The organism is Actinoplanes sp. M2I2 (assembly GCF_023544445.1).
Lineage (GTDB): Bacteria > Actinomycetota > Actinomycetes > Mycobacteriales > Micromonosporaceae > Actinoplanes.
The window spans coordinates 229828-285503 of the sequence record NZ_JALPVJ010000008.1 but is presented as its reverse complement, the minus strand read 5'-3'; the positions used below and the strand labels follow the sequence as shown (position 1 = coordinate 285503).

General features: G+C 70.9%; 58 protein-coding genes and 2 pseudogenes (2 of these 60 only partly in view). 22 read left to right on the top strand and 38 right to left on the bottom strand.

Features of this window, described 5'->3' with window-relative positions; genetic code table 11:
• Nucleotides 1-604, top strand: the 3' portion of a protein-coding gene (locus tag HJC40_RS18360; protein ID WP_250002325.1) for a hypothetical protein. The gene continues 428 nt to the left of window position 1, outside the view; only the last 604 of its 1032 coding nucleotides appear in the window; its start codon lies off the left edge, out of view; the stop codon is at nt 602-604.
• A gap of 61 nt (nt 605-665) precedes the next feature.
• On the opposite strand, the gene HJC40_RS18355 is transcribed toward HJC40_RS18360, so the two are convergent.
• From HJC40_RS18355 to HJC40_RS18325, 7 genes are all read right to left on the bottom strand, one after another.
• The gene (locus HJC40_RS18355; RefSeq protein WP_250002324.1) at nt 666-3029 is read right to left on the bottom strand and encodes a glycoside hydrolase family 65 protein; all 2364 of its coding nucleotides are present in this window, start codon (nt 3027-3029) and stop codon (nt 666-668) included.
• 61 nt (nt 3030-3090) lie between these two features.
• On the bottom strand, nt 3091-3831 hold the full coding sequence (locus HJC40_RS18350) for a beta-phosphoglucomutase family hydrolase (protein ID WP_250002323.1): 741 nt from the start codon (nt 3829-3831) through the stop codon (nt 3091-3093).
• Between the two features lie 87 nt (nt 3832-3918).
• Complete coding sequence (locus HJC40_RS18345; RefSeq protein WP_250002322.1) at nt 3919-4407, bottom strand: ATP-binding protein; 489 nt, start codon at nt 4405-4407, stop codon at nt 3919-3921.
• 70 nt (nt 4408-4477) lie between these two features.
• Nucleotides 4478-5380: a proline-rich domain-containing protein gene (locus HJC40_RS18340; protein ID WP_250002321.1), complete on the bottom strand. Its 903-nt coding sequence runs from the start codon at nt 5378-5380 to the stop codon at nt 4478-4480.
• 122 nt (nt 5381-5502) lie between these two features.
• On the bottom strand, nt 5503-6801 hold the full coding sequence (locus HJC40_RS18335) for an ABC transporter ATP-binding protein (RefSeq protein WP_250002320.1): 1299 nt from the start codon (nt 6799-6801) through the stop codon (nt 5503-5505).
• A 133-nt stretch (nt 6802-6934) separates the two neighbouring features.
• A complete protein-coding gene (locus tag HJC40_RS18330; protein ID WP_250002319.1) occupies nt 6935-9100 on the bottom strand; it encodes a bifunctional glycosyltransferase family 2 protein/CDP-glycerol:glycerophosphate glycerophosphotransferase in 2166 nt (721 codons plus the stop codon).
• The gene (locus HJC40_RS18325; protein ID WP_250002318.1) at nt 9097-10947 is read right to left on the bottom strand and encodes a DUF5941 domain-containing protein; all 1851 of its coding nucleotides are present in this window, start codon (nt 10945-10947) and stop codon (nt 9097-9099) included. The genes HJC40_RS18330 and HJC40_RS18325 overlap by 4 nt, the downstream gene beginning before the upstream one ends.
• Before the next feature lie 242 nt (nt 10948-11189).
• Between HJC40_RS18325 and HJC40_RS18320 the strand changes: the two genes are divergently transcribed.
• Complete coding sequence (locus HJC40_RS18320; RefSeq protein ID WP_250002317.1) at nt 11190-11378, top strand: PspC domain-containing protein; 189 nt, start codon at nt 11190-11192, stop codon at nt 11376-11378.
• A gap of 70 nt (nt 11379-11448) precedes the next feature.
• Here the strand turns inward: HJC40_RS18320 and HJC40_RS18315 are convergent, their stop codons facing one another.
• The 7 genes from HJC40_RS18315 to pdxH are packed head-to-tail and all read right to left on the bottom strand — an operon-like array spanning nt 11449 to nt 17367.
• Nucleotides 11449-12258, bottom strand: a complete 810-nt coding sequence (locus HJC40_RS18315) for a DUF4230 domain-containing protein (RefSeq protein ID WP_250002316.1) — start codon at nt 12256-12258, stop codon at nt 11449-11451.
• A 42-nt stretch (nt 12259-12300) separates the two neighbouring features.
• A complete protein-coding gene (locus HJC40_RS18310) occupies nt 12301-13464 on the bottom strand; it encodes an acyl-CoA dehydrogenase family protein (RefSeq protein WP_250002506.1) in 1164 nt (387 codons plus the stop codon).
• Between the two features lie 21 nt (nt 13465-13485).
• Complete coding sequence (locus HJC40_RS18305) at nt 13486-13779, bottom strand: type II toxin-antitoxin system VapB family antitoxin (RefSeq protein WP_250002315.1); 294 nt, start codon at nt 13777-13779, stop codon at nt 13486-13488.
• 58 nt (nt 13780-13837) lie between these two features.
• The gene (locus HJC40_RS18300; protein ID WP_250002314.1) at nt 13838-14485 is read right to left on the bottom strand and encodes a nitroreductase family protein; all 648 of its coding nucleotides are present in this window, start codon (nt 14483-14485) and stop codon (nt 13838-13840) included.
• A complete protein-coding gene (locus tag HJC40_RS18295; protein ID WP_250002313.1) occupies nt 14485-15405 on the bottom strand; it encodes an aldose 1-epimerase family protein in 921 nt (306 codons plus the stop codon). Before HJC40_RS18295 ends, HJC40_RS18300 begins: the two co-directional genes overlap by 1 nt.
• Before the next feature lie 10 nt (nt 15406-15415).
• Entirely contained in the window at nt 15416-16744 is a 1329-nt protein-coding gene (locus HJC40_RS18290) for an MFS transporter (RefSeq protein ID WP_250002312.1), read from the bottom strand.
• Nucleotides 16741-17367, bottom strand: a complete 627-nt coding sequence (gene pdxH, locus HJC40_RS18285; RefSeq protein ID WP_250002505.1) for a pyridoxamine 5'-phosphate oxidase — start codon at nt 17365-17367, stop codon at nt 16741-16743. Before pdxH ends, HJC40_RS18290 begins: the two co-directional genes overlap by 4 nt.
• A gap of 212 nt (nt 17368-17579) precedes the next feature.
• Here pdxH and HJC40_RS18280 point away from each other — a divergent pair, with 212 nt between their 5' ends.
• The 4 genes from HJC40_RS18280 to thpR all read left to right on the top strand — a co-directional run bounded on the left by HJC40_RS18280 (nt 17580) and on the right by thpR (nt 21567).
• Nucleotides 17580-18680 (top strand): citrate synthase 2, encoded by a 1101-nt coding sequence (locus tag HJC40_RS18280; RefSeq protein ID WP_250002311.1) that lies wholly within the window; start codon nt 17580-17582, stop codon nt 18678-18680.
• Complete coding sequence (gene serC, locus HJC40_RS18275; RefSeq protein ID WP_250002310.1) at nt 18680-19804, top strand: phosphoserine transaminase; 1125 nt, start codon at nt 18680-18682, stop codon at nt 19802-19804. The genes HJC40_RS18280 and serC overlap by 1 nt, the downstream gene beginning before the upstream one ends.
• A gap of 204 nt (nt 19805-20008) precedes the next feature.
• On the top strand, nt 20009-21091 hold the full coding sequence (sepH, locus tag HJC40_RS18270; RefSeq protein WP_250002309.1) for a septation protein SepH: 1083 nt from the start codon (nt 20009-20011) through the stop codon (nt 21089-21091).
• Nucleotides 21040-21567: an RNA 2',3'-cyclic phosphodiesterase gene (gene thpR / locus HJC40_RS18265; protein WP_308200918.1), complete on the top strand. Its 528-nt coding sequence runs from the start codon at nt 21040-21042 to the stop codon at nt 21565-21567. Before sepH ends, thpR begins: the two co-directional genes overlap by 52 nt.
• Nucleotides 21568-21666: 99 nt before the next feature.
• Here the strand turns inward: thpR and HJC40_RS18260 are convergent, their stop codons facing one another.
• A complete protein-coding gene (locus HJC40_RS18260) occupies nt 21667-22266 on the bottom strand; it encodes a TetR/AcrR family transcriptional regulator (protein ID WP_250002308.1) in 600 nt (199 codons plus the stop codon).
• Nucleotides 22267-22320: 54 nt separating this feature from the next.
• Here HJC40_RS18260 and HJC40_RS18255 point away from each other — a divergent pair, with 54 nt between their 5' ends.
• Complete coding sequence (locus HJC40_RS18255; RefSeq protein ID WP_250002307.1) at nt 22321-22671, top strand: hypothetical protein; 351 nt, start codon at nt 22321-22323, stop codon at nt 22669-22671.
• A 663-nt stretch (nt 22672-23334) separates the two neighbouring features.
• Here HJC40_RS18255 and HJC40_RS18250 read toward each other — a convergent pair.
• The 4 genes and pseudogenes from HJC40_RS18250 to HJC40_RS18235 all read right to left on the bottom strand — a co-directional run bounded on the left by HJC40_RS18250 (nt 23335) and on the right by HJC40_RS18235 (nt 27483).
• On the bottom strand, nt 23335-23784 hold the full coding sequence (locus HJC40_RS18250; RefSeq protein WP_250002306.1) for a hypothetical protein: 450 nt from the start codon (nt 23782-23784) through the stop codon (nt 23335-23337).
• Nucleotides 23785-24215: 431 nt separating this feature from the next.
• Nucleotides 24216-25472, bottom strand: a pseudogene (locus HJC40_RS18245) (MFS transporter); the annotation flags it as partial.
• A gap of 69 nt (nt 25473-25541) precedes the next feature.
• Complete coding sequence (locus tag HJC40_RS18240; RefSeq protein ID WP_374272102.1) at nt 25542-25991, bottom strand: MarR family winged helix-turn-helix transcriptional regulator; 450 nt, start codon at nt 25989-25991, stop codon at nt 25542-25544.
• A 67-nt stretch (nt 25992-26058) separates the two neighbouring features.
• Entirely contained in the window at nt 26059-27483 is a 1425-nt protein-coding gene (locus HJC40_RS18235; protein ID WP_250002305.1) for an NCS2 family permease, read from the bottom strand.
• Nucleotides 27484-27655: 172 nt separating this feature from the next.
• Here HJC40_RS18235 and HJC40_RS18230 point away from each other — a divergent pair, with 172 nt between their 5' ends.
• Nucleotides 27656-27874, top strand: coding sequence for a DUF2530 domain-containing protein (locus tag HJC40_RS18230; RefSeq protein ID WP_250002502.1), 219 nt, complete (start codon nt 27656-27658; stop codon nt 27872-27874).
• Between the two features lie 12 nt (nt 27875-27886).
• On the opposite strand, the gene HJC40_RS18225 is transcribed toward HJC40_RS18230, so the two are convergent.
• Nucleotides 27887-28759 (bottom strand): DUF3027 domain-containing protein, encoded by an 873-nt coding sequence (locus HJC40_RS18225; RefSeq protein WP_284043330.1) that lies wholly within the window; start codon nt 28757-28759, stop codon nt 27887-27889.
• A gap of 58 nt (nt 28760-28817) precedes the next feature.
• On the opposite strand from HJC40_RS18225, the pseudogene HJC40_RS18220 reads away from it, so the two are divergent.
• The 3 genes and pseudogenes from HJC40_RS18220 to HJC40_RS18210 all read left to right on the top strand — a co-directional run.
• Nucleotides 28818-30312 (top strand): annotated as a pseudogene (locus tag HJC40_RS18220) (MFS transporter); the annotation flags it as partial.
• 479 nt (nt 30313-30791) lie between these two features.
• On the top strand, nt 30792-31418 hold the full coding sequence (locus HJC40_RS18215) for a futalosine hydrolase (RefSeq protein ID WP_250002303.1): 627 nt from the start codon (nt 30792-30794) through the stop codon (nt 31416-31418).
• A 71-nt stretch (nt 31419-31489) separates the two neighbouring features.
• The gene (locus tag HJC40_RS18210) at nt 31490-32302 is read left to right on the top strand and encodes a 1,4-dihydroxy-6-naphthoate synthase (protein WP_250002302.1); all 813 of its coding nucleotides are present in this window, start codon (nt 31490-31492) and stop codon (nt 32300-32302) included.
• 27 nt (nt 32303-32329) lie between these two features.
• Here HJC40_RS18210 and HJC40_RS18205 read toward each other — a convergent pair whose 3' ends face one another.
• The 3 genes from HJC40_RS18205 to HJC40_RS18195 all read right to left on the bottom strand — a co-directional run bounded on the left by HJC40_RS18205 (nt 32330) and on the right by HJC40_RS18195 (nt 33657).
• The gene (locus HJC40_RS18205) at nt 32330-32716 is read right to left on the bottom strand and encodes a cold shock domain-containing protein (RefSeq protein WP_250002301.1); all 387 of its coding nucleotides are present in this window, start codon (nt 32714-32716) and stop codon (nt 32330-32332) included.
• A 50-nt stretch (nt 32717-32766) separates the two neighbouring features.
• The gene (locus HJC40_RS18200) at nt 32767-33390 is read right to left on the bottom strand and encodes an HAD family hydrolase (RefSeq protein ID WP_374272098.1); all 624 of its coding nucleotides are present in this window, start codon (nt 33388-33390) and stop codon (nt 32767-32769) included.
• Between the two features lie 63 nt (nt 33391-33453).
• Nucleotides 33454-33657 carry a hypothetical protein gene (locus HJC40_RS18195; RefSeq protein ID WP_250002300.1) on the bottom strand — a complete coding sequence of 68 codons (204 nt, stop codon included), beginning with the start codon at nt 33655-33657 and terminating at the stop codon, nt 33454-33456.
• 128 nt (nt 33658-33785) lie between these two features.
• Here HJC40_RS18195 and HJC40_RS18190 point away from each other — a divergent pair, with 128 nt between their 5' ends.
• Both HJC40_RS18190 and HJC40_RS18185 read left to right on the top strand, forming a co-directional pair.
• Nucleotides 33786-36218 (top strand): helicase-associated domain-containing protein, encoded by a 2433-nt coding sequence (locus tag HJC40_RS18190; protein ID WP_250002299.1) that lies wholly within the window; start codon nt 33786-33788, stop codon nt 36216-36218.
• 210 nt (nt 36219-36428) lie between these two features.
• The gene (locus HJC40_RS18185; protein WP_250002298.1) at nt 36429-38090 is read left to right on the top strand and encodes a DNA repair helicase XPB; all 1662 of its coding nucleotides are present in this window, start codon (nt 36429-36431) and stop codon (nt 38088-38090) included.
• A gap of 2 nt (nt 38091-38092) precedes the next feature.
• Here the strand turns inward: HJC40_RS18185 and HJC40_RS18180 are convergent, their stop codons facing one another.
• From HJC40_RS18180 to ligD (HJC40_RS18165), 4 genes are read right to left on the bottom strand one after another with little or no spacing between them, the layout of a single operon-like run.
• Nucleotides 38093-38512, bottom strand: a complete 420-nt coding sequence (locus tag HJC40_RS18180; protein WP_250002297.1) for a hypothetical protein — start codon at nt 38510-38512, stop codon at nt 38093-38095.
• Entirely contained in the window at nt 38509-38853 is a 345-nt protein-coding gene (locus tag HJC40_RS18175) for a PadR family transcriptional regulator (protein ID WP_250002296.1), read from the bottom strand. Before HJC40_RS18175 ends, HJC40_RS18180 begins: the two co-directional genes overlap by 4 nt.
• A gap of 33 nt (nt 38854-38886) precedes the next feature.
• Nucleotides 38887-39795, bottom strand: coding sequence for a non-homologous end-joining DNA ligase (ligD, locus tag HJC40_RS18170; RefSeq protein ID WP_250002295.1), 909 nt, complete (start codon nt 39793-39795; stop codon nt 38887-38889).
• Nucleotides 39785-40735 carry a non-homologous end-joining DNA ligase gene (gene ligD / locus HJC40_RS18165; protein WP_250002294.1) on the bottom strand — a complete coding sequence of 317 codons (951 nt, stop codon included), beginning with the start codon at nt 40733-40735 and terminating at the stop codon, nt 39785-39787. Before ligD (HJC40_RS18165) ends, ligD (HJC40_RS18170) begins: the two co-directional genes overlap by 11 nt.
• A gap of 92 nt (nt 40736-40827) precedes the next feature.
• Here ligD (HJC40_RS18165) and HJC40_RS18160 point away from each other — a divergent pair, with 92 nt between their 5' ends.
• Entirely contained in the window at nt 40828-41760 is a 933-nt protein-coding gene (locus tag HJC40_RS18160) for a Ku protein (protein ID WP_250002293.1), read from the top strand.
• Nucleotides 41761-41773: 13 nt separating this feature from the next.
• On the top strand, nt 41774-42262 hold the full coding sequence (locus HJC40_RS18155) for an NUDIX domain-containing protein (RefSeq protein WP_250002292.1): 489 nt from the start codon (nt 41774-41776) through the stop codon (nt 42260-42262).
• Nucleotides 42263-42273: 11 nt separating this feature from the next.
• On the opposite strand, the gene HJC40_RS18150 is transcribed toward HJC40_RS18155, so the two are convergent.
• The 5 genes from HJC40_RS18150 to HJC40_RS18130 are packed head-to-tail and all read right to left on the bottom strand — an operon-like array spanning nt 42274 to nt 45534.
• Entirely contained in the window at nt 42274-42555 is a 282-nt protein-coding gene (locus tag HJC40_RS18150) for a hypothetical protein (protein ID WP_250002291.1), read from the bottom strand.
• 2 nt (nt 42556-42557) lie between these two features.
• Entirely contained in the window at nt 42558-43142 is a 585-nt protein-coding gene (locus HJC40_RS18145; RefSeq protein ID WP_250002290.1) for a hypothetical protein, read from the bottom strand.
• 24 nt (nt 43143-43166) lie between these two features.
• Complete coding sequence (locus HJC40_RS18140; protein WP_250002289.1) at nt 43167-44411, bottom strand: MFS transporter; 1245 nt, start codon at nt 44409-44411, stop codon at nt 43167-43169.
• Nucleotides 44408-44977, bottom strand: a complete 570-nt coding sequence (locus HJC40_RS46150; protein WP_250002288.1) for a TetR family transcriptional regulator — start codon at nt 44975-44977, stop codon at nt 44408-44410. Before HJC40_RS46150 ends, HJC40_RS18140 begins: the two co-directional genes overlap by 4 nt.
• The gene (locus HJC40_RS18130) at nt 44974-45534 is read right to left on the bottom strand and encodes a sugar O-acetyltransferase (RefSeq protein ID WP_250002287.1); all 561 of its coding nucleotides are present in this window, start codon (nt 45532-45534) and stop codon (nt 44974-44976) included. The genes HJC40_RS46150 and HJC40_RS18130 overlap by 4 nt, the downstream gene beginning before the upstream one ends.
• A gap of 43 nt (nt 45535-45577) precedes the next feature.
• Between HJC40_RS18130 and HJC40_RS18125 the strand changes: the two genes are divergently transcribed.
• On the top strand, nt 45578-46690 hold the full coding sequence (locus HJC40_RS18125; RefSeq protein WP_374272090.1) for a geranylgeranyl reductase family protein: 1113 nt from the start codon (nt 45578-45580) through the stop codon (nt 46688-46690).
• Here the strand turns inward: HJC40_RS18125 and HJC40_RS18120 are convergent.
• From HJC40_RS18120 to HJC40_RS18100, 5 genes are all read right to left on the bottom strand, one after another.
• Complete coding sequence (locus HJC40_RS18120; RefSeq protein WP_250002286.1) at nt 46687-47220, bottom strand: DUF6226 family protein; 534 nt, start codon at nt 47218-47220, stop codon at nt 46687-46689. The genes HJC40_RS18125 and HJC40_RS18120 overlap by 4 nt on opposite strands.
• A gap of 60 nt (nt 47221-47280) precedes the next feature.
• A complete protein-coding gene (locus HJC40_RS18115) occupies nt 47281-47475 on the bottom strand; it encodes a DUF397 domain-containing protein (RefSeq protein WP_374272087.1) in 195 nt (64 codons plus the stop codon).
• A 315-nt stretch (nt 47476-47790) separates the two neighbouring features.
• Entirely contained in the window at nt 47791-47985 is a 195-nt protein-coding gene (locus HJC40_RS18110) for a DUF397 domain-containing protein (RefSeq protein WP_250002285.1), read from the bottom strand.
• Between the two features lie 61 nt (nt 47986-48046).
• Nucleotides 48047-48919, bottom strand: coding sequence for a helix-turn-helix transcriptional regulator (locus HJC40_RS18105; protein WP_250002284.1), 873 nt, complete (start codon nt 48917-48919; stop codon nt 48047-48049).
• Between the two features lie 195 nt (nt 48920-49114).
• Nucleotides 49115-49564, bottom strand: coding sequence for a DUF6232 family protein (locus tag HJC40_RS18100; RefSeq protein ID WP_250002283.1), 450 nt, complete (start codon nt 49562-49564; stop codon nt 49115-49117).
• 388 nt (nt 49565-49952) lie between these two features.
• On the opposite strand from HJC40_RS18100, the gene HJC40_RS18095 reads away from it, so the two are divergent.
• Entirely contained in the window at nt 49953-50411 is a 459-nt protein-coding gene (locus HJC40_RS18095) for a DUF2231 domain-containing protein (protein ID WP_250002282.1), read from the top strand.
• A 209-nt stretch (nt 50412-50620) separates the two neighbouring features.
• Nucleotides 50621-50965, top strand: a complete 345-nt coding sequence (locus tag HJC40_RS18090; protein WP_250002281.1) for an SAM-dependent methyltransferase — start codon at nt 50621-50623, stop codon at nt 50963-50965.
• A 12-nt stretch (nt 50966-50977) separates the two neighbouring features.
• Here the strand turns inward: HJC40_RS18090 and HJC40_RS18085 are convergent, their stop codons facing one another.
• On the bottom strand, nt 50978-51745 hold the full coding sequence (locus HJC40_RS18085) for a BTAD domain-containing putative transcriptional regulator (protein ID WP_250002280.1): 768 nt from the start codon (nt 51743-51745) through the stop codon (nt 50978-50980).
• A gap of 145 nt (nt 51746-51890) precedes the next feature.
• Between HJC40_RS18085 and HJC40_RS18080 the strand changes: the two genes are divergently transcribed.
• The 4 genes in view from HJC40_RS18080 to HJC40_RS18065 are tightly spaced (at most 35 nt apart) and all read left to right on the top strand, a layout consistent with a single transcriptional unit that may run on beyond the window.
• Nucleotides 51891-52511 carry a DUF4255 domain-containing protein gene (locus HJC40_RS18080; protein WP_250002279.1) on the top strand — a complete coding sequence of 207 codons (621 nt, stop codon included), beginning with the start codon at nt 51891-51893 and terminating at the stop codon, nt 52509-52511.
• Nucleotides 52508-53392: a hypothetical protein gene (locus tag HJC40_RS18075; RefSeq protein WP_250002278.1), complete on the top strand. Its 885-nt coding sequence runs from the start codon at nt 52508-52510 to the stop codon at nt 53390-53392. Before HJC40_RS18080 ends, HJC40_RS18075 begins: the two co-directional genes overlap by 4 nt.
• An 18-nt stretch (nt 53393-53410) precedes the next feature.
• A complete protein-coding gene (locus HJC40_RS18070; RefSeq protein WP_250002277.1) occupies nt 53411-55279 on the top strand; it encodes a phage tail sheath subtilisin-like domain-containing protein in 1869 nt (622 codons plus the stop codon).
• A 35-nt stretch (nt 55280-55314) separates the two neighbouring features.
• On the top strand, nt 55315-55676 hold the 5' portion of the coding sequence (locus tag HJC40_RS18065; protein ID WP_250002276.1) for a phage tail protein. The gene runs 100 nt beyond the window's last position; the window shows 362 of its 462 coding nt (coding positions 1-362); it begins with the start codon at nt 55315-55317; its stop codon lies beyond the right edge, outside the window.

The following is a 55676-nucleotide window of genomic DNA, read 5'->3' as shown; positions in this document are numbered from 1 at the left end:
CCGCAAACTGGCCGAGCTCAACAAGGCGATCACGGCGGTCAACTCCAAGAAGGCCGCACTCGACGCCGAGGTCAAGAAGCAGCAGAACAACCTGCTCGTGATGAAGAAGCAGAAGGAAGCCGCGAACAAGGCGCTGGCCCTGGTGGGCGGCGAAAGCCTGACGCACGGCGTCGTGCTGGCCAAGTCCCCGGTCGCGGCCCCCGCGCCGCGCGACTCGAACGGCGGCTTCCCGGGCCTGCCCTGCAACGTCGACGACCCGACCACCGGCGGCTGCATCACCGCGCGAACCCTGCACATGCTGAAAGAGACGAAGAAAGCCGGCTTCGACAGATTCGTCGGCTGTCACCGCAACGGCGGGCCATTCGAACATCCGAAGGGCCGGGCCTGCGACTGGTCCCTGCAGGACAGGGGCTTCGCGGTCGCGCACAACGCCGACATGCGCACGTACGGCAACAACCTGATGGCATTCCTGGTCCGCAATGCCGATCGGCTGGGGATCTATTACGTGATCTGGTACGAGCAGATCTGGTTCCCCACCAGAGGCTGGAGCTCCTATAGCGGACCCAGCGCGCACACCGACCACGTGCACGTGTCGATGCTCTGATCACCCGTACCGAAAAAAGGGCCCCGGATGATTGCTCCGGGGCCCTTTTCCGTTGCCGTGATCAGCTGGTGGCGCGGCGCACCGGGGCACGACCGGCCGGCTGGGTCGGCGCCGGGCCGGCCGGGTGGGCCGGCGGGATCGGCACGGTCACCGGCTTCACCTGGGTGACTTCGACGTCCTTGCCGTGGTGGACGAGCACCAGGCGAGCCGAGCCACCGCCGTTGCGCAGCGAGTAGGTGACATCCTCGGCGGTCACGTTCACCCGCAGCCGGAGCCCCCGCCAGAGCAGCGAGAACTCCAGGTTGTTGATGCGGCTGGGCAGACGCGGCGCGAAGGACAGCTGGCCGTTGAAGTCACGCATGCCCCCGAGCCCGGCGACCAGCGAGATCCAGGTGCCGGCCAGGGACGCGATGTGCAGGCCGTCACGCGAGTTCTGGTGCAGGTCGTGCAGGTCCATCAGGGCGGCTTCGCCGAGATAGTCGTGAGCCAGCTCGAGGTGGCCCACCTCGGCCGCCAGCACCGCCTGGACACAGGCGGACAGCGACGAGTCGCGGACGGTACGCGCGTCGTAGTAGGCGAAGTTGCGCGCCTTCTCCTCCGGCGTGAACGCGTCGCCGCGGATGTACATGGCCATGACCAGGTCGGCCTGCTTGACCACCTGCTTGCGGTACAGGTCGAAGTACGGGTAGTTGAGCAGCAGCGGGTAGGCCTCGGGCGGGGTGTTCTCGAAGTCCCACTCCGCCAGCCGCGTGAAGCCCTCGGACTGCTGATGCACGCCCAGTTCCTTGTCGAACGGGATGTGCACCGAGGCCGCCGCGTCCCGCCAGCTGGCCGTCTCCTCGTCGTCCACGCCCAGCTTGCGGGCGAGGTCGGGGTGCCGCTTGCACGCGTCGGCCGCGGTCAGCAGGTTCTGCTGGGCCATGAGGTTGGTGTAGATGTTGTCGTCGACCACGGCCGTGTACTCGTCCGGACCGGTCACGCCGTCGATGTGGAAACGCCCGTGCCGGTCGTGGTGCCCGAGCGAGCGCCACAGCCGCGCGGTCTCGATCAGCAGCTCGAGGCCGACCTCCCGCTCGAAGTCGTAGTCGCCGGTGGCCTGCACGTAGCGGCGGACCGCGTCGGCGATGTCGGCGCCGATGTGGAAGCCCGCCGTGCCGGCCGGCCAGTACGCCGAGCACTCCTGGCCGCGGATCGTGCGCCACGGGAACGCGGCGCCTTGCAGGCCGAGCGTCTGAGCCCGCTCCCGGGCCAGATCCAGGGTCGAGTGCCGCCAGCGCAGCACGTCGGCCGCCGCGGACGGCTGGGTGTACGTCAGGGCGGGCAGCACGAACGTCTCGGAGTCCCAGAACGTGTGGCCGTCGTAGCCGGGGCCGGACAGACCCTTGGAGCCGATCGGGCGCTGCTCGGCCCGGGCGCCGGCCTGCAGCGTGTGGAACAGCCCGAAGCGGACCGCCTGCTGCACCTCGGGGTCGCCCTCGACCTTGACGTCGGAGTGGTCCCAGAAGGCGTCCAGGTATTCGCGCTGAGCCTCGACCAGGCCGTCCCAGCCGTCCAGACGGGCGCTGGCCAGTGCCGCGCCGACCTGGTCACGCACGGCGGGCAGCGAGCGGTGGCTCGACCACCCGTACGCGGCCAGCTTGACCACGCGCAGCTTCTGCCCCGGCTCGAGCTTGCAGGCCACGGTGGTCCGCAGCCAGTCGGGGTGCCCCTCGGTGGTCACCGCGTGCTTGCCCGGCGTCTCGACGAGGTGTTCCATCGCCGCCGCCATGCGCAGGTCGCTGGCCTTGGTGCGGTGCACGAGCAGGCCGCCCGTACGCTGCTCGAGCATCTCCTCGGCCTGCAGCGGGTGGTCGAGCACGGCCGCGACCCGCGGGTCCTTGCTCGAGACCGGCAGCTGCTCGTTGGCGACCAGCTCGGACTGCAGGATCAGCCGGGCCGAGTCGTCGAGCGGCTCGACCTCGTACAGGAAGGCCACGACGGAACGCTGGGTGAACGACACCAGCCGGACGCTGCGCACCCGGATCGCCTGGCCCGAGGGGGAGACCCACTCGACGGTGCGCTCGAGCGTGCCGGCCCGCAGGTCGAGCACGCGCTCGTGCGACCGCAGCTCGCCGTAGCGCACGTCGAACGGCTCGTCGTCGACCAGCAGCCGCATCAGCTTGGCGTTGGTCACGTTGACCATGGTCTGACCCGACTCGGGGAAGCCGTAGCCGGCCTCCGCGTACGGCAGCGGGCGGAGCTCGTAGAACGAGTTCAGATAGGTGCCCGGCAGGCCGTGCGGCTCGCCCTCGTCCAGGTTTCCGCGTATCCCGATGTGACCGTTGGCCAGTGCGAACACGGACTCCGACTGAGCCAGCAGGTCCAGGTCGAGCCGGGTCTCCCGGATGTGCCAAGGGTCAACGGGATATGCCCGTTCACGGATCACGGTGGTGCCTCTCGCAAATGGATGAGGAGAAAGTCTTGAAGATATAAACGCTGATACGCGCTCAGCGCGTCAGCAGTTCGGACAGGTCCGTGACGACGATGTCGGCACCGTTGTCCAGAAGGGCCTGAGTCTGGCCCACCCGGTCAACCCCGATCACGATTCCGAACTGACCCGCGCGGCCGGCGGCGACGCCGGCCAGCGCGTCCTCGTAGACAGCACAGCTTTCCGGCGGGAGGCCGAGCTGCTCGGCTGCGTAGAGGAAGGTGTCGGGTGCGGGCTTACCCGGCAAGTTTTGCGCACGGGCGGTGACACCGTCCACGCGTACCTCTATGAGGTCCGTGATACCCGCCGCCTCCAAAACATCCTTGCAGTTGGCGCTCGCGGACACGACCGCGCGGCGCAGGCCGGCGTCCTTGGCGGCCTTGAGGTAGGCGACGGAGCCGTCGTAGACCTGGACGGCGCCCTCTTTGATCTTCTGCAGGACGAGGAGGTTCTTGCGGTTGCCGATGCCGTTCACGGTCTGCTGGTCGGGACCGTCGTCCGGGGTGCCCTCGGGAAGGGTGATGTGCCGAGAGGCCAGGAAGGTACGAACGCCATCGGCGCGTTGCCGGCCGTCGACATAGAGGTGGTAGTCGGCGCCGGAGTCGAAGGGTACGAACTGTTGCCCGTGCTGCGCCGACCACGTCTCGAGGAACGCGTCGAACGTCTGCTTCCAGGCGGCGTTGTGCACAAGGGCGGTCTGGGTGAGCACACCGTCAAGATCGAAGAGGCAGGCGGTCACATGAGGAGGTAGTCCGAGCACGCGCCCAATGTAGTCGCCCCCGGGCACCCATGAGTCCGGAAGGGCGGCTTCACCTTCGACCGGCGCGTTAACGCCCTGTTCAAAGTGCTATGGCCGGCTTGTTTCACCCGGTGTGCCAAGCAAGATCCGCAACTCGATCGTGGTACCGATCGGGCCGGTCGCCACGGTGACCTCGTCGCACAGCTGGTAGGCCAGCCAGATGCCGCGGCCGCCCACCTCGAACGCCTCGGGCACGTCGGGCGAGGCCAGATAACGCGCCGGGATGCCGGGGCCGGAGTCGGTCACCGCGCACCACGCCGAGCCGTCGGCGACCCGGAGCAGCACCCGGCCGTGGCCACCGGCGTGCAGCACGACGTTGGTGACCACCTCGTTGACCGCGAGGATGAACCCGTGCAGGCGGTCACCGCCGAGCCCGGCCTCGCGGAGCCGGGCCGACGTCTCGTGCCGGACCAGGGTGATGTCGTCGCGGCCGAAACGGCGATCGACCAGTCGTCCGGGATTTCTCGACGGCGGCTCGGCGAAGGCCGCCTCCGCTGCCGGAGCCGGCCGCACACCCTGTTTCACCCTGTCCTCCACCGTGGTGCAGCCTACGCGGTGTGCCACCTCGGTGGCACCACGCGTCCACGATAAAGGCCCGGTGGGAGGACTAGAAGAGGTCCGCGATGGTCCGGAAGATCTCGGCGTAGAAGTTGCCGTCGATGTCGCGGTACAGGCTGAATTCCTTGTCGGGGCTGCCGAAGAACGGCCGCAGCGTCCAGGCCAGCTGGGTGCCGACGAAGCCGAACAGCAGGATCCAGATGTAGAGCAGGGTCATGCTGGGCGGCGACTGCGGGGCGGCCGGCTGGAGCGGGCGCTGCTGGGCCGGACCGGGCGGCGGGATGCGCACGACCGGCGGCTGGACAGGCATCGGAACAGGGGCCGGGCCCGCTGCCGGCGCACCGCCGTTCGTCCCACTTTCGACCGTCGCTCCGGCGGCGACGAGAGCCTTCGCCGGCTCGGCGGCCGCCGGAGCCGGAACGGCCACCGGAGCGGCGGGGGCCAGGGCCGGCGCGAGCAGCCCGTGCTCGTTGAGCACCCTCATGCCACCGGTCAGGAAACGCAGTCCGACCAGCGCCGACAGGCCGAGGATGGCCACGTTGAGCAGCTTGAAGAACGCGTAGTCGGGCGCGGTGATCAGGAAGAACAGGCTGATCGGCGCGAAGGCCAGGGCCAGCATGGCCGTGACCGTGAGCGCCACCATCACCAGCGACAGCGACTGCCGGATCGACAACCGGGCGCCGAACACCAGGTTGAAGAGATAGAGCGTCGGCAGACAGATCGCGAGCGTGGCCAGAAACAGCAGCGGAAGCTTCACCGCCGAGGTCAGCGCCATCAGCACGCCGTGGAAGGAGCCGAGCACCGCGCCGTAGACGGCGAGGGCCACGACCGAGCTGACCATCATCTGGCCGGTGAGCCGCGGCAGCTCGCGGTCCTCCACGACCTGCTGCCAGATGCCCTGCCGGTCGCGCAGGATGCGTTCGATAACCAAGAGTCCGGACGCGTTCGCCACGTGCCTACCCCCAAGGTCGGGTCCGTATCGTCGATACGCCATCGCACCGACGTGTGGGCGGAACGGTACGCCATGGGAGCAACCGGGGGAAGACCCGCGCCGGGAAGCGACGCGTACGGGTGTCAGCGCCAGCCGACGTCGATGCGATCGCCGCGCTCGTCGAAGAAGTGCAGGGCGTCCATCCGTACGGCGACCGAGAGCGGATGCCCGGACGAGACCGGCGGATAGGGCGCCAGCCGCACCCCCAGCTCGGCCGGCCGCCGATGGTGCCGACCGGGGTCGTTCAGGACGCTCTGCCGTTCCGCCTCGCGCGCCGGCTCGGCCGGGCCGCCGGAGCGTCCGGCCAGCCGCTGCAGGGCGCCGCCGAACCGCTTGAGCGGGCCGCCGGCCGGCATCTCGTCGGGGGCCCGGGCGCCCGGGTCGTCGAGGACGATCGCGGTCGCGCCGATGTCGAGGAAGGCCAGCGACTCGTGCCCGTGGTGCTCCAGGTAGCGGATGCGGCCGCGCAGCACGTCGCCCGGCACGTCCGGGGCCACCGGGGTGAGCGCCTCGGCCCGCATGCCGACCACGATCCGCTCGCCGTGGTAGTGCGAGACCGCGCGCGCCCGGATGTCGTCCCACGGCAGGTACAGCGCCTGCTCGCCGAAGTTGAGCTCGATGTAACGCTCGAGGTGCACGTAGACCGACGCTTCGAGCAGGTTCATCCGCGGCGCGCCGAGGAACGCCGCCACGTAGAGGGTCGCCGGACGGCCGTACACCTCGGTGGGCGTGCCGATGTCCTGCAGGACGCCCTTGCGCATGATCGCCACCCGGTCGGCCATGGTCAGCGCCTCGGCCTGGTCGTGCGTCACGTACATGGTGGTGACGCCCAGCTCCCGGGTCAGACCGGTGATCTCGGCCCGCAGTTCGGCCCGCAGGCCGCTGTCGAGGTTGGAGAGCGGCTCGTCCATCAGGAACAGCCCGGGCCGGCGCACGATCGCGCGGCCCATCGCCACCCGCTGCCGCTGACCACCGGAGAGCTGGCTGGGCTTGCGGTGCAGAACGTCGCCGATGCCGAGCGCGGAGGCCACGCCGCCGATCCGCTCGCCGCGGGAGCCGGGCTCGACACCCGACAACTTGAGTGGGAAGCCGATGTTGTCGCCCACCGTCATGTGCGGATAGAGCGCAAAGTCCTGAAACACCATCGCGATGCTGCGGTCGCGCGGCGGCAACTCGAGCACCGGGTCCCCGTTGAGCAGAATATCGCCCTCGGTCGGGTCCTCGAGCCCGGCGATCATGCGGAGGATCGTCGACTTCCCGCAGCCCGACGGCCCGAGGAGGACCAGGAACTCACCGTCGTCGACGTCCAGGCTGACGTGGTTGACGGCCACGGTGCCGTCGGGCCACACCTTGGTGACGTCCTTGAGCGAGACGGTCGACACCGCCTACCTCCCCTGCCGGGCAACATCAATGTGATCCCGGTCCCACGACGGCCGGCGATCGGCCTAATTTGACGAGGAGTATCGATGTCACACCATCGGGTGAACGTGCCATTTGCGCTGAGTGACCGTTTGATTACCGCTTTTTCAGGAAAACCCGGCGGACCACACGCTCCGCCGCCTGCCCGTCGTCGAGATAGCAGAAGCGTTCCCGGAAGATCGCCCGGGCATTCTTGGCCGATTCATCCGCGTACGTGCCCTCGCGGAGCACCGTGACCAGGGTCGCGTAGTCGGTGGCCACCGCACCCGGCGGCTCGGCCATCAGATCGAAATAGGTGCCCCGGATGTCCCGGTAGGTGGGCCAGTCGGGCGCGAAGATCACGATCGGACGGTCCAGGACGGCGTAGTCGAACATCGCCGACGAATAGTCGGTGAGCAGCACGTCGGCCGCCAGGTAGAGATCCTCGACGACGGGGTAGCCGGACACGTCGATGATGCGGCCCCCGTCGCTCGCCGCCGCGGCGGCCGCGTCCGGGGGCACCGAGAAGTAGTGGTCGCGGACGAGCAGCACCGTGTTCGGGCCGAGCGCCGCGGCCAGTTGCTCGGCGTCGAGCACGTGCCGCCCCTCGGGCAGCCACTCGCGGTGGGTCGGCATGTGCAGCACCACCCGGCGGCCGGGCTCGATGCCCAGGCTTTCCCGCGCCGCGGCCGAGTCGGCCGACGTGGCCGTGGCCAGCCGGTCGTTGCGCGGATAGCCCACCTCGAGCGTCTCGTGCGAGCTCGGGTAGGCCGACGACCAGGCGATCGTGGTGTGCGCGTTGGCCGTGACGCTGAAGTCCCAGCGGTCGGCCCGTCGCATCTGCGCCCGGAAATCCTGGTCGCGCGCGCCGGCCGGGTGATCGGCCTGGTCGACGCCCATCTTCTTGAGCGGCGTGCCGTGGTGGGTCATGACGTGGGTCGTGCCGCGCCGCTTGACCACGCGGGGCGGCCAGTTCACGTTGTTGACCAGGTAGCGGCCGCGGGCGATGGCCCGGTAGTACGGCAGCGTGCCGGCCACGACGTGCTCGACGCCGGGCGGCAGCGACGCGACGCGGGCCGGGCCGACCACCCACACCTGCCGCAGGTGGGGGGCCAGCTCAGCGGCCTTCTCGGCGATCGCGGCCGGGTTGCACGAGACCCCGCGATACCAGTACGCGGCGTAGACGGCGAGCGACTCGTCGATCGGCAGCCGCAGGTGCAGCTGGTACCAGGAGTGACCGATGACCTGCCGGGCCCGCCGCGCGATCCAGTCGCGGGTCCGCCCGGCCAGCCTCCGCACCCGGCGGCCCTTGCTCGTCGCGAGGTCGAACAGCCGCATCGAGCGGTACGCGCCCCGGGCCACCAGCCGGTAGCGCACTCCCTCGCTGGCGTCGGGCATCGGGAAACCGCCGGGCGGCAGGTGCTTGCGGTACATGTCGGTCATCCGGCCGAAGAAGCGGGCGCGGGACCCGCGTGGCACCCGTGCGTCGTGCCGCAGCACGCGCAGGAAGTGCCAGATCATCCGGCGGAAGAGCAGGCCGCGGACCTGATCGTCCGGGGAGGCGTACTGGTTGGCCAGGGCCAGCGCGTGCTCCCAGTGGTCGAAGACCTCGAAGTGCCGGTCCCCGACCGTACGGGTGATCGCCCCGGTCCGGCGTTGCCGGTAGTGCACACACGTCCGCGACAGGGTGCTGATCCGCGGGGCCGCGAGGAGCACCGGGAACGTGAAGGAGACGTCCTCGTACCAGCCCTCCTCGAAGAGGAAGCCGAGCTGCAGCAGGAACTCGCGCCGCACGATCTTGTTCCAGGCCACGTGCAGGACGTTGAGCACCTCGGGCCACTGCTCGACTGAGAAGACCGCGGGCGCGTCGGCGAACAGCTTGCGCCCGGAGCCGGCCTGGACCCGCCCGTCCCAGTGCACCTTGTCCCAGCCGACGATCAGCACGTCGGCCCCGGTGCTGCGCAGCCGCTCGGCGACCGCGGCGAGGCTGCCGCCGGAGAGCCAGTCGTCGGAGTCGACGAACCAGACGTACTCGCCGGTGGCGTGCTCGAGCCCGAGGTTGCGGGCGCGGCCCAGACCCAGGTTCTCCGGCGCGGTCACCACCCGTACGCGGGGGTCACGGGCCGCGTACTCGGCCAGGATCGCGCCGCTGTGGTCGGGCGAGCGGTCGTCGACCGCGATGACCTCGAAGTCGTCGAACGACTGGCTGAGCAGCGAGTCGAGGCATTGCCGGAGGTAGCCCTGCACCTTGTAGACCGGCAGGACGATGCTGAGGAAGGTCACGGGCGGGAGCCACCTGTCCGCCAGTCGGCGATCGAGTTGACGAGGAATGTGCCGCCGACCAGCGCGGCCAGCACCACCATGCCGGCGGTGGGCACGCCGGCCACCGTGGCGGCGGTCAGCACCACCACCCGGCCGTCCCAGCCGAGCGGGTCCCCCGTGGCCCGTCCGGCGGGGGCGCCCTTCTCCATCCGGGCGACCAGGTCGTAGTGGTGCAGGGTCAGCATGAAGATCAGCAGGTAGACCACCGGGGTCGGCACCGAGCCGGCGAGGCCGGCCGCCACGACCAGGAGGTACTCGGCCGCGCGCAGGGCGGCCGGGACGAGCCAGTCGAGCGGCCCGCCGTGCCGGGCCCGGGCCGGCAGCCCGGCGCCGAGGACGACCAGCGCCGCGACGATCAGGGCGATCGTGGCCGGCGGCTCGAGCCGGCCGGCGAGCAGGGCCACGACCAGGGCCAGGGCGGCCACCGCGGCCAGGGCCGCGAACGCCAGCGGCGCCGGCAGCCGGGCCACGCCGAGCAGCTTTCGGACGAGCAGACCGTCGTCGCGGAAGCGCGAAGTGTCCACCTTGTCGAGCACGCCGACCCGCATGCTCAGCGCTCGCAGCGAACGCAGGCCCAGGGTGTACGCCATGGCGAACAGCCCGCAGGCGACCGCGCCGGCGAGCGCGACCCGCCCGTTGGTGAAGATGGCCAGCACCGACAGCAGGGCCCAGCGTTCGCCGATCGGGAAGACGACGATCCGCTTCAGCCAGTACGCCACCGAGCCGGTGTCACCCTGGACCCGGGTCGACGCCGCGCTCAGCCGGGCGCCGACGCCACCGGCAGCTTGCGGGCGCGGGTGGGCGGTGGCCTCGTCGTGCAGGGCGCCGTACCAGGCGTCGGTCATGTGCCGCACGGTCTGCAGGACGATCGCGGCGATGGCCAGCGGCCAGGCATAGGGCAGCCCGGCGCGCTCGGCCCCGGCGGCCAGCCCGGCGTACGCCGCGTACTCCTTGGCCCGGTCGGCCATCGTGTCGAGCCAGCCGCCGAACGCGCCGAACCGCCGCGTGTAGCGGGCCAGCTGACCGTCGACGCAGTCGAGGACGAAGCCCAGGTAGAGCAGGATGCCGCCGGCGATCATCGCGGGCCGCGAGGCCTGCCAGAACGCGAGCGCGGCGGCCACGGCGAACAGCACCGAGACGGCCGTGACCCCGCTCGGGGTGAGGCGGAGCCGGGCGGCGGCCTTGGTGACGAACGGCGACCACGTGCTGACTGCGTACGTCGTGAAGAAGTCGTCCTTCTCCTTCACGGCCATGCGCAGGCGGGCCTTGTCCTCGTCGACGGCGGCCACCCCGGCCCGGGCCCGCTCCAGCTCGGCGGTGTCGTGCACCAGATCGGCCCGGAGCAGGCGCACCGGCGTGGCGACCGGGACGAGACCGGCCGCGAGCAGTGCCGGCACCGGGTCGGCCCGGTCGGCCACCGCGGCCAGCAGCGGCACGTCGGCCGGGGCCACCCAGATCGCGCCGCCGTAGCGCACCGTGCCGGCGCCGTCGGTGGCCGGGAGCACCTTGCCGCGGTCGTCGCGCAGGTCGCCGGCCGGATCGGGAACGACCAGCGCGGTGGTGCGGCCGGCCGGCTCGGTGGCCAGCATCCACAACAGGCTGGGATGGGCGACCAGGTTGGCGGCGCAGATGAGGACGGCCTCGTGCGATTTCCGGGCCCGCTCGGCGACGTCCCGCAGGGCGGACGGCCCGGACTCGACCGTGCTGGCGCCGGCCGCCCGGAGAGCCGCGGAGAGCTCCTCGGTCAGCCGGGCCGCCTCGGCCGGATCGAGGGTGTCGCCGGAGTTGATCAAGACGGCCAGCGTCACCGGGAAGTCACTGCCTGCCTCCTAGGGCGCCATCACGTCGCCCGGCCCACGGTGCGCGGCTGCGTCCGGACGGCCGGAAATCGGCACCCAGGTTAACAGCGCAAGGCCGGAGGGTACGGGTCACCCTTACGGGAGCCGCGACGCCCGTCTCCACCTGGGGACCGAGGGCAGACGGTCACCGCGCCCATACCGTTGAGGAGGAGCCGGCGAACGAGCCGGACTCCCCGAAGTGAAGGAGTGAAGTGACCGTTTCTCGCCGTCTCGCTCGCCCCCGGGACAACCGCTGGATCGCCGGTGTCTGTTCCGGCCTGGCTCGTCGCTTCGGCGTCTCGCCCGGCATCATGCGCCTGATCTTCGTGATCTCCTGCCTGCTCCCCGGCCCGCAGTTCATCGCCTATCTCGTCCTCTGGGCCGTCCTGCCCAACGAGTGACCACCGCGACCCGCTGACCGCCGGGCGCCGGCCCCGCCCCCGGGCCGGCGCCCGGCTCAGGTCGGCCGGTCTAGGGTTTGTCGAAGGTGACCGTGACCGTCGTGTAGCCGAGCCGGGTGAACAGGCTTTCGAGCATGCGTTCGGTGTTCTGGCGGGCCCGCTCGTCGAGCCCGCTGGCGCGCGCCGCCTCGGTGATCCGCTGCTGGGCCAGCGCGTAGACCTGCTGCTGTTTGCCCGGGTCGCTGCGGAACGCGTCGCCGATGCGGTTGACCAGACCCCGCTCCTCGGCCACGACGTAGCTCTTCTGCATGTCGAGCGCGGCGGTCGACTGCTGCGGCGGCGGCAGGGTGATCGTCACCGTCTTGGCGCCCTCGTCGACCTGCAACGCGCCCTCGGCGAGCGAGCCGAACTCGACATACTGCTCGACGGTGCCGGAGCCGACGAACAGCGTGCGCCGGTTGACCAGGAAATCGGGGATGTTCTCCTTGCTCTCCTGCAGGTCGACGATGACCTGGAAGGTGCCGTCGGCCGCGACGTAGCGGCTGAGGTCGCGCATCGACTGCAACAGCACCGGCTGGCTGCGGTCGGTCGTCTTGTCGGAGAACGGGTTGTCGAACCCGGGCAGCACGTTGACCGCGCGCAGGCCGAGGCAGGCCGCGACCATCAGCGCGAAGACGAAGAACGTGAAGATCAGCAGGCGGGCGAAGCCGCTGACCCGGGACGCGGGCTCCACGGGCCCGGCCGCGGGTGGCTCGGCCGGCGCGGTCGCGGGTGGCTCCGGCGGAAGGGCCGGATACTCGCGCGTCGGCTCGCTCACGCCCTCGCGCGCCGAGACATCGGCGGAGACATCGGTGGAGACATCGTCCGGTGACTTGGCCATGAGTTCACCGTACGAGGGGGGTGCGACATCCGCACCATGCCTCTAGGCGAAAGCGTTCAATCCAGTCAATTTCTGGCCGATCACCAGCTGGTGGATCTCGGAGGTGCCCTCGTAGGTCAGGACACTCTCCAGATTGTTCGCATGGCGCATGACGGGATATTCCCCACTGATCCCGTTGCCGCCGAGAATGGTCCGGCAGGTCCGCGCGATCGCGATCGCCTCCCGCACGTTGTTCAGCTTGCCCACGCTGACCTGCTCGGGCCGCAGCGCGCCGGCCGCGTCGCGCAACCGGCCCAGGTGCAGCGCCAACAGGAAGCCCTTCTGCAGCTCGAGCGTCATGTCGGCCAGCTTGGCCTGGGTGAGCTGGAAGCCGCCGATCGGCCGGCCGAACTGCTCACGGGTGGTCGCGTACTCGAGGGCGACCCGCAGGCAGTCCCGGGCCGCGCCCATCGAACCCCAGATGATGCCGAACCGGGCCTCGGTCAGGCACGACAGCGGCGCCTTGAGGCCGCGCGCCTCGGGCAGCCGGGCGCTCTCGGGCAGCCGTACGCCGTCCAGGGTGATCTCGCCGGTGCTGGACGCCCGCAGCGACATCTTGTTCTTGATCTCGCGCGCGGCGAAGCCCGGGGTGTCGGTGGGCACCGCGAAGCCGTACACGCCCTCCTCGGCCCGGGCCCAGATCACCGCGACGTCGGCCAGCGGCGCATTCGTGATCCACATCTTGCCGCCGTCGAGGATCCAGTCGGCGCCGTCACGGCGGGCCCGGGTCGACATGTTCGCCGGGTCGGAGCCGTGGTCGGGCTCGGTCAGACCGAAGCAGCCGATCAGCTCGCCGGCCGCCATGCCCGGCAGCCAGCGCTGTTTCTGCTCCTCCGACCCGTACTTCCAGATCGCGTACATCGCCAGTGAGCCCTGCACGCTGACCAGCGACCGGACGCCCGAGTCGGCCGCCTCGAGCTCCATGCAGGCCACGCCGTAGGACACCGCGGACGCGCCCGCGCAGCCGTACCCGGTCAGGTGCATCCCGAGCAGGCCGAGCTTGCCGAACTCGAGGGCCAGCTCGCGCACGGGCGTGCTGCCCTTCTCGTACCAGTCGGCGACGTACGGGCGTACCCGGTCATCGGCGACCCGGCGCACGACGGCACGGATGTCGCGTTCCTCGTCGTTGAGCTGCGTGTCGAGATCGAGAAGATCCAGCGGAGCCACCATGGACCTCAACCTAACCGGTCAGGCGACGACGAGCACCCGCGCGTGGATCTGGTTGCGCTGCTGCAGGGCCGCCCGGAGCGCGCGGTGCAGACCGTCCTCCAGATAGAGGGCGCCGCGATACTCCACCACGTGCGGGAAGAGGTCGCCGTAGAACGTCGAGTCCTCGGCCAGCAACTTGTCGAGCGCCAGCTCACGTTTCGTGGTGATCAGATCGGCCAGCCGGATCGGTCTGGGCGGGATCTCGGCCCACGCCTTCAGGGTGGTGTGGTGATCGGGATACGGGGCGCCGTCACGGACCGCCTTGAAGATCACGGCCGATCCCCCTTTCCGGACTTCCTACGTTCGCGCTGCCAGCCTAGCCCGGCTGCCGTCACGCGGAAGCCCGCGGCGTCGCGGCCCATCGGCCATGATGCACCACGTCGTCCACCGGGCGGTGACCGCGCTTGAGTGACGGCGACTTCTTGTCGAGGGCTCGGTACCCGATGGTCAGGGTGCCGATCGGCGTGTACTCGGCCGGAATCCCGAAGGCGTCCTTGAAGGTCTGGACGGTCGGCACCGGGATGCCGAAGAAGCAGGACGCCAGTTCCTCGTTGACCGCGCTGAGGTGCATGAGCAGCGCGGCGAAGCCGGTGTCGATGTCCCAGTACGGCACCGGCCAGTGCGACTCGCTGCGGTCGGTCCAGCCCTTGTCGGGCTGGGCGTAGCGCTCGAGGTAGGCCGACTTGTTGGACAGGCACACGACGATCGCCGGCGCTGTCCGCATGCGGGTGAGCCAGTCGCCCTTCCACGCCTCGTCGGTCTTGGCGTCGCCGAGATCACCCTCGGTCGTCGACTCCCAGTAGAGATCGCGGTCCTTCTGCTCGGTGAGCACGAGGAAGCCCCAGCCCTGGGAGAAGCCGGCGCTCGGCGCGCGCAGCCCGTGCTGGACGACCTTGTCGAGGATCTCGGACGGGACCGGCCGGTCGGGGTCGTAGCTGCGGATCATGCGGCGGCGGCGGACCACCTCGTCGAACTCCATCAGCCCTTGATCCCCCACGACGCGGTCCAGCGCTCGCCCGGCGCCAGCACGATCAGGTCACGCCCGGTGCGGAAGGCGTCGGGCGGGCAGGTCATCGGCTCGATCGCGACCGAGCGGCGGAACCGCTCGCCGTGCAGGGTGTCGCCGGTGAAGACCTGCCAGTAACGGAACTTCTCGTCGGCCCAGACGACGACCCGGCGGTCCGAGGCGGAGTCGGCGATGGTCACCTCGGTGATCCCGTCGGCGCCGTGGGTGATGTCGCCGTAGGTGGTGTCGAGGACCAGGTCACCGATCTTGCGGGCCTCGGAGAAGTCGTACTCCGTACCGGCCACCGGGACCGCGCCGATCGGCAGCAGCCGGGCGTCGGCCACCACCCGCTTGGCCCCCGGCACGTGCAGCACGGTGTCGTCGACGCTGACCCCGGGCAACTGCACGTACGGGTGGACCGAGTAGCCCCAGGGGGCGTTCGACGGCGAGTTGTTCACGACCTCCTGGTCGCAGCGCAGGCCGGCGGCCGAGACCGACCAGGTCGTACGCAGGGTCAGCCACCACGGGTAACCGATCTGGGCCGGAAGCTCGTACTGCAGCGTGACCGCCGACGCGGTCTGCTCGACCAGGGTCCAGCGACTCCAGTTGACCAGGCCGTGGATGGCGTTGTTCCGGGCCGGCTCGGTCAGCGCGAGCTGGTATTTCTGCTCCTCGAACGTGTACTGCCCGTCGCGGACGCGGTTGGGCCAGGGAGCCAGGATCTGGCCGGCCGAGGCCGGGGAGAGCTCGTCCGCCTCGAAGCCGTCGAGCACCGCCACGTCGCCGACGGAGTAGCCGCGCAGCACGCCGCCGACCTCCACGACGACGGCGCTCTGCCCGTCCGCCTCGATGGACCACTGGGTGCCGGACTTCGCGGCAACGACACTCGTCATGACGTGGACATTATCGGTTCGTCCCGTCGCCGGTGTCGGCTGCCGGGGGCTCGGGTGGCCGATACCTCAGCAGGGCCGGAAAGGCCACCGCCAGGACCACGGCCAGACCGGCCGCTGCGAAGCCGCCGCCGGCCCAGGAGGTGGTCGTCGAGGTGAGATCGGCGGTGGTGCCGGCGCGCACGTCGCCGAGGCGCGGTCCGCCCGCCACCACGACCGTGAACACCCCCTGGAGCCGGCCGCGCAGCCGGTCGGGCGCGTAGACCTGCAGGATCGACTGCCGGTAGACCGCGCTGACCAGGTCGGCCGCCCCGCCCACGGCCAGCAGCAGCACCATCAGCCACAGACTGTGGGCCAGACCGGACAACCCGATCGCCACGCCCCAGGCCACCACGGCGATGACCAGCGCTAAACCCTGCCGCTTGACCCGCCCGATCCAGCCCGAGGTCAGACCGCCGATCACCGAGCCGATGGCGATCGCGCTGAACAGCCAGCCGACCGCCCAGTCGCCGCCGAACCGGTCGGCCGCCACCTCGGGGAACAGGGCCCGCGGCATCGCGAAGACCATCGCGATGATGTCGACCGCGAAGGAGAGCAGCAGCACCGGCTGGGTGACCAGGAAGCGCAGGCCCACCGCGATGCCGCGCAGGCCGGCGGTCGGCTTGGCCTCGCCCGGCTCGTGCTCGACCGGGAGGATGGGCGGCAACTTCCAGGTGGCCCAGAGCGAGATCGAGAAGAGCAGGGCATCGACGAGGTAGGCCACGGTGACCCCGGCGCCCGTGCTGGCCAGGGCGAAGATGAGGCCGGCGGCCAGCGGGCCCAGGACCCCGCCCGCGGTGGAGGTCGTGTAGGCGAGGGTGTTGGCCGCCGGCACGAGCCGGGCCGACACGATCCGCGGGATGATGGCCTGCCGGGTCGGCGAGCTGATCGCGAAGCCGGCCGACTGCACCGCGGTCAGCGCCAGCAGCAGCCATCCGCTGTTCACGTGGAGCAGCGCCTGAACGAGGAAGCCGAGCGTGCCCAGCCAGGCCAGCGTGGAGCTGGCCAGCAGGAGCTTGCGCCGGTCGACCACGTCGGCCGCCGCGCCGCCCCACAGCCCGAAGACCAGCAGCGGGACCAGACCGGCGACACCGAGCAGCCCGACCCAGGCCGAGGAGTGCGTGATCGAGTACATCTCGACCGGCACGGCCACCGAGGTGAACTGGAACCCGAAGAACGAGAGCCCGTTGCCGACCCACATCCGGCGGTAGGCGACCACCTTGAGCGGCCGGATGTCGATCACCCAGGACTTGCGCTCCTGCTCGACGAGCTTCTCGCCCTCTTCGACGGCGTCCTGACTCACGGCGCGAGCCTCTCCACGACCCAGACCCCTTCCTCCGTACGCCGGAAGCGCAGTCGATCGTGCAGGCGGCTGCTGCGGCCCTGCCAGAACTCGACCGTCTCGGGCACGACCCGGAAGCCGCCCCAGTGCTCGGGCGCCGGCACCGGCCCGTCCCCGAAACGCTCCCCCGCGGCGTCGAGCCCGGCGTCGACCGCGGCCCGGTCGGGCAGCACCGACGACTGCGGGCTGGCCCACGCGCCCAGCTGCGAGCCGCGCGGCCGGGTGGCGAAGTACTCCTCGGTCTCGGCCCGGGTCACCCGCTGCGCCGCCCCGGCCACCAGCACCTGGCGTTGCATCGGGAACCATGGGAAGACCAGGCTCGCGTACGGGTTGGCGGTCAGCTCGCCACCCTTGCGCGACCCGTAGTTGGTGAAGAACACGAACCCGCGCTCGTCGTAGTCCTTGAGCAGGACCGTACGGGCCGAGGGCCGCCCCTCCGGCGTCGAGGTGGCCACGATCATCGCGTTCGGCTCGGGCAGCCCGAACCCGGCGGCGTCGGTGAACCAGGCCTCGAACTGGGTGCGCCAGTCGGCCGCCAGATCCGTCTCGAGCAGTGCCCCGCGTGCGGTGTAGTCGCGCCGCATGCCCGCGGGCGAGGGTGGTTCGAGGGTCACAAGCGCTCCTGGGCGGTGTCCGGCCGATCGTTAGGACTGCAAACGACCGTAAGTCGCTTCGGCCCGTGCGTCAGGTCGGTGAGGATGGGTGTCGCGGAGAGCACATCGTGGTGGGTCGACCCGCCGGGAACCCGGCGAGCAAGATGAGACCCCTACGACATCGCATCATCCCAGGGAGGGTCGTGACCGACTTCAAGCCCGGGCTCGAGGACGTGGTCGCCTTCGAGACCGAGATCGCCGAGCCTGACGAGGCCGGTGGCGCGCTGCGATACCGCGGCGTCGACATCGAGGACCTGATCGGTCAGGTCTCCTTCGGCGACGTCTGGGGACTGCTCGTGGACGGGCGGTTCGGGCCAGGGCTGCCACCGGCGGAGCCGTTCCCGGTGCCGGTGCACTCGGGTGACATCCGGGTCGACGTGCAGTCGGCGGTCGCGATGCTGGCGCCCTACTGGGGGCTGGCCCAACTGCTCGACATCGACGACGAGCAGGCCCGGAGCGACCTCGCCCGGGTGTCGGTCACCGCGCTGTCGTTCGTCGCCCAGGCCGCCCGCGGGCTGGGTCTGCCGGCCGTGCCGCAGAAGGACATCGACAAGGCCGGCTCGATCGTCGAGCGGTTCATGCGGCGCTGGCGCGGCGAGCCCGACCCGCGGCACGTCAAGGCCGTCGACGCCTACTTCATCTCCGCCGCTGAGCACGGCATGAGCGCCTCCACGCTGACCACCCGGGTGGTCGCGTCCACGGGCGCCGACGTGGCGGCGTGCATCTCCTCCGGGATCGGGGCGCTCTCCGGCCCGCTCGACGGCGGCGCCCCCTCCCGGGTGCTCACCATGCTCGAGGACGTCGAGCGCAGCGGCGACGCCCGGGCGTACGTGCGAGGGGTCCTCGACCGCGGCGAGCGCCTGATGGGCTTCGGGCATCGGCTCTACCGCTCCGAGGACCCGCGGGCGCGGGTGCTGCGGCGCACGGCCCGCGAGCTGGGCGCCCCCCGCTACGACGTGGCGGTGGCGTTCGAGCGGGCCGCGCTGGCCGAGCTGGCCGAGCGCAAGCCCGACCGGCCGCTGCCGACGAACGTCGAGTTCTGGTCGGCCGTGGTGCTCGACTTCGCCGAGGTGCCGGGCCACATGTTCAGCTCGATGTTCACCTGCGCCCGGGTGGCCGGCTGGAGCGCGCACGTGCTGGAGCAGAAACGCCTCGGCCGGGTCGTGCACCCCGCCGTCCGCTATGTGGGACCCGGGCTCCGCAAGCCGCAGCAGGTCGAGGGCTGGTCCGAGCTACGCGCATAATGGCCTCCGTGACTGACATCCGGATCCCAGACACGATCAAGCCGGTCGACGGACGGTTCGGCTCCGGGCCGAGCAAGGTACGTCCCGAGGGTGTCGAGTCGCTGTCCGCGGTGTCCCGCACGTTCCTCGGCACGTCCCACCGGCAGAAAACGGTGAAGGAGCAGGTCGCCCGGTTGCGGCGGGGCCTGGCCGAGTTCTTCGCGATGCCCGAGGGCTACGAGGTGGTGCTGGCCAACGGTGGCACCAGCGCGTTCTGGGAGGTCGCGACGTTCGGTCTCGTACGCGACCGGGCCCAGTTCGCCGAGTTCGGCGAGTTCGGGGCCAAGTTCGTCAAGGCCGTGACCGACGCGCCCTTCCTGGCCGAGCCGACGGTGCGCCGCGCGCCGGGCGGGCAGGCCGCGTTCCTCGAGGCCGAGGCCGGCATCGACGTGTACGCCTCGGTTCAGAACGAGACGTCGACCGGGGTGGCCGTGCCGGTGCGCCGCGTGGCCGGCGCCGACCAGGGCGCGCTGCTGCTCACCGACGCCACGTCGGGTGGCGGCAGCCTCGACGTCGACCTGCGCGAGACGGACGTCTACTACCTGGCTCCCCAGAAGGCGCTCGGCTCCGACGGCGGCCTGTGGATGGCGCTGATGTCCCCGGCCGCGATCGAGCGGGCCTTCGAGGTCAAGGCGAGCGGGCGCTACATCCCGCAGTTCCTCGACCTGGTGACCGCGATCGAGCAGTCCCGCCTGGAGCAGACCTACAACACCCCGGCGCTGTCCACCGTGTTCCTGGCTGCCGAGCAGCTCGACTGGATGAACGCGCAGGGCGGGCTGGCCTGGGCGGTCAAGCGCAGCGCCGAGAGCGCCGAGGCCGTCTACGGCTGGGCCGCGCGGTCGTCGTACGCCACGCCGTTCGTGACCGACCCGGCGATCCGGTCGGCCGCGGTCGCCACGATCGACTTCGAGGGGGTCGACGCGGCCGCGATCGCCAAGGTCCTGCGGGCCAACGACATCGTGGACACCGAGCCCTACCGCAAGCTCGGCCGCAACCAGTTGCGGATCGCCCTCTACCCGACGATCGAGCCCTCGGACGTGGCCGCGCTGACCGCTTGCGTCGACTACGTGGCCGAGCGCCTCTGACCGGCCGGCGTGCTCTTGGTCACCCCACACCGCCGACCTCAGGCCGATGACGTCGCTGAATTTTCAAGATCATCGCAGCTCAGCCAACTTGGCGGCGTGGCATACCACCATTAGGTGACCGAGGCGCGTACCGTGTTCCGAAACGCGCCCGGGTGGCTGACTCTAGCCGAGCGCAGGCCAACGCGACGGGGACGGAGGCAACGCATGCGGCCGGTACGCTTCGTCGCCCTTTCCGAGGACGGTCAGGCCATGGTGCTCGCCGACGAGGTCGGCCGGCTCCTGGCGCTGCCCATCGACGACCGGGTCTCCGGCGCGATCGCCCATGACGGACACCCGGTGTCGCCGGGTTCCGCGGTCGCCGTGATGTCACCCGACGCCACGCCGTCGTTGTCCCCGCGCGACATCCAGTCCCGCATCCGTTCCGGCGAGTCGGCCGAAGAGGTCGCCCGCATCGCCGGCGTTCCGGTCGACCGGGTGCTGCGCTACGCGGGCCCGGTGCTGCAGGAGCGGGCCATGCTGGCCCAGCACGCGCGCCGCACCCGCCTCAAGACGTCCGACTCCGGCGCCGCGCTGGCCGAGGTGGTCGACAGCCGCCTGTCCCAGCACGGCATCGACACCGAGAAGATCTCCTGGGACGCCTTCCGCCGCGACGACGGCACGTGGCGCATCGTCGCCACCTGGCCGTCCGGCAAGGCCACCGCCCAGGCCATCTGGGATCTCGACAAGGGACGCCAGGTCGTCTCGCCGCACGACGACATGGCGCAATACCTGTGCGCCGAGCGGCCGACCCAGATCCTCGGTCAGGAGCCCGCCCCCGAGCGCGCCTTCACCGACCGTGGCGGTCACGGCCTGCCCGGTCCGGCCCGCTCGGCCGAGCCCGCCCGCGGCGGCCACGGCCTGCCGGCCGCCGAGACGCAGCAGCGTCCCACCCGCGACCCGATCCGGGCCGGGCGTGACGCGCTGCTCGCCTCGCTCGACCGCCCGCTCAGCCCGTCCGGCGGCCGCAACCTCGACGCCGGCCCGTCCGAGACGCCTCGCCGTCCGGTCGCCGGCGGGGCAGCCGCCCTGCTCGGCGGCGGTGGCGCCGGCTCGGCCTTCGACGACGACGCCGACCTGCCCAAGGAGGTGCCGGCCGTGCCGTCGCTCGCCGTCCTGCGCCCCCGGCGCACGGTCGGCCAGGCCAACCAGCAGCCCGCCGAGACCGACGAGGCCAAGCCCCGCAAGCGGCTGCCGAGCTGGGACGACGTGCTGTTCGGCGGCGGCCCCGCGGCCCGCGAGTCGTCCTGACCCGGCTCTTCGTCGGCGTTTTCCCGCCCCCGCCTCCCCTCGAGGCGCTGCGCGGGGCTCTACCCTCCGGTTCGCGGCTGACGCCGACCGAGAAATGGCACCTCACGCTGGTCTTTCTCGGTTCGGCCCCGACCGAGGCGGTGGTCCCCCTGCTGGCCGACGTGCCGTCACCGGGCCCGTTCGAGCTGAGGTTGAGCGGCGGCGGCCAGTTCGGCACGGCGGCCTGGGCCGGCGTGGCCGGCGACCTGACCCAGCTCGCCGACCTGCGCGAGGACATCCGGGACGCCCTGACCCTGGGCGGCTTCCCCAGCGACGACCGCCCGTTCCGCCCCCACATGACGGTCTCCTACAAGCCGGACGGCGCCCTCCGCCGCGCCCTGGCCGCCCACGAGGGCTCACCGTGGCCGGTGACCTCCTTCGCGCTGATGAGCAGCGCCGACGGGCGCTACGAACGCCTGGCCTCCTGGCCCCTGTAACCAACCCTCCACCGCGGTCAGGGCTGCGCACGCTCACCCTCGAGGCGGATGCCGTTGAGCATCAGCCGCAGGCCGCAGTCGACCTGCTCGTCACCGCCGTCAGGGCTGCGCACGCTCACCCTCGAGGCGGATGCCGTTGAGCATCAGCCGCAGGCCGTAGTCGAACTGCTCGGCCGAACCGACCACGGGCAGCTGATCGCCGGGCAGGCCCTCCATCGCCTCGCTCACCTGTTGCCAGCGCACGTCCCGCTCCCCCGCGTCGACCGCCATCCGCAGGCCGGCCGCCGTGTAGGCGATCAGTGCCTGAAAGGCCCGCACCACATCAGCCGGGGGCAATCCGGCCTCGGTCAGCGCCCCGAAAAGCACGCCGGCCACGCGGCGGCCACGCGGGCCCAGAGGCGGGCGGGAGGCGACGTGACCGGCGATACCGGGATGGCGCAGAGCCACGGTTCGCATGCCCGTGAGGAGGAGCCGGATCCGCTCGTCCCACGGCTCGTCCCCTTCGGGCGCCGGCACCTCGTCGGCCACCGCGTCGGCGACGGCGTCGAGCAGCGCCTCGCGGTGCGGGAAGTGCCGGTAGATGGCCATCGGGTCGCAGCCGAGCTCGGCGGCGATGCGACGCATGGACATGGCCTTGACACCCTCACGGTCGCCGAGCGCGAGGGTCGCCTGGGTGATGACTGCGGGACTCAGCGGCACGGCTCAGAAGTCTACGCCGTAGACATCGGCCCATCGCGTGTCTACGGTGTAGACATGCGACTTCTCCAGTGGGGCCGGCTCGCGGCGGCCATTCTCAGCCTGACCACGTTCGTCTTCCTCTTCCTGCACGACTCCTGGCGCGCGGACAACCTCTTCCTGGTGCCCGACCTGCTCCTGATCGTCGCGCTGGCGGTCGCGGCCGGACTGCCCGACCCGGCGGCGAAGGTGGCCCTGCCGGTCGCGTTCGCCTACGCCGCTGGCGTGCTGGCCACCTCGGCCGCGTCCTACGCGGTGGAAAGCGAGTTCGGCCTGCCCAGCACGCTCGGCGCACTGCTCGCGCTGACGCTCGCGGCCCTCCTGACGGCTCGCCGCCCCGACATCCCAGCAACCCTGGCGCGCCGCTGACCAACCAAGACCGGCCACGGGCGGTGGGCCGCGCGTAGGGCACCGTCCCTCAGCACACCCGGCGACCACATCGCGCACCGGCCTACGCACACCGACCCGCGCAGAGCACCGGCCCTCAGCACACCCGTCAACCACATCGCGCCACCCGCCTACGCACACCGACCCGCGCAAAACACCCGCCCTCAGCACACCCGCCAACCACACCGCGCCACCCGCCTACGCACACCGACCCGCGCAAAACACCCGCCCTCAGCACACCCGCCAACCACACCGCGCCACCCGCCTACGCACACCGACCCGCGCAAAACACCCGCCCTCAGCACACCCGCCAACCACACCGCGCCACCCGCCTACGCACACCGACCCGCGCAAAACACCCGCCCTCAGCACACCCGCCAACCACACCGCGCCACCCGCCTACGCACACCGACCCGCGCAGAGCACAGCGTCTCCGCACACCCGGCAAACGTTGCGTGATCGGTCGTACCGATCAGCGCCCGATCACCGCCGTCAGATGCGGCCGGCTCTGGGGGTTGCCTCGCCGAGCGCCTTGATCAGCGCAGCTCAGCTATGGCGCGCGATGATCCGGCGCGCTACCTGACGCCTGATCAGCGCGACCGCGCCGATGGCGGCAGTGATTCCGACGTGTTGCGAGAATCTCGATCAGCGCAGCTGGAGGCCGGCGGCCTCGAGGGCGCCCTCCACCCGTACCCTTTCGATCTCGCGGTCGAGACCGTGCAGCGGACGCAGGTTCTCGGCGACGCCCAGGCAGGCGCAAGCGAGGCACAGCCGCTCGTCATAGGCCCGCACCACGGCGGCCAACCACAGTTCCGACTCCAGGGTCACCCCGCCCCGGCGCTGGCGGTCGAGACGGCGCAGATCGCGGGCCAGCCACTCGATCGGTGGCGGCTTGAGGTTGGCCGTCACCACCGCCGGGTCGGTGTCGCGGATCTTGCGGTCGAGGCGGATCAGGGCAGCGACCTGCGAAGGGTCGTCCGCGCACGCGCGCCGGCGGCGGAACTCGTCGCGCCTCAGAGCGACCGCTACCGCGTAGGGCACGGTCAGAGGAAGGACGAGCGCCGCCGTGAGCACGACCATGTGCGCTAGGGCCACGTCATGACGCTAAATCGAAACGCCCCTGATCCGGAATACTCTTGTCTGCCAAATACCCGTCAGGCGGCAGAAGCTTCGCGTTCCGGGATCTTGCCGACCGGCACGTCCGGCTCGCTCGATGACGAAGCGGAGGGCGCCGGCGAGGCAACCGTGAGCGCCGTGGGCGCCGCAGCCGTGGGCGCCACAGCCGTGGGCGCTACAGCCGTGGACGTGGCAGCCGCGGCCGTGGACGTGGCAGCCGTGGCCGTGGACGTGGCAGCCGTGGACGTGGACGTGGCAGCCGTGGACGTGGACGTGGCAGCCGTGGACGTCGACGTGGCAGCCGTGGACGTGGCAGCCGTGGACGTGGCAGCCGCAGCCGTGGAGGCGAGCGTCGGCGCCTCGGTGGCCGACTCCACCGTGGCCGGCTCGGCCGGCTCCGGGGTCCGGATGAGGCGCAGGCGCGGCCAGGGACGGAACGTCAGCGAGAGACGGTCACCGCTGGTGCGCAACTGCCACACCAGCGCCACCACCGAGGCGACGAAGCACACCACCCCAGCGCCCGAGATGCTCGAGGCCACCCCGAAGTGCTCCCCCCACCAGCCGGCCAGCGACGCGCCGATCGGCGTCGTGCCCAGGAAGACCAGCACGTAGAGCGCCATCACCCGCCCCCGGAAGACGGAGTCGACGCCCATCTGCACACGGTGGTTGGCGGCCTGAGCCAGATAGATCGAGAAGAACCCGGTCGGCACGAGCAGCAGCATGGCCACCACGAAGCTCGGCGCGAAGCCGACCACGAATTCGAGCACGCTGAACGCGAGCGCCGCCCCGATCACCAGGTAGGCGCCCGGCCGGGCCCGTCGAGCGCTGCCGGCCAGCGCGCCACCGAGCGCTCCGACGGCCAGGGCCGTGGTCAGCAGGCCGAACGTGGAGGGACCGGCGTTGAAGTCGATTTTCGCGAGCGCCGCGAGGGTGACCGGGAAGTTGAAGCCGATCATGCCGACCACGAACATCAGGCAGATGGGCAGCAGCAGGTCGGGGCGCTTTCCGACGTACCGGAGACCGTCCGAGATGCGGGCGTCCTTCTTGGCCTGCCGCTCGGCCGGCCTCAGGTCGGCCGCCCGCATGCGGGTGTAACTGAAGATCGGCGCGATCGCCAGCACGGTGGCGATCAGGAAGACCGGCCCGGTGTCGAAGACCGCGAGCGCCACGCCGGCCAGGGCCGGTCCGGCGATCCGGGCGGTGTTGAAGGTGGCCGCCGAGAGCGCGAGCGCGTTCGGCAGCAGCGGCAGCTCGACCAGCTCGGAGACGAAGGCCTGCCGCACCGGGGTTTCGACGGCGTTGGCGATGCCCAGCAGACCGGCGAAGAGGAACACGTGCCAGAGCTGGACGTGACCGGACGCGACCAGGATCGCGAAGACGATCGCCGTGATCGCGAAGGCGGCGTTGGCGGCGACCAGCAGCCGTCGCTTGTCGAAGCGGTCGGCGAGCTTGCCGGCGTAGAGGGTGAGGGCCAGCACCGGCAGGAACTGCAGCGAGGCCACGGCGCCGAGCGCGCCGGGCGAGTTGCCGGAGAGGTCGAGCACCAGCCAGTCCTGCGCGGTGAACATCATCCACACGCCGACCAGCTTCACCAGCTGCCCGGTGGCGAACAGCCGATAGTTGCGAACCTGTAGGGAGCGGAAGGTCGTGTTCAGCACTGACCGCACGCGGCTGCGCCTCCTGTTCGGTCGTACGCGTCATCGTCACGTGACGAAGCGCCGCGTAGCCGAACCCCCTCAGGCGCGCGAGATCTTCTGCAGGATCTCCGAGGCCCGGGCCAGCGTCTCCCGTTCGTCGGGCGCCAGAGCGGTCAGCTGGGTGGCCAGCCACTCGTTGCGCGCCCGCTCGAACTGGGCGTAGACGGCCTGTCCCTGGTCGGTGGCCGACAGGATGACCTGCCGGCCGTCGGTCGGGTGCGGGGTCCGCTTGACCAGTCCGCGCTCCTCCAGCTTCCCGATGATCTTGGTCATCGTCGGGGGCTGGACGCGTTCGACGTCGGCGAGCTCGCGCGGGGTCAGCGCGCCGGCCAGCTGGAGGCTGGTCAGCACGGAGAGCTGGCTGAAGGTGAGATCACCGACCGGACGGGCCTGGCGGACCCGCCGGTTCAGCCGCTGAATCGCCTCGCGCAGTTTCTTGGCCAGCTCGTCGGCTGTGCCTCGATCCACCGTCACGGGCCACTCCATCACGATTCTTAGCCTAGCTAATGAGCATGGCTAACGACATTCGAACTGCGCATGACCTCGGTCACCGGGGTCACAGGATCCAAGCCTCCAGGGGGCCCCGCAAGAAGTACAGGACGAACAGCACGGCCACGCCGTACAGGATCGGGTGGATCTCGCGGGCCCGGCCGGTGGCGACCTTGAGGACAACGTACGAGATCACGCCGGCGCCGATGCCGTTGGAGATCGAATAGGTGAACGGCATGAGCGTGATGGCCAGGAACGCCGGCACCGCGATGGTGTAGTCGGTCCAGTCGATCAGCCGGATCGCGGTCAGCATCAGGAAGCCGACCACCACGAGCGCGGTCGACGCGGCCTCGAAGGGCACCACCGAGACCAGCGGCGTGAAGAACATCGCGAGCAGGAACAGACCGCCGGTGACCAGGTTGGCCGCGCCGGTGCGGGCGCCCTCGCCGACACCTGCGGCGCTTTCGATGTACGCGGTGTTGCTCGACACGCTGGCCGCGCCACCGGCGGCCGCGGCCACCGAGTCGACGAGCAGGATCTCGCGCGTCCGCGGCGGCATGCCCCGCTCGTCGAGCAGCCCGCCCTCCTGGCCGACCGCGACCATCGTGCCCATGGTGTCGAAGAAGTCGGTGATCAGCAGGCTGAAGATGAACATGAGCACGACCAGCCAGCCGGCCCGCGACCACGAGTCGAGCACGTTGAAGTGGCCGATCAGCGACAGGTCGGGCGTGCTGACGACCTTGTCGGGCAGCGTCGGCACGTTGAGCGACCAGCCCTTGGGATGCGCGATCGCCTCGACGACGATCGCCAGCACGGTGGTGCCGAGGATGCCGATGAGGATCGCGCCGCGCACCTTGCGGACGAAGAGGATCAGCGTGAAGAGCAGGCCGATCACGAACACCGCGGCCGGCCAGGTGGCCAGCTTGCCGCCGAGGCCGAGCTCGACCGGCACGGTGGTGTTGGCGGCGTCCGGCACCCGGCGCACGAAACCGGCGTCGACCAGGCCGATGATCATCAGGAACAGGCCGATGCCCACGCCGATCGCGGTCTTGAGCTGGGTCGGCACGGCCCGGAAGACCAGCTCCCGCAGGCCGGTGAGCACCAGGATGGCGATGAGCACACCCTCGATCACGACCAGACCCATGGCGTCGGCCCAGGTCATCTCGGGCGCGATCTCGTACGCGACCAGGGCGTTGACCCCGAGGCCGGCCGCCAGCGCCAGCGGGAACCGGGCCACGACGCCCATCAGGATCGTCATCACGCCGGCCACCAGCGCGGTGCCGGCGGCCAGTGCGGCGATCGGCAGCTGAGCGCCGTCGGCGTCCACCCCGTTGCCGATGATCAGCGGGTTGAGCACCACGATGTAGGCCATCGTGAAGAAGGTGGCCAGGCCACCGCGGACCTCACGGCCGAGGGTCGAGCCCCGCGCCGAGATCTCAAAGAACCGATCGAAACCATTCTTCGACGTACGTGTATCGGCTGCGGTGGACATACGGACCTCTCCGGCTGACAGGTGGGTGACGCGGGCATGGTCTCAGCCGTCGATGACCAGCGCAAAACCAGGCGATGTCGGCCCGGTCACAGGGGCCCACCCGTGATCTCCGCCGACCTATCCTGTCGGTGTGACTGAACGGAAGCCCCGAGTCGAACCGCTGGACCCGCCGATGGTCCCGTTCGCCGTCGGCGGCCTCGCCGCTTTCGCCGTCGCCGCCTTGATCGTGTGGCTGGCCGACGGCCCGGAGCGCTGGCTGCAGGTCTGCATGGCGGGATTCCTGGCCGGCATCCCCGGTCTGATCACGATGATCGTGCACGATCGGCACCGCAAGCGCCGCCGTCAGCTGACGCACCCCGAGTTCACGGTGACGTCGACGGCCGAGCTGTGACCACCCGGCCGCTCAGCTGTGGCCGTAGTCCTCGGCCGGTTCGCTCTCCTCGACCGAGCCGTGCCCGCGGCTGACCGCGACCGACTCGACCTCGCTGTCGTCGTAGACCGTCGGCAGCTCCTCGACCGGCTGCTCGGCCGTGCCGATCATGGCCTCGGAGTGGGCGCCGCAGCCGTGGTCGGAGCTGACCGCACGGCCGTCGTCGGGGGCGTAGAGGTTGCCGCAGACGCCGAACATCGCCCGCATCGAGCCGGCCAGTGGCAGGTAGAACCCGCACGTGCCGCAGCGGGCGTTCCGGGGCGCGGCCACCGAGATCGGCGCCTCGGGACCGGCATCGCCGTCATACCACCGCTGGGCGGCGTCGATCCGGCCCTCGCGGGACATCACCCGGGGCCGGCCGAGGCCGAGCTCCCAGCTGACCTCCTCGACCGCCGGGTCGTCGCTGAGCACGTAGCCCTGGGCCAGCCGCTCGTCGTCCGGAGCGGTCGGCATGAGGTCGCCCACGCCGAGGTCACCGGGCTGAAGGCGCTCGTTCCAGGGCACCCAGCCGGGAGCCAGCAGCGCGTCGGGCCCGGGCAGCAGCACCGTCTCGCAGACGGTGACGTGCCGGCTGCGCGGAACGCGGGTGACCGTGACCGCCCAGCGCCAGCCGCGATAACCCGCGAGGTGACTCTCGAAGAGGTGCGTCACGAGACGGTCGCCCTCGGCGATGGCCTCGAGGTGGTCGCCGATGTCGGACGGGTCCACATCGGTGATCGCGCCGCGGGCGATCCCGACCGCATCGGCACAAACCTGGTCGAGGCGGGCAGCGCGCGTTGTGGTCCGAGTCGTCACATATTCATTGTCCCCTACCGCCACGGACGTTCCGCACCGACTCCCCCACATCCGCCCGCCGACATCCGGCGGTCACGGAACGGGACAGCGCTCGCCTGGATCAGTCAGGATGGGAGCCATGCCGCTGCTTCCCTCTCTCGGACGCACCGTCGGCACCGGCATCAAGGCGGCCCGCCTGCTGGTGCGGGGCTCGGTGCGCGGTGGAGCCTGGGCGACCCGCCGGGTCGGCACGGCGCGGGCCCGGGGCGCCGCCAACGAGACCGGCATGATCCGCCTGTTCGACCTGCACGCGCTGTCCTGCGCGGGCGACACGCTGATCGCCATCGGGCTGGCCGGCACGATCTTCTTCAACGTCCCGCTGGGCGAGGCGCGCAGCAAGGTGGCCCTCTACCTGCTCATCACCATGGTGCCGTTCGCCCTGCTGGCGCCCGTGGTCGGCCCGCTGCTCGACCACTTCCGGCACGGTCGGCGCTACGCGCTCGCGGTCACGATGCTCGGCCGGGCCTTCCTGGCCTATGTGATCTCCGATCACCTCTTCGGCTGGGGGCTCTATCCGGCCGCCTTCGGGGTGCTGGCGCTTTCCCGGGCGTATGGGGTGGCCCGCTCCGCCGCCGTGCCCAGGCTGCTGCCCGAGGGGGTCGGGCTGTCCCAGGTCGGCGCCCGCGCGAGCGTCTACGGCACGTTCGCCGGGGCCGTGGTCGCGCCCGTCGGCCTGCTCGCCTTCAAGTTCGGCCCGCAGTGGCCCCTGCGCGTTGCGATGATCATCTTCATCGTCGGCATGGTGGTCTCGCTGCGCCTGCCCCCGCGCGCCGACTCCGACCCGCCCGAGGCGGTGCCCCGCCCGTGGCGCGCGATGCTGCGCCTGGGCCGCGGCGAGGACCGCCCGCTCTCCGGCAAGCTGGTCGTCGCCACCCTGGTCGGCAGCGCCAGCCTGCGCCTGCTGTACGGCTTCACGCTGCTCTTCCTGACCTTCGTGATCGTGGCCGACGAGCTCGGCACCACGGTGCTGGGCAACGACCTCGGCCGCCAGGGCGCGGTCGGCCTGGTCGGCGGCGCGCTGGTCGTGGGCACCTTCCTGTCCACCGCCGTCGGCACCAGACTGCGCATCCGCCGCCCGCTGGCCCTGCAGTCCACCGGCCTGGCCGTGGTGGCGGCGGTCGGCGTCCTGACCACGCTGTTCTACAACCTCGCCACCGTCACGCTCCTGGCTCTGCTGGTCGCCATCTTCAGCGGCATCGCCAAGCTGGCCGTCGACGCCAGCATCCAGGAGCGCGTCCCCGAACGTCTGCGGGCCAGCGCCTTCGCCCACTCCGAGACGGTCCTGATGGTCGCCTGGGTGCTCGGCGGCGGCATCGGCATCATCCCGTTGCCCGGCCGCCTGGGCGTCGGCCTGGTCGCCGTGCTGGCCGTGATCGCCGCGGTCCGCGCCGGCTACGTCGCCACCCGCCTCCACAACGAGCGACTGAGCGGACGAGCGGACGAACCAGAGCCAAGCTCCGGCACAGCCTCTCCGGATGCGGGCTCCACCGCAGCCGGAGCGTCCAGCACCGCCGAAGGCAGCAGAGGCCCCGCCGGCACCCCCACCGGGGACAACGGTCCTTCGCGCTGGGCCGGACCCGCCGCGGCCGGCGACCGCTCCGAGGGCTGGGGTCCTGGGGTGGCCGAGCCCACCGACCCGTGGCCCGAAGCGCCGACCGTCCCTTCCCGAACGCGGCCCAACAACATGTCATCCGCCACCCGCGGCGTACACCCGGAAGCGGACGAAGCCCGAGGGGGACGCGCGGGTAGCCGCAGTGGCCGACCGGCGAGTGACGGCCCGCCCACCCGCATCGAACCCGGCGAGCCCAAGAAGGGCTGGTTCGGGCGGCGCAAGGACAAGGCGGCCGCCGCGCCGCCTCCCCCGCGAGCCGCGGAGCCACCACCGCCACCGGCACCGGCACCGGCACCTGAGCCGGCCACGCAGCCGAAGCCCGATGCCGCCCTGGCGCCGCCCGGTTTCCACGTCTACCGGCCCTCGTCGGTCGACCACCCGGCCGACGGCGGCACCCCCGGCGACCAGGACCGCTGAGCGAGGACCCGACTGATGACGTTGCCCCTTCTGGTGGTCACCGCGGTGGCGGCCGAGGCCGAGGCCGTGCGCGCCGGCGCCGACCCCGCGCACGTGGTGGTCGAGGCCGTCGGTGTCGGTCCGGCCGCGGCCGCCGCCGGCACCGCCCGCCTCCTCGCCACCGGCACGTACCGCGCCGTCGTCTCGGCCGGCATCGCCGGCGGCTTCGCCGGTCGCGCCCCGGTCGGCGCCGTCGTGCTCGGCGCCCGCAGCATCGCCGCCGATCTGGGCGCCGAGACCTCCGACGGCTTCCTGCCGGTCGAGGAGCTCGGCTTCGGCAGCAGCGTCCTGCCCGCCGACCCGGCCCTGCTCGCCTCCCTGGCCGCCGAGCTTCCCGACGCGATCGTGGGTGACGTCGTGACCCTGAGCACGGTCACCGGCACCGCCGCCACCGCGGAACGCCTGGCCGCCCGTTATCCACAGGCTGTGGCTGAGGCGATGGAGGGTTACGGCGTAGCCGTGGCTGCCGTCGGCCTGCCCTTCGCCGAGCTGCGCACCATCTCCAACCCGATCGGTCCGCGGGACCGGGCCGCCTGGCGGCTCAAGGAGGCCTTCGCCGCGTTATCCACAGCTTCGGCGGGGTTGTGGAAAGCCTGTGGATAACTTCACCGTGTGGGATGAGAGACACCCGTCGTGACGCACGTTGACCATCCATACCCTCTAGCGTGGACGCCGTGGCGCTCTCTCTCGCAGTCTCCCCGTGTCCCAATGACACGTTCGTCTTCCACGCTCTCGTGCACGGGCTCATCCCGGGCGCTCCCGAGGTCAATCTGACCTTCGCCGACGTCGACGTGACGAACACGGCCGCCGAGCGAGGCGAGTTCGACCTGGTCAAGGTGAGTTACGCGGCACTGCCCTGGTTGCTCGACGACTACGAGCTGCTGCCCACCGGCGGCGCGCTGGGCCGGGGCTGCGGCCCGCTGGTGCTGGCCCGCGAGCCCGACGTCGACCTGGCCGGCAAGACGGTGGCCGTGCCGGGTGACCGCACCACGGCTTACCTGTTGTTCCGCCTGTGGTCGGCCGACCGTGCCCCGGGCCGCATCGAGGTCGTGCCGTTCCACCAGATCATGCCCGGCGTCGCCGAGGGGCGGTACGACGCCGGCCTGGTTATCCACGAGGCCCGCTTCACCTACCAGCGCTACGGGCTCACCGCGCTGGCCGACCTGGGCGAGTGGTGGGAGTCCGACACCGGCCTGCCGATCCCGCTGGGCGCGATCCTCGCCCGCCGGGGTGTGGTCGACCCGGCCGAGGCCACCGAGTGGATCCGCAACTCGGTGAGCATGGCGTGGGCCAACCCCGACGCGAGCCGCGATTTCGTCGTGGCCAACGCGCAGGAGATGGAGCCCGAGGTCGTTCAGCAGCACATCGACCTGTACGTGAACGAGTTCACGCTGGAGCTGGGCCGAGACGGTTTCGCCGCCGCCGACGCCCTGTTGCAGCGTGCGACGGCGGCGGGTCTCACGCCGGCCGTGAAGCCCTTCCTGTAGGGCTGTGCAGCTTTTCCCGGGACCGCCTCAGACCTCGAACTCCTTCGCGACAGCATGGACCAGCTGGGCGATCTTCTGGGCGACGCGCTTGTCGGGGTAGCGGCCGCGGCTCAGGCCCGGCTGCACCTGCGACTCCAGCACCTTGATCATGTCTTCGACCATGCTGTGCAGCTCTTCGGCCGGACGGCGCCGCAGCTCGGCCAGCGACGGCGGCGCGTCGATCAGTTTGACGCCCATCGCCTGGGCGCCCTTGCGGCTGTCGACCACGCCGAAATCGACGCGCTGACCTGTCTTCAACTCGGCCACCCCGGCCGGCAGCGCGCCCTTGGGCAGGAACACGTCGCCGCCCTCATCGCTGGTGACGAACCCGAATCCCTTCACCGCGTCGTACCACTTCACTCGACCCGTGGGCACCGCTGACCTCAACTTCACTCAATGGAAACAACCGCTCACGGCAAGGCTACTTAAGCCGCGGGCCCGGACCCAACTGCAATCTCGCGCAGCAGGGCGGGCAACCCGTCGAGGTCCTTCAACACGGACGACGCCCCGGCCGCCCACAGGTCGTCGGGCGAGCAGGGCCCGGTGGCGACGCCGATGCCCGGAACCCGGGCGGTGCGGGCCGCCACCATGTCGGCGACGTGATCTCCGACATACCACCGCACGCCGTGCTCGACCAGCGCCGTCGCCTTGCCCTCGGCAAAGAGGTCGCCGGCCAGTTCGTCGGCGACCAGACCGAGGTGCTCGAGGTGGAGGTGGGCCAGGCGGCCCAGCTTCGATGTGACGACCACGACACGGAGACCCATGTCACGTACGGCGGCAAGTGCCTCGACGGCGCCCGGCATGGGCACGGTCGGGGTGATGGCGTACTCCGGATAGAGCTCCCGGTAGGTGGTCACCGCCTCCTCGACCTGCTCGGGCGGAAACCAGTGCCCCAGCTCGGTGCGCAGCGGCGGCCCGAGCCGGCTGACCGCGAGGTCGGCGTCGACGTACACCCCGGTCTGCTCGGTCAGCGCCCGGTACGCCGCGCGGATGCCCGGCCGGGAGTCGATCAGCGTCATGTCCAGGTCGAACCCGACCGCGGCGGTCACCGAGGGCACCGGGCGGCGATCAGCCACTTCGGGCCCGGGCCGGACGGGTGGCGCAACCGCATCTCAGGCAGGCGTCGACGGGATGTAGTGCAGCTCCTCGACGGGCAGCGGGAACGTCTGGTCGTCACCGAACGGCGACGGCGCCGCCGCGCGGTCGGAGGTGATCTCGGAGATGTTGAAGTGCCCCTCGGGCCCGCGCGGGTGCGTCTGACGGTCGGCAGCGCCGCCCTTGACGTCGGTTCCCGGCAATGTGTTCTTCGCGGCCACGGATGTCCCCTTCAGTGTCCCTGCGAACTGTGTCTAGGTGCTGCTGCGGACCTGCGTCCCGGCAAGATCCTGAGCCCGGACGAGCCGGGCACTCCAATATCGTCCCACGGTCGCTAGCGTTGAACACGATGGCCACCACATTCGCCGACCACCTGCGGTCGCTCCCGGACGAGGCGCTGGGCGCGCTCGTCCAGCTGCGCCCTGACCTCGTCGTGCCCGTGCCGGCCGACATCTCCGCGCTCGCCGTGCGGGCGCAGTCCCGCGGATCGGTCGCGCGCTGCCTCGACGGCCTGGACGAGTTCACCCTGGCCGTCCTCGACGCCGCGCGGCTGAGCCGGTCGCCCGAAACGGCGGCCAGCTCGGTCGACGAGATCCTCGAGCTGTCCGCCGACGTCGCGCCCGAGGACGTCCGGGCCGCGATCGACCGTCTCCGGGTCCGCTTCCTGCTCTACGGCGGTGAGGACGAGCTCCACCTGGTCGGCGCGATCGACGAGGTCACGTCGCCCTACCCGGCCGGGCTGGGCCGGCCGGCCGACTTCCTCGACCCGCGGGCCGCCGCGCTCGGCGCCGACAAGGCCAAACTTCGCCGTACGGTCCTGGCCGCCCCACCGGGCGCCCGGGCCGTGCTCGACCGGCTCGCGGCCGGCCCACCGATCGGCGCGCTGCGCCGCGACGCGGTCGCCGAGCCGGTGCGGTGGCTGGTCGACAACCATGTGCTGGTGCCGATCAGCGAGGCCGGCCGGGCGCCGCGGGCCGACGGCGAGCTGGTCGAGCTGCCCCGCGAGGTGGGCCTGCTGCTGCGCCGCGACACCGGCCCGCTCGGCGCTCTGCGGCCGTTCCCGCCGATCCCCGAGGGCGCCGTCCGCGATCCCCAGTCGGTCGACTCGGCCGGTGCGGGCCAGGTGATGGAGGCGGTGCGCAGCACCGAGTCGTTGCTCGACGCGCTGGCCGCCGAGCCGGCCCCGGTGCTGCGGGCGGGCGGTCTGGGCGTACGCGACCTGAAGCGCCTCGCCCGGACGGCCGGGCTCGACGAGCCCGGCGCCGCGCTGCTGCTCGAGGTGGCCCACGCCGCCGGTCTGCTCGGTGAGGCCGACGCCGCCGGGAGCACCCGCTCGGTCAGCGTGAGCCGGGCGTCCGGCGCGGTCGACGAGATCTTCCTGCCCACCGGCGCGTACGACCTGTGGCGGGCGCTCAGCATGGCCCAGCGCTGGGTGGCGCTGGCCCGGTCGTGGCTCGCGATGACCCGCCAGCCCGGCCTGGTCGGCCTGCGCGACGACCGCGACCGCCCGATCAACGCGCTCGCCCCCGACGCCGAACGGGCCGGCGCCCCGCAGGCCCGTCGCGAGGGGCTGCTCGTGCTGGCCGACCTCAAGCCGGGCACGGCTCCCCAGGTCGACGAGGTGCTGGGCCTGTTGGCCTGGCAGGCGCCCCGGCGCGCGCGGGGCCGGGAGGCCGCTCACCGCGACGCCCTGGCCGGCGCGGCCCTGCTCGGGGTGACCGCGCTGGGCGCGATCACCTCGTACGGCCGCCTGCTGTTCGAGGACGTGGAGGACATCGGCGGCGACCCGCTGGGGGTCCGTCCCGGCCCGACCGAGCCACCGGGCGATGTCGTCCGCACGCTCGACGCGCTGCTCCCGGCCCCGGTCGACCACGTGCTCGTGCAGGCCGACCTGTCGGTCGTGGTGCCCGGCCCGCCCGAGCCCGAGCTGGCCGCCGAGCTGGACGTGATCGCCGAGCCCGAGTCGGCCGGCGGCGCCAGCGTGTTCCGGGTCACCGCGCCCAGCGTGCGGCGGGCGCTCGACGTCGGTTACACGGCGGCCGATCTGCACGCGCTGTTCCGGCGCCGGTCGCGCACGCCGGTGCCGCAGACGCTGACCTACATGATCGACGATGCCGCCCGCAAGCACGGCGGGCTGCGGGCCGGTTCGGCCGGTTCCTACCTGCGCAGCGACGACGAGGCGCTGCTGGCCGAGGCGATGGCCGACCGGCGGCTGGGCGCACTCGGCCTGCGCCAGATCGCGCCGACCGTGCTGGTCAGCCCGTTGCCGGTGGCGAGGCTGCTGGGCGGGCTGCGGGACGCGGGCTTCGCGCCGGTCGCCGAGGACGCCGGCGGGGCCGCCGTGCTCGTGCGGCCCAAGGTCCGGCGCGCTCCCACCCGTACGTCGGTGGCCTCCCGCCTGGCCGACCAGGCCGGGCCGCCGCTGCTGGCCGGCCCGCGCCTGGCCGGCGTGGTGGAGCAGATCCGCCGGGGCGACATCGCCACCCGGGCGGCCCGCCGCGCCCCGGTGAGCGTGCGCGCGGCCAACGGGCAGGGGGTTCCCGGGCTCACCTCGGTGCAGCAGCACGGGCAGGCGATGGCCGTGCTGCAACAGGCCGTACGGGAGAAGGTCCGGGTCTGGGTGGGCTATGTCGACTCGCACGGCGCCACGTTGTCGCGGCTCGTGCGGCCGGTGTCGCTGAGCGCGGGCTATCTGCGCGCCGAGGACGAGCGCACCGAGACGCTGCACACCTTCGCGCTGCACCGCATCACCGCCGCCGTCCCCGACGAGCAGGAGAACTGAGCCGCGCGGCCGCCCCGGCGAGCAGGACGATGTGACGCGCGCGGGTCGCACACCCCCGTCGGGTGCGACCCGCCTCCCCCGCGCTCTCTATCAACGCCGTCAGGGGCCGGGAGGTTGCACCGATCCATCGACGCGATCGGGAACCGGGGGCTTGCGCCGATCCCGTGTCACACTGGAGGGTCGGTTTGAGCTCTTCGAAGGGTGTCACACGTGAGCGACGGACCACTGATCGTCCAGTCCGACAAGACCCTCCTGCTGGAGGTGGACCACCCGGACGCGCAGGCGTGCCGGATGGCCATCGCCCCGTTCGCCGAGTTGGAGCGGTCTCCCGAACACGTGCACACGTACCGGCTGACTCCGCTCGGCTTGTGGAACGCCCGGGCCGCCGGGCACGACGCCGAGGGCGTGGTCGACTCGTTGATCAAGTTCTCGCGCTACCCGGTGCCGCACGGGCTGCTGGTCGACGTGGCCGAGACGATGGACCGCTACGGGCGGTTGCAGCTGGTCAACGACCCCAGCCACGGCCTGGTGCTGCGCGGTCTCGACCGGATCGTGCTGGTCGAGGTGGCGAAATCCAAGAAGCTGGCCGGCATGCTGGGCGCCCGGATCGATGACGAGACCATCGCGGTGCACCCGTCCGAGCGGGGCCGGCTCAAGCAGGCGCTGCTCAAGCTGGGCTGGCCGGCCGAGGACCTCGCGGGTTACGTCGACGGCGAGGCCCACGAGATCGACCTGGCCGAGGACGGCTGGACGCTGAGGTCGTACCAGCAGGAGGCCGTGGACGGCTTCTGGGCGGGCGGCTCCGGGGTCGTGGTGCTGCCCTGTGGCGCCGGCAAGACGCTGGTCGGCGCGGCCGCCATGGCCACGGCCAAGGCCACGACGCTGATCCTGGTCACCAACACGGTCGCCGGCCGCCAGTGGAAGCGCGAGCTGATCGCCCGCACCTCGCTGACCGAGGAGGAGATCGGCGAGTACAGCGGCGAGCGCAAAGAGATCCGCGCGGTCACCATCGCGACGTACCAGGTGCTCACGTCGCGCCGTGGCGGCGCGTTCACCCACCTCGACCTTTTCGGCGCGCGCGACTGGGGCCTGGTCATCTATGACGAGGTGCACCTGCTGCCCGCGCCGATCTTCCGGTTCACCGCCGACCTCCAGGCCCGCCGCCGGCTCGGCCTGACCGCCACCCTGGTGCGCGAGGACGGCCGCGAGGGCGACGTGTTCTCGCTCATCGGACCGAAGCGCTACGACGCGCCGTGGAAGGACATCGAGGCGCAGGGCTGGATCGCGCCGGCCGAGTGCGTCGAGGTGCGGGTCACGCTGACCGACGCCGAGCGGATGGCCTACGCGGTGACCGAGTCCGAGGAGCGTTACCGGGTGGCCGCCACCGCGCGCACCAAGCTGCCGGTCGTCCGCGCCCTGGTCGACAAGCACGCCGGTGAGCAGGTCCTGGTCATCGGCGGCTACATCGACCAGCTGCACCAGCTCGGCGAGTATCTCGACGCCCCGATCATCCAGGGCTCGACGACGAACAAGGAGCGCGAGCGGCTCTTCGACGCGTTCCGCTCGGGCGAGTTGCGGACGCTCGTGCTCTCCAAGGTCGGCAACTTCTCGATCGACCTGCCCGAGGCGGCGGTGGCGATCCAGGTGTCGGGCACGTTCGGCTCACGGCAGGAGGAGGCGCAGCGGCTCGGCCGGGTGCTGCGGCCCAAGGGCGACGGCCGGCAGGCGCACTTCTACACGGTCGTCTCGCGGGACACGATCGACACCGAGTACGCCGCCCACCGGCAGCGCTTCCTGGCCGAGCAGGGCTACGCCTACACGATCGTCGACGCCGACGACATCCTCGGCCCGGCGCTGCCCCAGATCGACTGAATTCAGGACGACTGGACAGTGGGAGTCGGCGCCACCGCCGTTTCGACCGGGCCCACGCTGCTGCCGCTCTCCCGGCCCAGGAACATGGCGCCGGCACAGAGGAACAGGACAGCCAGGACGCCGGCGGCGACGGCGACGTAGAGCCAAAGCCTCCGGCCCGACAGCGGGGATCGGGCCGGGGGCTGCGGCCGGGTGCCGGCCTCCTCGTGGGCTGCGGCGGCCACCACCTCGGGGCTGCCGAGCCTCTCCAGCACCTCGATCACCTCGCCCTCGCTGGCCAGGTGACGTTCGGCCTGCTCGGCGGCGATGTGCGCGGCCAGGTCGGCCAGCAACTCGCGGCGTTGCAGCACCGGGAGGCCGGCCAGTCGCTGGTCGACCTCGTGCAGATATTCGGTGACGACGTCATTCTGTCGGGTCTTCATGCGGCCTCACCGGTTCCCACAAGTCGGTCGACGGTCTGTCGAAACGAAACCCATTCCGTACGGAAGTGGTCGAGCGCGGAGCGGCCGGACACGGTCAGGCCGTAATAACGCCGCGGCGGGCCGCTCGGCGACTCCACCCATTTGCTTTCCAGCCAGCCCGACCGCCGCAGGCGGGAGAGCAGCGGATAGATCGTGCCCTCGCCGACGGCCAGGCCGGGCTCCTCGCCCAGCCGTCGGACGATCTCGTTGCCGTACCTGTCCTCGGTTTCCACCATGGCCAGGACACAGAACTCGAGCGTGCCGCGGCGCAGACTCGTCGCCAACTGCGAGACATCTGCCATGCGCCACACAGTACCTTGCGACGCAAGGTAGCGCTAGACCGGCAGGGCCGGCCCCGGCTCGAGCAGATCCTTCATCAGGTCGCCGTGCTCCTCAACGCGCTCGAGCACCTCGTCGGCGCGGTACTGCCGCGGCTCCCGGGCGCCGGTCGCCACGGCCTCCACTTCCTCCCAGGTCAAGGGAGTCGAAGCGGTCGGCGCCTCCTGCGCCCTCAGGGAGTAGGGCGTGACCGTGGTCTTGGCGGCGTTGTTCTGGCTCCAGTCGATGAAGATCTTGCCCGGCCGGATGGCCTTGGCCATCTTGGCGGTGATCGAGCCGGGGACCATCGCCGCCAGCTCCTCCGCGACCCGTTTGGCGTACGCGGAGACGAGCTCGGCGTTCTGCGTGCCCGAGATCGGGCAGCACAGCTGCATGCCCTTCTTCCCGGACGTCTTCGGGTACGCCGCGACGCCGTCCTCCTCGAGCCGGTCGCGCATCAGCATCGCCACCGCGCTGCACTCCCGCAGCCCGGCCGGCGCCCCCGGGTCGAGGTCGACGACGAGCAGGTCGGGGTCCTCGCCGATGCGCCACTGCGGCGTGTGCAGCTCGAGCGCGGCCAGGTTGGCCAGCCAGACCAGGGTCGGAAGCTCGTCGACGACCACGAAGTCGATCGTCTCGCGGCTCTTGGTCGACCCGGGCACCGGCAGCGTCGCCAGCCGGACCCACTCCGGCGTACCCCCGGGCTTGTTCTTCTCGAAGAAGTGCATCCCGTCGACGCCGTTCGGGTAGCGGATGCGGGTGACCGCACGGTCGGCCAGGTGCGGGAGCATGACCGGGGCGATCCGCGTGTAGTAGTCGATGACCTCACCCTTGGTGAACCCGGCCGCCGGGTACATCACCTTGTCGAGGTTGGACAACTCCAGGTCGCGGCCGTCGATCGAGATGGGGAACCGGTCACCGGCCATCGTCGTCCTCCTCCGCGCACTCCTCGGGAGACTTGTCGTAGCGCAGCCGCAGGTAACGGGGGAAACGCAACCGGCCGTCCGGTGTCCGGTTGCCGTAGCGCACCTCGACGACCAGCTCCGGACGTACCCAGTGGGCTCCGCGGGAATCCTCCCGGGGCACCGCCCCGGGCGCGAACGGCGACTCCCGCCGGGCCAGCGGCTCGAGCGCGGCCAGCAGCTCCTTCTCGGCGACCGCGCCGATGCCGCCGCCGACCCGCCCGCGGAAGGCCAGACCGGCCGGGGTCGGAACACCGACGAGCAGGCCGCCGAGCTTGCGTACGCCCGCCCGCCAGCCGCCGATCACGTAGTCGCCGGTCCGGTCGAACTTGACCTTGACCCAGTCCGGCGAGCGGCTGCCCGGCAGATAGACCGAGCTGTCCCGCTTGGCCACCACGCCCTCGAGGCTGTTCTCCCGGGCCGCGTCCGCGGTGGCCGGCCCGTCGCCGAACGACGGCGGCACCATCCAGCTCGATCCGGCCAGCCCGAGCTGCTCGAGTTTCGCGCGCCGGGCCTGATAGGGCAGCCCGGTGCAGTCCCGGCCGTCGTGGAAGAGCAAGTCGAAGATCATGTACGTCACCGGGAGCGTCACGGCCAGGCGGGCGGCCCGATGGCGCTCGCGCACGTGCATGCGCTCGGCCAGGGCGGTGAACGAGGGCCGCCCGGCCGCGTCGAGCACCACCATCTCGCCGTCGACCAGCGTGCCCTCCGGCAGCCGCAACTCGGCGATCTCGGGGTACGCGGCGGTGACGACCGCTCCGGAGCGCGCGAACAGGTCGGGTGGACCTCCGGCGAAGAGGGCGAGAACCCGCACCCCGTCCCACTTGAACTCGTAGCTCCACCCCGGCCCGGCCGGCAGCGCGCCGGCGGTCGCCAGCATGGGAGACAGCGGCGCACCAGGCACCTGATCACCATAGGCAGTAGGGAACACCTTACGCAGGGGTCTCAGTGATGCCATCCTGATCAGGACGTCCACCCGCGGGTACAGGAGTAGTGATGCGAGCGATCTGGAAGGGCGCGGTCTCCTTCGGGCTGGTGTCCATCGCCGTCAAGCTGTTCTCGGCGACCGAGGAGAAGGACATCCGGTTCCACCAGGTGCACCGCACCGACGGTGGCCGGATCAAATACCAGCGCACCTGCTCCATCGACGGCGAAGTGGTCAGCTACGACGACATCGCCAAGGGCTACGACATCGGCGGCGGCGAGATGGTCATCCTCACCGACGAGGACTTCGCCGATCTGCCGCTGACCACCTCGCGCGCGATCGACGTGCTGGAATTCGTTCCGGCCGAGCAGATCGACCCCATCCTGTTCGCGAAGTCGTACTACCTGGAGCCCGAGGGCCAGGCGGCCAAGCCGTACGTGTTGTTGCGCGACGCCCTGCAGGACGCCGACCGGGTGGCCATCGTCAAGATCGCCCTGCGTCAGCGGGAGCAGCTGGCCACGCTGCGGGTGCACGACGGCGTGCTGGTGCTCAACACGATGCTCTGGCCCGACGAGGTACGCACTCCCGATTTCGGCTTCCTCGACGAGGACATCGAGACCCGCCCGGCCGAGCTGGCCATGGCCAGCTCGCTGATCGACTCGATGGCCGGCAGTTTCAAGGCCGACGAGTTCACCGACAACTACCGGGCCGCCCTGCAGGAGGTCATCGACGCCAAGGTCGAGGGCCGCGAGATCGTCCAGCCGGAGGAGACCGAGGAGGCGCCGGCCGCCGCGGTCGACCTGATGGCGGCGCTCAAGGCGTCGGTCGAGCGGGCCAAGGCGGCCCGCGGCGAGACGGCCCCGGCGCCCGCCAAGGCCCCCGCGTCATCGTCACCGCCGGCGCCGGCCAAGAAAGCAGCCGCCAAGAAAGCCCCGGCCAAGAAGGCCGCCACCAAGAAAGCCACGCCCGCCCCCGCGAAGAAGGCGGCCCGAAAGTCGGCGTGACTAGAGTTGGCCCGTGGCATTGACGTGGGCCGAGTCTTATCTCGGCAAGGTGCGGGCGAGCGTCGGGGATTCCGACACCATCCTCTTCGTCGGGGCGCGCGGCGTGATCCTCGACGACCAGAACAGGCTGCTGCTGATCCAGCGCTCCGACAACCATCGCTGGGCCATCCCGGCCGGGGCGATGGAGCTGGGCGAGAGCATGGAGGACTGCGCGATCCGCGAGGTGTGGGAGGAGACGGGGCTGCGGGCCACGTCGCTGACGCCGTTCGCGTTCTACAGCGCCTACACCTACACGAACGACTACGGCCACACCTACCAGCAGATCCTCATGTCGTTCCGGATCCACACCTGGGAGGGCGAGCTGCTGCGCCAGACCGAGGAGTCGGTCGACGCCGGCTTCTTCCCGCTCGACGCGCTGCCCGGCCCCAAGTCGTTCGTGCTCGACGAGACCCTCGCCGACCTCGCCCAGTTCGAGTCCACCGGCCGCCTGGTGCTGAAATAGCGGTCGCCCGCTCAGCGCACCTCGACCGGGCGGGTGAAGTCGTGACCGCAGGGCAGCACCACAAAGACGACCGACTCGACCAGCAGGGACCCGTCGTCCAGCTCCTGGTAGTCCAGCGGCTCGGCGTTGACGTCGGTGACCACCTTGCCGCAGGTGGGACACCGGCCGTCCGCGGTCACCACGCCGAACACCTGCGCGGGCAGCGACTCGACCGCACCGGCGTCCGAGGGCTCGGTGTCCTCGGTCGCCTTCTGCGCGGCCGTCAGGGAGGGACGAAGGTGGGGCTTGGCCATGGTCAGGCTCCGGTCGGATAGGCGGCCGCGACCTCGTCGAAGGTCATGGTCAGCGGGCGGGGGTCGACGTTCAGCGCGTGCAGGACGGCGTGGTGCCGCTCGACCGCACGCCCGCCCGGACGGCTGAGCGCGGCTTCGAGCGCGTCCTTGTCCACCGGGCCCACGCCCAGCGCCACGAACGCGACCGGGTCGGCGCCGAAGGGTCCGGCCGGCGGTGTCTCATCCGGCAGGTACGGCCGGCCCAGCATGTCGTACAGGATCTCGTTGTCGTCGTCGTCCCAGCCCTCGACGAGGTCGGCCTGATCCGACAGGTAGTCGTGGTAGCCGCGACCGGCCCGGAAGAGCAGAGCCACCAGGACGTCGGAGTCGAAGACGTTGAACGACGCCGCCACCCCGCCGTCGATCGAGCTCAGGTGCTGCGCCAGCCCTTCGGTCTCGGCGTAGACGCCGTCCTCCTGCACCGGCACCACGGCCCACCGGCGCTCGGCGACCGGGACGATGACCGCCTCCTGATGCCAGGCCGACACGGCCGCCCGGAGGTCGGCCAGGTCACCGGCCGCCAGGATCGTCTGATAACTGCTGCCCACGGCCGCGATCGTACGCACCGCGACTCACGACGCGTCCGCGGAATCCGGCAACGGCTTGACCGCGCCCGCGATGGTGATCGAGACGATCAGCAGGACGGCGACCGCGACCAGCGCGTTCTTGACCGTCACGTGGTCGCCGAGGAAGCCGATCAGGGGTGGGCCACCGAGGAACGCGCAGTAGCCGATGGAGGCGACGACGCTGACCCGGGACGCGGCGTGGGCCGGGTCGTCGGCGGCGGCGCTCATCCCGACCGGGAAGCCGAGGGACGCCCCCAGCCCCCAGAAGAGCGCGCCGACGAAGGCCATCGGGGTGGTCGGGCCGAGGATGTACAGCGCCAGGCCGGCGAGGCTGACGGCGGCCAGCACGCGGACCACCGGCACGCGGCCGTAGCGGTCGAGCAGGGCCGGCCCGAACCAGCGGCCGGCGGTCATGGCGGCCAGGAAGAGCGCGAAGGCCAGCGTGCCGACCGCCGCCGACGTGCCGTAACTATCGATCATGGAGAGGCTGATCCAGTCGATCCCGGCACCCTCGGTGAAGGCGAACGCCAGCACGAAGACGCCGACGACGAGCGTGCGTGGTTCACGCCAGGTAGCCAGCGCGTCCGAAAGGCCGTTGCGCTTGGTGACCGGTGCGGTCGAGCCGACCATGGTCGGGTCGGAGGGGGTCACCGCCGGCGCCGGGCCGGCGTCGTCGGGAACGAAGGCGCGGACCGCGACGACCACGATCACGGCGATCAGCACCGCGGTCACCGCGAGGTGGAGGGTGACCGAGACACCGATCGCGACGGCGGCCGCCCCGGCCAGGGCGCCCGCGACCGTGCCGATGCTGAAACCGGCGTGGAAGCGGGGCATGATGGCCTTGCCGAGGCGGCGTTCGACGATGGCGCCCTGCACGTTCATGCCCACGTCCCACGCGCCGTTGGCGAAGCCGAACGCGAAGAGCGACAGCATGACCGGCAGCACGCCGTGTTCGTAGCCGAACGAGACCGCGAACAGGGCCGCGCCGAGCAGCACGCCCATCGTGGCGACCGTCCGGCCGGAGCCGAAACGGGCGACGATCTGCCCGGCCAGCAGCAGCGACACGATCGAGCCGGCGGCCAGCGCGAGCAGCACGAGCCCGAGGCGCGACGGGGTCAGGCCCAGTTCGTCCCGGACCTGCGGGATGCGGGAGGCCCAGCTGGCGGCGGCCACGCCGGCCAGGATGAAAGCGGCGTAGACGGCGCGGCTCGCCGCCCGCACCTCCGGCGCGCTCTGCACGGTGGACGTCACTGGGGCACTCCGAGGAAACGGCCGACGATCGTACGGGTCTCCGCGCGGTCGCAGGTGGCGGTGGACAGGATGAGGTGCATGACCAGCCCCTCGATGACCGCGTCGATCCCTCGCGCGGTGACCGGATCGATGAACCGCTCGAGCACGGTTCGTGAGCGGCGCATCCAGGCGTCGGTCACGCCGCGCAGGGCGGGGTTGCGCAGAGCCGCGAGGTAGAGCTCGTACGACACAGCCCAGTCGTGCGCGTCGCCGCCGGCGTCCCCGTTGATCAGGTCGGTGACCGCGTCGGCGAAGCTCGCCAGGTCGGTGACGCCGTCGAAGTGGGCCTCGTAGCGCGGTGACATCAGCTCGGCGTGCCGACGGAAGGCCTGCTCGAGCAGGTCCTCGACGCTGTCGAAGTGGTAGGTGATCGAGCCCAGCGGCACGTCCGCGGCGGCCGCGATGCGCCGGCTGGTGGTGCCCGCGACGCCGTGCTCGGCGATCACCTCGATGGCCGCCTGGACGATCCGGCTCTTGCGGTCGGGGTCGTACCGTCGCGGCGACCGGGCCGCGGGCACGGCGGTCACGGCTCCACCGGCCGGATCACGCGGGCCGGGTTGCCCACGGCGACCACGTCCGGTGGCAGGTCCTTGGTCACCACGGCTCCCGCCCCGACCACCGTGTTGTCACCGATGGTCACTCCCGGCAGGACGATGACACCGCCGCCGAGCCACACGTTGTCTCCGATGACGATCGGCGAGGCCGCCTCCCACTTGTCACGCCGGGGCCCGGCGGCGACCGGGTGCCAGGCCGTGAGCAGCTGCACGTTCGGCCCGATCTGCACGTCGTCGCCGATCGTGACGGTCGCCACATCGAGGCTGATCAGCCCGAAGTTCGCGAACGTCCGGGCGCCGACGAAGGTCTGGTAGCCGTAGTCACACCGGAACGGCGGACGGATCTCGCTGTCCTCGCCGAAGCCCCCGAGCAGCTCGGTGAGCAGCTCACGACGCAGGGCGTGATCCGTGGGGTCGGCCGTGTTGAGGCGATGGGACAGCGCCGAGGCGCGCGCCATGTCGTCGAAGAGAGCCGGATCGTCGGCCCGGTAGAGCTCACCGGCGAGCATGCGCTCGCGCATCGTGGTCATGCGTACGAGCGTACATAAGGTTGCCCGATTACACTTCCGCCCCGTGATCGTGGAGCCGGCTTGGGATGTGGCAGTGGTGGGCGGCGGACCGGCCGGTCTGTCCGCGGCGCGTGCGGCCGCGGCCGCCGGAGCCCGCACGATCGTGCTCGAGCGGGCCGAGCACCCGCGCTACAAGACCTGCGGCGGCGGCCTCATCGGCACGTCCCTCACGTACGCCGCCGAGCACATCGACGTGCCCGCCCGCGACAAGATCACCGCATTGACCTTCACCCGCGCGGGGCGGCACTCGTTCACCAGGCGCGCCGCCGGTCCGGCCCCGTTCCTCACCCTGGTCCGCCGCGACGACTTCGATCACGCCTGGTATGCGGCCGCGGTGACCGCCGGCGCCGTGGTGCGGCAGAACACTCAGGTACGGACGGTCGACCAGGGAGTTGTCACCCTCACCGACGGTGAGCAGATCACCGCCCGGGTCATCATCGGGGCCGACGGCTCGGCCGGGGTCACCTCGCGCTACGTGGGCGTGACCTTCGCGCAGCAGGACCTCGGGCTCGAGGTGGAGCTGGCCGCCACGCCGGCCGACCGCGCGGCCTGGCGGGGCCGGGTCCTGCTCGACTGGGGCGCGTTCCCCGGATCGTACGGCTGGGTCTTCCCCAAGGAGGACGAGCTCACCGTCGGCGTGATCATGACGAAGGGGCACGGCGCCGAGACGAAGGAGTACCTGACCGACTTCCGCGAGCGCCTGGGCCTCACCGACCGCGAGGTGCTCCGCGATTCCGGCCATCTCACGCGCTGCCGCAGCACCGGCTCCCCGCTGCGGCGCGGCCAGGTCGTGGTCGTCGGCGACGCCGCCGGCCTGCTGGAACCGTGGACCCGCGAGGGCATCAGCTACGCCCTGCGTTCCGGCGCGTGGGCCGGCGCCAACTGGAAGACCCTTCCCGAGTACGAGCAGCGCGTGACCACCGAGCTGGCGCCCGAGATGTCCGCGGGCAGCCGCATGCTCGCCGCCTTCTCCCGTCACCCCCGCATCGTGCACACGGCGATGGCCACCCCGCTCGGCTGGCGTGCCTTCGAGTCCTTCTGCCGGGGCAACCTGTCCATGGCCAGCGTGATCGAGCGCCGCGGCATCCGAGCCCTGCTGACGCTGTTCCGCGCCTAAGGCGTGTCGCCCTCCGGGTGAGGGCGAGGCGGCCACGGTGCCCACTGCACAGCCGCGGCAAAGCCGCTGCGCCGGGCCTCTCGGGCATCCGCCCTGGTCAACGGCCCCTCCCGGCGCGCGTTGATGCCCCGGCCGATGAGCCGGCTCTCATACCAGGAGCCACCGACTCCGCGCCGGACACGCTCCCACAGGCCGCCCTCCACCAGAGCGGAAGCTTGCAGACGAAGAAGATCGGCCAGCTGGGCCGGGTCCTCGTCGCACACTTCGCACGCACACCCCGGCAGCGTCTCGACCCACCAACGGCCGAGACGTAGAGCGACTCCCGGCGTCTCGGTGAACGCGACAGCAAGCGGCGCGGCCGCCGGCGTCCGCGGCATGAGTCTTTCCATCCGCACCAGCGCGTCGGCCGGTGCCAGGAGCTCCTTGCTCTCCCGGCGGTCGACCACGTACCGCTGCGCCAACTCCTCCAGCAACGCCTCAGCCGTCTCTTGGAGGACGGCGAAACGAGCACCGCGCGGGTCAGCCCTCACCAGCGCAGTATGCCGCCCTCGGCCGACGGCCCACCAGCGCTTCGCCAGGACTTCCGCACATCAGGAAGAAAACTCCCCCTCCTTGACGCCGTCGAGGAAGGCCTCCCATTCATCGCCGGTGAAGGACAGGACCTCATCCGGGTTCTTCGAGTTGCGGACCAGAACGTGGCCGCCGGTGAGGGCCACCTCCACGCAGTCGCCGCCCGCGCAGCGTTTGGCCTTGCTCCATCGCAGATTCTCGGTCATTTCGATCATCACGCACCTCCGCGCCGGTTCCCGGATTCCACGGTAAGCGTCCGTTTCCAGATCCGGCGGGAATGAATATCGTGAATGCTGGCCGAAATAAGAAATAAGACCGGTATGCCCCACCAAAAGGGCCGCTCTTACCCGGATCCGTCCGTTTTACGGCACACGTGCGGACGGTGATCGCGCTACGTCGGTCCGGACCGGACGACCGATGCTACTCGGCTCCTCCAACCCGGAAACGGCACCGATGATCCCGGGGCGACATGACAACGCGACATGCCGCCCCGGGAAAGCGCCGCACCGGCGCGAACGCGACGAATCCGATCAGAAGCTGAACTCGTCGGCCTTCACGCCGGCGACGAACGCGAGCCACTCGGCCTCGGTGAACGCGTGAGCCGGGCTGTCGGGGTTCTTACTGTCTCTGACCAGATAATGACCGTCGACCTTGGCCACTTCGACACAGTTTCCACTGGCACAACGGCTGCTCTTACGCCACTGGGGCGACTCGACCTCTCGCACGTGAATCTCCAAGCCTTTCGCGCATAGTTTGAGAAAAGAGTGAATCGCTATTAATTTAGGTTCAACTTCGACGGTCCGGAGAGATCGCCTCGAGAGTTTCTATGCGCTTCTTGACGAACGCGATTGTGTCGCTTTCATTGTCAGCCGCTTGCCAAAGTTGTTCAAAACGTCTTCGGTGCCGAACTGTCTCGGCACGATTTTCGACCGTCTCGTCCATCACGCCGTTCTCGCGATACATGATGTCGCTGTCCGGGCGGCGCGGGTCGACGGTCAAGAGCTCGAAGCTGCCGTTGTTGGCGATGGTCATCCCCAGATCGAAGGGAAGCATCCGCAGCTTGACGAGCCCACGACCAGAAAGATCAACGATCTGCCGCAGCTGATCGATGAAGACGGTGATCCCGCCGATGGGCCGCATGAAGACCGACTGATCGGCAAGAACGAGATATCGCAGAGGCGAAGTGCGCTGCAACATCGCGTCGCGGCGCTGACGTCGGATCTCGACCAGGGCGTCGACCTTCGCCTGGGAGAACTCGCCGTCTTCCGACCAGGTGCCGGTCAACGCGGCCGCGTATTGCGGCGTCTGCAACGGGCCATGGACGTAGTAGACATTGAACGACCGCAGTTCCGTCGCCTCCGCCTCGTACTCCAGGAAGCGGCGGAACGCATCGGATATGTTGTTACGGAAACGCGGCTCCTGCCACCAGGCGTACGCCCGCTGCGAACGGGTCCGCGCAATACGCGCGTCAGCGAGAAGCGAGTCGACAACCGATTTCTCGCGGACGCCGAGCAGAGCCAGCAGGCCGCGCAGGTCATTGATCGAGATCGAGACCTCGCCGTTCTCGATGCGAATGACCTTGCTGAGGGACCACTCCATGTCCTCGGCGATCTGCGCCTGGGTGAGCGGAATCGCCTCACGAGCCTCACGTATCGCCATGCGTACACGTCGGCGCGCGATCGTAGGCGAGTCGCCCTCGGCCATTTGTCCTTCACCGTTGAAGTAGGTCCGGCGTAACACGTCAGCAATCTGCCACCTCGCTGACTGCCAAGTAGCACTCAGCGAGGTTGCTGGCAGATGCTATTACCGTCCTATCAGACGAGTGACACCGGGGTGGGGTTTCGCTCAACAAGGTCAGGCGGCAGCGAGGTCGAGTCCCTTACCGTGCGGCCGGGTGTTCTCGATGGCCCTCCGTAGAGCGCGCTTGACCTGCCCGAACTGGCGCTCGTCGCCGCAGGCGTAGAGGACCACGACCGCCCCCCGGTAGGACGCGTGAAGTTCCCACCCTCGGGGACGGCGGACCATGGACGGCACGGTGAAGGCGAACGGAACCAGCACGGCGAGAAGCCCGATCGCATAGGCGGTGGGAGGCTCCAGCAGCGTCCACCCGGCGCCGACAGCCGCGACCGTACCGGCGGCGACCGCCAGCACCGCGGCCGGAGAGGCCGGCTGCGCGGCGACCCGCGCTTCCCCGACATTGCGAAGATCGCGCACGACGAAGCTCTTGGCAGGTGTCCCCCGCCAGATGAACAAATCGTCGGTAATCATCGCATCGGGGCCGTCATAGTAGGTACGTTTGCTCATGGCGCACTCCTCACCCCAACTCCTTGCGAGGAACGGGGTGGCCCAGCCACGATGACGTTAGAAAGACCTGTTCCCGCCCGCTCGTTCGAAGTCACCAGAGAACGTTCGCAGAGGCGAGAACGGCACCCGGTTGCCGCCGGGTGCCGTTGTTGTGAACTGTCTCCCCTCGGGCACCGCCCTCGTTGCCCTGCAACCAGTAGAGCATGCCGTACGGCTGTCCGCCATAACTCAATCTGCCACGTTGCAGATTGCGTACAAGCCGAGTCAGCATGAGTGGCGCGTCACCCTGACCGGCTTGTGGCGTTTCATAGATGAACCGGCCGGGTAGGGCACCGTTGGATGCCACTGTTGAACCTGTGAAATCGCAGGTGGAAGGGCGATGAGCCGCATGGAGAGCCGACTGAAGATCGCTGGCCAGGCGGTGCAACCCATCCTGGTGTTGTTCCCCCTCGGGTTGTTCGCGATGGCCGTCATCTTTGATCTCGCCAATCTGCTCGGGGCCCCGGCAATCGTCGGATCACTGGCCTATTGGAACCTGGTCGCCGGCCTGGTGGGAGGCATCGCCGCCGCCATCGCGAGCGCCATCGACCTGGCCTTCGTGCGCCGGGCCGACGCCAAGCGCATCGGCGTGCTCCGCGTCCTGCTCAACATGGGCGTGCTCTTCCTCTTCGCAGTGATCGTGATGGTCCGCGTCGGCGACCCCGACCGCCAGGCCGGCGTCGGCCTGTTCCTGCTGGAGCTCATCGCGCTCGCCATCTCCGGGTTCGGCGCCTGGTTCGCCGGCGAGCTGGCCAACGGGCGTACGCCGGCGTTCGCCCGCGCGGCGGTCGGGAACCGCGGCTACTGACCCGAAGCCGAATACGGCTGGGATCTCAGGCGGCGCTGCGGGGCCGGCACGGCACTGGGTTGTCAAGGAGATCCTGCCGACTGCCATCCCGTTCGACGTGAAGGCTAGTGCGGTTGGCGAGGGCCAGACCCTGGTGACTCTGTCCAGCGTCGAGGACTACGGGCTCGGCGAGGAGCTACGCGTCCTGTGGGAGTTGGAAGCCGGCCGCCGTGTCCTCGACGCCGCACTTCATCGGCGACGAGCACGACCCGTGGGGCCTCGTCGAGCAGCTCCTGGCCGCGCTGCCGGCGGGCAGCTACCTGGCGGTGTCGCATCTGACCGGTGACTTCCGGCCGGAGGCGTGGGACAAGGTGGCCGAGGTCTACCGCAAGCAGGGCGTCACCATGAAGGTCCGCTCCCGGCCCGAGATCGAGCGTTTCCTCACCGGCCTCGACCTGGTCGAGCCCGGCCTGCGCATCCTGCCGGAGTGGCGCCCCGAGCTGGGCGAGCCGACCGCCCCGGCGCCGTCCGACGCCCAGGTCTCCGTCTACGGCGCGGTCGCCTGTAAGCCCTGACGCTGCTCGCTCTCAGACCGTCGGGACCGCGCCGACCAGGACCGGGGGCGGATCGGAGACGTCCGGCAGCCAGGGCGACAGCAACGCCTGGAAGCGCTCGGACGGCGACAGGCCGAGCTCGCGCCGCAGCAGCTCGGCGAAGCGATGGTACTGACCCAGCGCCTCGCAGATGTTTCCCTCAGCCAGGTGAGCCCGCACGACGACCCGGTGTGCGCTCTCCCGGAGGGAATCCATCGCGATCCCGCGCAGGCCGATCTGGATCGCCTCGCCGATCCGGCCCTGGTCGATCAGCTCGCACGCGCAGCGCTCGAACATGTGCAGGCGCAGCTGGCGGATCCGTTCGCGCTCGTTGACCAGCCAGTCGTCGTACCAGTCGGGCAGCAGGTCCTCGTGCAGCACCACGTTCACGTCGACGTCGTCGATCAGCTCCAGCGTGCGGCCGACCGAGGTCAGCTCGCGCAGTCCGTCCTGGACGTCGACCCAGACGGTCGACATCAGGGTGACATGGCTCTTCGACGGCCGGACCAGCGCGCAGTGGATGCGCCGGATCCGCCAGATCGCCGAGCGCAGGTTGGCCTTGGCGCGCTCCTCGGAGGCGTCCGGCCACAGCTGGCCGGCGGCGAAGGTACGTTCGACCGGCGCGCCGGTGAGTGCGAGGAAGGCCAGTAACCGCTGGCCGGCCGGCTGGATGTCGACCGCGTTGCCGTCGACCAACAGCACGAAGCCGTCGAGCAACCGCAGCCGGATGATCGGTGTCTCGTCGCGCGACTTCGTGTCCATGGGCTTCCGCGCCTCCCCGGCCGTCGTTCCCGTGACCGAATCCTCCCGCCGCGATCGTCACGGGAACGTCACCCGAAGAGGCTTTTCAAGTCAACTGTCGGGGAGGTGACGCTGGAGTGACGGGTGCCGCCAACACTCCGGATCCATGGCCGGCTTTGGAACCGTGGCCGCGGTCGCGCTGAGCGTCCGCGAGCAGTTGAACCGCTGCTTCGTGGCCATGGACGAGGCGAACGAGGACGCCTTCCGGGCCCGGCCGGTGGCCCGGCTCGTGCAGACCACCGACTTCGCGAAGATCAACGCGGACGCCGACAATCCGATCCGGTTCCCCACGCTCTCGATCTTCGTGTGGCGGGTGGACATCAACCGCGCCACCCGCGCGCCGTGGGCCGCGGTCGCCGCGCAGGACGGGACGATCCACCTTCCGCTCGACGTCCACCTGCTGCTCACCGCGTGGGACAGCGACATCGAGAACGAGCTGCGCATGATCGGCGCGACGATGCAGTGCCTGGAGGCGCGGCCGGTGCTGGCCGGGCCCCGGTTGCATCCCTCCGGGGGCTGGCGGCCGGGCGAGGCGGTCCAGATCGTCAACGAGGATCTGGTCACCGAGGACGTCCTGCGCACCTTCGAGACGCTGCCGGTCGACTACCGGCTGAGCGTGGCCTATCTCGCGCGGGTGGCGCGCATCGACGCGCCGGCGGAGCCCGGGCACCCGGACGTCCTCGCCGCCGTCCGCGGGCTGTCGCCCTCCTCGGCGTCGCTGCCATGACCATGCCGCCCGGCAATCTGTTCGTCCCGGCCCGCTACGCCGAGACGATCGTCCGGCTGGGCATCGGCGTGGAGCTGATCGACGCGCTCAGCACGTCGCCCGGCTATCCCGGCGAGCGGTTCCCCCGGCCGGTGACGGTGCTCGACGAGAAGCGCCCGGCGCCGTTGCACACCTGGCGGCGCTGGCCGCCCGGACTGACCTTGGACGATGCGCTGACCGCGCTGACCCGCCACCGCAGCGGCCGGTTCGCCCGCCTGGGCCGGGACGTGGACGATCTCACCGTACGGGTGGTCGAGCCGCCCGGGCCGGCGGGGCGCGCCCTGGTGCCCCGGCGGCTGCGACTCCGGCTCCACCACGATCCGGTTCCCGCCGACCCGCCCGACCCGCTGTACCGGCGGATCTTCCGGGTGCACCTGTTCCCCGGCGCGGCCGGCGGGCCGGGACCGGGCGCCACGGTGATCCGCGGCCGGGTCACCCGACCGGACGCGGACGGGATCGCCCAGCCGGTGCGCTGGGTACGGGCGGTGGCGCGCGACGAGGACGGCGACGACCTCGGCTGGGCGCACGGGGACGACCGCGGCGAGTTCACCCTGATCGTCACCGGGCCGGACGGCGTGCTGACCATGCCGCCCGACCTGTTGCCGGTGCTGGTCACCGTGACCGTGCCGCCGGATGGCGTTCCGCCGCCGGGCGACCCTCTGGTCCCTCAGGTCGACCCGATCTGGGACCTGCCGGTGGAGACCACCTTCGCCGACGCCGACCCGCTCACCGACCCGGTGCGGACCGGCCGCTCGCTGTGGGACGGGCCCGAGTCCGGTCCCTTCGTGGCCGAGCTCGCACTCGGCCGGGAGACCTTCCTCCCGATCGCCATCACCCCGTAACCGCGAGGAGTCCGTCGCATGCCCGAGTATCTCTCTCCCGGCGTGTACGTCGAGGAGACGTCGTTCCGGTCGAAGTCCATCGAAGGGGTCGCGACCAGCACCACCGGGTTCGCCGGCATGTGCCGGTACGGTCCGGTCCAATACGTGAACGGCCCGCGGAGCACCGAGCCGCGGCTGATCACCAGCTTCACCGAGTTCGAGCGGGTGTACGGCGGGCTGGAGCCGATCGTGCCGTTCGACGGAGAACCGGCCCGCGAGGCCTACCTGGCCCACGCCGCCCGGGCGTTCTTCCTCAACGGCGGCCGGCGGCTCTACGTCAGCCGCGTCTTCGCGCCCACCGGCGCCGACCCCGAACTCGACTTCGGCCTGAGCGCGCTGGCGCTGCCGTTCGGCACCGGCGACAACGCGACCTGGCGGGCCCGCTGGCCGGGCCGGTACGGCAACACGCTGATCACCGTTCGGCCGGTCCGCAAGCGCAACTGCGCCTATCAGAACGAGGCGTTCGGCACCCAGGCCACGGCCCTGGGGCACGGTGCGGTCGTGGAGATCACCGAGGGGCCGGCCGAGCCGCCACTCGCGGACGCGGACCTGACGGCGGACTCGCTCGCCGTGGTCGTGGAGGACCCGGACGTCCGGGACGTCGCCGGCCGCGCCCAGCAGACGTTCCGGAAGGCGGACGGCGGCGCCGTGCCCACCACCACCGCGACGATCATCAAGGAGATCGTGCTGCAGGTGCTGGTGCAGCCGGACGCCGAGCGCGTCGACGCGTACGGCGACCTGGCCACCCACCCCGCGCAGCGCCGCTGGATCGGCCATCTCCTGCAGGCCGACGACCCGGAGGACGAGGACGCGGTGGTCTTCCTGGACACCACGGCCCCGGACTCGGTCACCCGGGCCATCGCTCTGATGCTGGCGCTGCAGACCCCGGTCGAGGGGGCCCGGCTGATCGGTGGCAACGACGGCGCCGTGCCGATCCCGGCCCTTCTGGCCGGCCTGGACGCCTCACCCGACGTGGCCACGCGGAAGGCCACCGGGCTGGCGGCGCTGGCCGAGCTCGAGGACGTCGCGATCGTCGCGCTGCCCGACGGCGGCACCTACGACGACCCGGAGTTGTGCCAGGCGGCCGCGTCCGAGCTGATCGGGCACGTCGAGCGGGCGAAGTACCGGATCGCGGTGGTGGACGCGCCGCGGGCGAGCTCGATGACCGAGGTGCGGTCGTTCCGCGGCAAGTTCGACACCACCAAGGCGGCCATGTACCACCCGTGGATCGAGGTCTTCGACCCGTTGCAGCGGCCCGCTCAGGGCGCTCCGCCGCGCCGGATTCTGCTGCCGCCCTCCGGCTTCGTCACCGGCATCTACGCCCGCAACGACATCACCCGCGGCGTGTTCAAGGCACCGGCGAACGAGGTGGTGCAGGGACTCACCCGCTTCGAGGTGAACATCAACGGCCCCCGCAACGACGTGCTGAACCCGGAGGGCATCAACGCCCTGCGGTTCTTCCCGGGCCGCGGCAACCGGGTCTGGGGCGCGCGCACCATGAGCTCCGACCCGGAGTGGATGTACGTCAACGTGCGCCGCCTGTTCAACTTCCTCGAGCACTCCATCGACCGGGCCATGCAGTACGCCGTCTTCGAGCCCAACAACGAGCGCCTGTGGGCCGGGATCCGGCAGTCCGTCGAGGACTTCCTGTACGTGCAGTGGCTCAGCGGCGCGCTGCTCGGCGGCACCCCCGAGGAGGCGTTCTTCGTCCGCTGCGACCGCACCACGATGACCCAGAACGACCTCGACAACGGCCGGCTGATCTGTCTGATCGGGGTGGCGCCGACCAAGCCCGCCGAGTTCGTCATCTTCCGGATCGGCCAGTTCACCGCCGACGCCCGGGCCTGATCCGTCCCGGCCGGCAGCAGGGAAAGGAACCGTCCATGGCCACCTTCCGTGACAATCCCTATCCGGGCTTCAACTTCATCGTCTCGCTCGGGGGTGACACCGGCAGCGGCGACGAGGGCACCATCGTCGGTGGCTTCTCCGACGTGTCCGGGCTGAGCTTCACCGTGCAGTACGCGGACTACCGCAACGGCAACGAGAAGGTCAACACCGTCCGCAAGGTGCAGAACACGTTCACCGTGGAGGACGTCACCTGCAAGCGCGGCGTGATCGGCTCGCTGGACCTGTTCGCCTGGCTCGAGGACGTCAGCCGCGGCACCTCCGACGCCCGCACCGTGACGATCAGCCTGCTCGACGAGGCCCGCAGCACGGTGAGCACCTGGAAGCTGCTGCAGGCGCA

What these genes read in the sequence shown, in the direction of transcription:
- HJC40_RS18190 (WP_250002299.1), top strand. Translation starts at nt 33,786, where the DNA reads ATGGCCACCACATTCGCCGACCACCTGCGGTCGCTCCCGGACGAGGCG.
- HJC40_RS18255 (WP_250002307.1), top strand. Translation starts at nt 22,321, where the DNA reads ATGCGACTTCTCCAGTGGGGCCGGCTCGCGGCGGCCATTCTCAGCCTG.
- ligD (WP_250002295.1), bottom strand. Translation starts at nt 39,795, where the DNA reads ATGGCCGGTGACCGGTTCCCCATCTCGATCGACGGCCGCGACCTGGAG.
- serC (WP_250002310.1), top strand. Translation starts at nt 18,680, where the DNA reads ATGGCCTCCGTGACTGACATCCGGATCCCAGACACGATCAAGCCGGTC.
- HJC40_RS18075 (WP_250002278.1), top strand. Translation starts at nt 52,508, where the DNA reads ATGACCATGCCGCCCGGCAATCTGTTCGTCCCGGCCCGCTACGCCGAG.
- HJC40_RS18180 (WP_250002297.1), bottom strand. Translation starts at nt 38,512, where the DNA reads ATGAAGACCCGACAGAATGACGTCGTCACCGAATATCTGCACGAGGTC.
- HJC40_RS18105 (WP_250002284.1), bottom strand. Translation starts at nt 48,919, where the DNA reads ATGGCGATACGTGAGGCTCGTGAGGCGATTCCGCTCACCCAGGCGCAG.
- HJC40_RS18315 (WP_250002316.1), bottom strand. Translation starts at nt 12,258, where the DNA reads ATGGCCAAGTCACCGGACGATGTCTCCACCGATGTCTCCGCCGATGTC.
- HJC40_RS18230 (WP_250002502.1), top strand. Translation starts at nt 27,656, where the DNA reads ATGGTCCCGTTCGCCGTCGGCGGCCTCGCCGCTTTCGCCGTCGCCGCC.
- HJC40_RS18080 (WP_250002279.1), top strand. Translation starts at nt 51,891, where the DNA reads ATGGCCGGCTTTGGAACCGTGGCCGCGGTCGCGCTGAGCGTCCGCGAG.
- HJC40_RS18225 (WP_284043330.1), bottom strand. Translation starts at nt 28,759, where the DNA reads ATGTGGGGGAGTCGGTGCGGAACGTCCGTGGCGGTAGGGGACAATGAA.
- HJC40_RS18300 (WP_250002314.1), bottom strand. Translation starts at nt 14,485, where the DNA reads ATGGAGTTCGACGAGGTGGTCCGCCGCCGCCGCATGATCCGCAGCTAC.
- HJC40_RS18085 (WP_250002280.1), bottom strand. Translation starts at nt 51,745, where the DNA reads ATGGACACGAAGTCGCGCGACGAGACACCGATCATCCGGCTGCGGTTG.
- HJC40_RS18160 (WP_250002293.1), top strand. Translation starts at nt 40,828, where the DNA reads ATGCGAGCGATCTGGAAGGGCGCGGTCTCCTTCGGGCTGGTGTCCATC.
- HJC40_RS18130 (WP_250002287.1), bottom strand. Translation starts at nt 45,534, where the DNA reads ATGACCACGATGCGCGAGCGCATGCTCGCCGGTGAGCTCTACCGGGCC.
- HJC40_RS18215 (WP_250002303.1), top strand. Translation starts at nt 30,792, where the DNA reads ATGACGTTGCCCCTTCTGGTGGTCACCGCGGTGGCGGCCGAGGCCGAG.
- HJC40_RS18150 (WP_250002291.1), bottom strand. Translation starts at nt 42,555, where the DNA reads ATGGCCAAGCCCCACCTTCGTCCCTCCCTGACGGCCGCGCAGAAGGCG.
- HJC40_RS18115 (WP_374272087.1), bottom strand. Translation starts at nt 47,475, where the DNA reads ATGATCGAAATGACCGAGAATCTGCGATGGAGCAAGGCCAAACGCTGC.
- HJC40_RS18100 (WP_250002283.1), bottom strand. Translation starts at nt 49,564, where the DNA reads ATGAGCAAACGTACCTACTATGACGGCCCCGATGCGATGATTACCGAC.
- HJC40_RS18235 (WP_250002305.1), bottom strand. Translation starts at nt 27,483, where the DNA reads ATGTCCACCGCAGCCGATACACGTACGTCGAAGAATGGTTTCGATCGG.
- pdxH (WP_250002505.1), bottom strand. Translation starts at nt 17,367, where the DNA reads ATGCGGCGCGACTACACCGCACGCGGGGCACTGCTCGAGACGGATCTG.
- sepH (WP_250002309.1), top strand. Translation starts at nt 20,009, where the DNA reads ATGCGGCCGGTACGCTTCGTCGCCCTTTCCGAGGACGGTCAGGCCATG.
- HJC40_RS18175 (WP_250002296.1), bottom strand. Translation starts at nt 38,853, where the DNA reads ATGGCAGATGTCTCGCAGTTGGCGACGAGTCTGCGCCGCGGCACGCTC.
- HJC40_RS18095 (WP_250002282.1), top strand. Translation starts at nt 49,953, where the DNA reads ATGGAGAGCCGACTGAAGATCGCTGGCCAGGCGGTGCAACCCATCCTG.
- HJC40_RS18295 (WP_250002313.1), bottom strand. Translation starts at nt 15,405, where the DNA reads ATGACGAGTGTCGTTGCCGCGAAGTCCGGCACCCAGTGGTCCATCGAG.
- HJC40_RS18070 (WP_250002277.1), top strand. Translation starts at nt 53,411, where the DNA reads ATGCCCGAGTATCTCTCTCCCGGCGTGTACGTCGAGGAGACGTCGTTC.